This window comes from Planobispora longispora (genome assembly GCF_016863135.1).
Classification (GTDB): Bacteria; Actinomycetota; Actinomycetes; order Streptosporangiales; family Streptosporangiaceae; genus Planobispora; species Planobispora longispora.
Genome location: NZ_BOOH01000062.1, coordinates 1 through 57671, shown reverse-complemented (window position 1 = coordinate 57671; position 57671 = coordinate 1). Strand labels below are relative to the sequence as shown.

At 71.0% G+C, this 57671-nt stretch carries 48 protein-coding genes (1 of these 48 running past the window's edge); 28 read left to right on the top strand and 20 right to left on the bottom strand.

Annotated features, from left to right (window positions below):
- From Plo01_RS35090 to Plo01_RS35080, 3 genes are all read left to right on the top strand, one after another.
- Window positions 1-119: the 3' end of a FadR/GntR family transcriptional regulator gene (locus Plo01_RS35090; protein WP_203895073.1), read on the top strand. The gene continues 556 nt to the left of window position 1, outside the view; only the last 119 of its 675 coding nucleotides appear in the window; its start codon lies off the left edge, out of view; the stop codon is at window positions 117-119.
- 77 nt (window positions 120-196) lie between these two features.
- Complete coding sequence (locus Plo01_RS35085) at window positions 197-1030, top strand: maleylpyruvate isomerase N-terminal domain-containing protein (RefSeq protein WP_239317686.1); 834 nt, start codon at window positions 197-199, stop codon at window positions 1028-1030.
- A gap of 226 nt (window positions 1031-1256) precedes the next feature.
- Window positions 1257-2462: a cytochrome P450 gene (locus tag Plo01_RS35080; protein WP_203895071.1), complete on the top strand. Its 1206-nt coding sequence runs from the start codon at window positions 1257-1259 to the stop codon at window positions 2460-2462.
- A gap of 28 nt (window positions 2463-2490) precedes the next feature.
- Here the strand turns inward: Plo01_RS35080 and Plo01_RS35075 are convergent, their stop codons facing one another.
- The gene (locus Plo01_RS35075; protein ID WP_203895070.1) at window positions 2491-3489 is read right to left on the bottom strand and encodes a polyprenyl synthetase family protein; all 999 of its coding nucleotides are present in this window, start codon (window positions 3487-3489) and stop codon (window positions 2491-2493) included.
- Window positions 3490-3741: 252 nt separating this feature from the next.
- On the opposite strand from Plo01_RS35075, the gene Plo01_RS35070 reads away from it, so the two are divergent.
- Window positions 3742-4398 carry a hypothetical protein gene (locus Plo01_RS35070; protein ID WP_203895069.1) on the top strand — a complete coding sequence of 219 codons (657 nt, stop codon included), beginning with the start codon at window positions 3742-3744 and terminating at the stop codon, window positions 4396-4398.
- 87 nt (window positions 4399-4485) lie between these two features.
- Here the strand turns inward: Plo01_RS35070 and Plo01_RS35065 are convergent, their stop codons facing one another.
- Window positions 4486-5511 (bottom strand): GDP-mannose 4,6-dehydratase, encoded by a 1026-nt coding sequence (locus Plo01_RS35065; protein ID WP_203895068.1) that lies wholly within the window; start codon window positions 5509-5511, stop codon window positions 4486-4488.
- 307 nt (window positions 5512-5818) lie between these two features.
- Here Plo01_RS35065 and Plo01_RS35060 point away from each other — a divergent pair, with 307 nt between their 5' ends.
- The 4 genes from Plo01_RS35060 to Plo01_RS35045 all read left to right on the top strand — a co-directional run bounded on the left by Plo01_RS35060 (window position 5819) and on the right by Plo01_RS35045 (window position 10230).
- Window positions 5819-7063: a glycosyltransferase family 4 protein gene (locus tag Plo01_RS35060; RefSeq protein WP_203895067.1), complete on the top strand. Its 1245-nt coding sequence runs from the start codon at window positions 5819-5821 to the stop codon at window positions 7061-7063.
- Between the two features lie 29 nt (window positions 7064-7092).
- The gene (locus Plo01_RS35055; RefSeq protein ID WP_203895066.1) at window positions 7093-7806 is read left to right on the top strand and encodes a class I SAM-dependent methyltransferase; all 714 of its coding nucleotides are present in this window, start codon (window positions 7093-7095) and stop codon (window positions 7804-7806) included.
- 68 nt (window positions 7807-7874) lie between these two features.
- Window positions 7875-8912 carry a prenyltransferase gene (locus Plo01_RS35050; protein ID WP_203895100.1) on the top strand — a complete coding sequence of 346 codons (1038 nt, stop codon included), beginning with the start codon at window positions 7875-7877 and terminating at the stop codon, window positions 8910-8912.
- 91 nt (window positions 8913-9003) lie between these two features.
- On the top strand, window positions 9004-10230 hold the full coding sequence (locus tag Plo01_RS35045; protein ID WP_203895065.1) for a DUF1702 family protein: 1227 nt from the start codon (window positions 9004-9006) through the stop codon (window positions 10228-10230).
- A gap of 94 nt (window positions 10231-10324) precedes the next feature.
- Here Plo01_RS35045 and Plo01_RS35040 read toward each other — a convergent pair whose 3' ends face one another.
- Window positions 10325-10981 carry a class I SAM-dependent methyltransferase gene (locus tag Plo01_RS35040; RefSeq protein WP_239317683.1) on the bottom strand — a complete coding sequence of 219 codons (657 nt, stop codon included), beginning with the start codon at window positions 10979-10981 and terminating at the stop codon, window positions 10325-10327.
- Between the two features lie 103 nt (window positions 10982-11084).
- On the opposite strand from Plo01_RS35040, the gene Plo01_RS35035 reads away from it, so the two are divergent.
- The 3 genes from Plo01_RS35035 to Plo01_RS35025 are packed head-to-tail and all read left to right on the top strand — an operon-like array spanning window position 11085 to window position 12880.
- A complete protein-coding gene (locus Plo01_RS35035; protein WP_203895064.1) occupies window positions 11085-11549 on the top strand; it encodes a pyridoxamine 5'-phosphate oxidase family protein in 465 nt (154 codons plus the stop codon).
- Between the two features lie 37 nt (window positions 11550-11586).
- Window positions 11587-11778, top strand: coding sequence for a ferredoxin (locus Plo01_RS35030; protein WP_203895063.1), 192 nt, complete (start codon window positions 11587-11589; stop codon window positions 11776-11778).
- A 16-nt stretch (window positions 11779-11794) separates the two neighbouring features.
- Entirely contained in the window at window positions 11795-12880 is a 1086-nt protein-coding gene (locus tag Plo01_RS35025; protein WP_203895062.1) for an alcohol dehydrogenase catalytic domain-containing protein, read from the top strand.
- A gap of 63 nt (window positions 12881-12943) precedes the next feature.
- Here Plo01_RS35025 and Plo01_RS35020 read toward each other — a convergent pair whose 3' ends face one another.
- On the bottom strand, window positions 12944-13939 hold the full coding sequence (locus tag Plo01_RS35020) for an AraC-like ligand-binding domain-containing protein (protein WP_203895061.1): 996 nt from the start codon (window positions 13937-13939) through the stop codon (window positions 12944-12946).
- Between the two features lie 292 nt (window positions 13940-14231).
- On the opposite strand from Plo01_RS35020, the gene Plo01_RS35015 reads away from it, so the two are divergent.
- Window positions 14232-15086, top strand: coding sequence for a dioxygenase family protein (locus Plo01_RS35015; protein WP_239317680.1), 855 nt, complete (start codon window positions 14232-14234; stop codon window positions 15084-15086).
- A gap of 190 nt (window positions 15087-15276) precedes the next feature.
- Here Plo01_RS35015 and Plo01_RS35010 read toward each other — a convergent pair whose 3' ends face one another.
- From Plo01_RS35010 to Plo01_RS34985, 6 genes are all read right to left on the bottom strand, one after another.
- Window positions 15277-16284, bottom strand: coding sequence for a sugar phosphate isomerase/epimerase family protein (locus Plo01_RS35010; protein ID WP_203895060.1), 1008 nt, complete (start codon window positions 16282-16284; stop codon window positions 15277-15279).
- Window positions 16285-16321: 37 nt separating this feature from the next.
- Window positions 16322-17491 (bottom strand): Gfo/Idh/MocA family protein, encoded by a 1170-nt coding sequence (locus tag Plo01_RS35005; protein ID WP_239317678.1) that lies wholly within the window; start codon window positions 17489-17491, stop codon window positions 16322-16324.
- Complete coding sequence (locus Plo01_RS35000) at window positions 17488-18555, bottom strand: substrate-binding domain-containing protein (protein ID WP_203895059.1); 1068 nt, start codon at window positions 18553-18555, stop codon at window positions 17488-17490. Before Plo01_RS35000 ends, Plo01_RS35005 begins: the two co-directional genes overlap by 4 nt.
- Window positions 18556-18571: 16 nt before the next feature.
- On the bottom strand, window positions 18572-19690 hold the full coding sequence (locus Plo01_RS34995; protein WP_239317676.1) for an ABC transporter permease: 1119 nt from the start codon (window positions 19688-19690) through the stop codon (window positions 18572-18574).
- Window positions 19687-21195 carry a sugar ABC transporter ATP-binding protein gene (locus Plo01_RS34990; protein WP_239317674.1) on the bottom strand — a complete coding sequence of 503 codons (1509 nt, stop codon included), beginning with the start codon at window positions 21193-21195 and terminating at the stop codon, window positions 19687-19689. The genes Plo01_RS34995 and Plo01_RS34990 overlap by 4 nt, the downstream gene beginning before the upstream one ends.
- Before the next feature lie 248 nt (window positions 21196-21443).
- Window positions 21444-22340: an SDR family oxidoreductase gene (locus tag Plo01_RS34985; protein WP_203895058.1), complete on the bottom strand. Its 897-nt coding sequence runs from the start codon at window positions 22338-22340 to the stop codon at window positions 21444-21446.
- A 272-nt stretch (window positions 22341-22612) separates the two neighbouring features.
- Here Plo01_RS34985 and Plo01_RS34980 point away from each other — a divergent pair, with 272 nt between their 5' ends.
- Window positions 22613-23671, top strand: coding sequence for an NAD(P)H-dependent amine dehydrogenase family protein (locus Plo01_RS34980; protein WP_203895057.1), 1059 nt, complete (start codon window positions 22613-22615; stop codon window positions 23669-23671).
- 21 nt (window positions 23672-23692) lie between these two features.
- Here Plo01_RS34980 and Plo01_RS34975 read toward each other — a convergent pair whose 3' ends face one another.
- Both Plo01_RS34975 and Plo01_RS34970 read right to left on the bottom strand, forming a co-directional pair.
- Window positions 23693-24928, bottom strand: coding sequence for a GAF domain-containing sensor histidine kinase (locus tag Plo01_RS34975; RefSeq protein ID WP_203895056.1), 1236 nt, complete (start codon window positions 24926-24928; stop codon window positions 23693-23695).
- A 278-nt stretch (window positions 24929-25206) separates the two neighbouring features.
- Window positions 25207-26259 carry an MBL fold metallo-hydrolase gene (locus tag Plo01_RS34970; RefSeq protein ID WP_239317672.1) on the bottom strand — a complete coding sequence of 351 codons (1053 nt, stop codon included), beginning with the start codon at window positions 26257-26259 and terminating at the stop codon, window positions 25207-25209.
- Between the two features lie 122 nt (window positions 26260-26381).
- On the opposite strand from Plo01_RS34970, the gene Plo01_RS34965 reads away from it, so the two are divergent.
- Window positions 26382-27278, top strand: a complete 897-nt coding sequence (locus Plo01_RS34965) for a glutathione S-transferase family protein (protein ID WP_203895055.1) — start codon at window positions 26382-26384, stop codon at window positions 27276-27278.
- 6 nt (window positions 27279-27284) lie between these two features.
- Here Plo01_RS34965 and Plo01_RS34960 read toward each other — a convergent pair whose 3' ends face one another.
- Window positions 27285-28967 carry an ATP-binding protein gene (locus Plo01_RS34960; protein ID WP_203895054.1) on the bottom strand — a complete coding sequence of 561 codons (1683 nt, stop codon included), beginning with the start codon at window positions 28965-28967 and terminating at the stop codon, window positions 27285-27287.
- Between the two features lie 271 nt (window positions 28968-29238).
- Between Plo01_RS34960 and Plo01_RS34955 the strand changes: the two genes are divergently transcribed.
- The 7 genes from Plo01_RS34955 (at window position 29239) to Plo01_RS34925 (ending at window position 38983) form a co-directional block, all read left to right on the top strand.
- Entirely contained in the window at window positions 29239-31779 is a 2541-nt protein-coding gene (locus tag Plo01_RS34955) for a glycoside hydrolase family 9 protein (protein ID WP_373871754.1), read from the top strand.
- 176 nt (window positions 31780-31955) lie between these two features.
- Window positions 31956-32399: a hypothetical protein gene (locus tag Plo01_RS34950; RefSeq protein ID WP_203895053.1), complete on the top strand. Its 444-nt coding sequence runs from the start codon at window positions 31956-31958 to the stop codon at window positions 32397-32399.
- Between the two features lie 10 nt (window positions 32400-32409).
- Window positions 32410-33075: a B3/B4 domain-containing protein gene (locus Plo01_RS34945; RefSeq protein WP_203895052.1), complete on the top strand. Its 666-nt coding sequence runs from the start codon at window positions 32410-32412 to the stop codon at window positions 33073-33075.
- Between the two features lie 251 nt (window positions 33076-33326).
- Window positions 33327-36989: a multifunctional oxoglutarate decarboxylase/oxoglutarate dehydrogenase thiamine pyrophosphate-binding subunit/dihydrolipoyllysine-residue succinyltransferase subunit gene (locus tag Plo01_RS34940; protein WP_203895051.1), complete on the top strand. Its 3663-nt coding sequence runs from the start codon at window positions 33327-33329 to the stop codon at window positions 36987-36989.
- Window positions 36990-37092: 103 nt separating this feature from the next.
- Window positions 37093-37269 carry a DUF6104 family protein gene (locus Plo01_RS34935; RefSeq protein WP_176728604.1) on the top strand — a complete coding sequence of 59 codons (177 nt, stop codon included), beginning with the start codon at window positions 37093-37095 and terminating at the stop codon, window positions 37267-37269.
- A gap of 117 nt (window positions 37270-37386) precedes the next feature.
- On the top strand, window positions 37387-38184 hold the full coding sequence (locus Plo01_RS34930; RefSeq protein ID WP_203895050.1) for a DUF4097 family beta strand repeat-containing protein: 798 nt from the start codon (window positions 37387-37389) through the stop codon (window positions 38182-38184).
- 67 nt (window positions 38185-38251) lie between these two features.
- Window positions 38252-38983 (top strand): PadR family transcriptional regulator, encoded by a 732-nt coding sequence (locus tag Plo01_RS34925; protein ID WP_203895049.1) that lies wholly within the window; start codon window positions 38252-38254, stop codon window positions 38981-38983.
- Between the two features lie 164 nt (window positions 38984-39147).
- On the opposite strand, the gene Plo01_RS34920 is transcribed toward Plo01_RS34925, so the two are convergent.
- The 3 genes from Plo01_RS34920 to Plo01_RS34910 all read right to left on the bottom strand — a co-directional run bounded on the left by Plo01_RS34920 (window position 39148) and on the right by Plo01_RS34910 (window position 42676).
- Complete coding sequence (locus Plo01_RS34920) at window positions 39148-40104, bottom strand: zinc-binding dehydrogenase (RefSeq protein ID WP_203895048.1); 957 nt, start codon at window positions 40102-40104, stop codon at window positions 39148-39150.
- Window positions 40105-40189: 85 nt separating this feature from the next.
- Window positions 40190-41125, bottom strand: coding sequence for a hypothetical protein (locus tag Plo01_RS34915; RefSeq protein ID WP_203895047.1), 936 nt, complete (start codon window positions 41123-41125; stop codon window positions 40190-40192).
- A gap of 60 nt (window positions 41126-41185) precedes the next feature.
- A complete protein-coding gene (locus Plo01_RS34910) occupies window positions 41186-42676 on the bottom strand; it encodes an acetyl-CoA acetyltransferase (protein WP_203895046.1) in 1491 nt (496 codons plus the stop codon).
- 318 nt (window positions 42677-42994) lie between these two features.
- Here Plo01_RS34910 and Plo01_RS34905 point away from each other — a divergent pair, with 318 nt between their 5' ends.
- Together Plo01_RS34905 and Plo01_RS34900 are read left to right on the top strand one after the other, a co-directional pair.
- Window positions 42995-44107, top strand: a complete 1113-nt coding sequence (locus Plo01_RS34905; RefSeq protein WP_203895045.1) for a trypsin-like serine peptidase — start codon at window positions 42995-42997, stop codon at window positions 44105-44107.
- Window positions 44108-44518: 411 nt separating this feature from the next.
- Window positions 44519-47290 (top strand): endonuclease/exonuclease/phosphatase family protein, encoded by a 2772-nt coding sequence (locus Plo01_RS34900; RefSeq protein WP_203895044.1) that lies wholly within the window; start codon window positions 44519-44521, stop codon window positions 47288-47290.
- A gap of 87 nt (window positions 47291-47377) precedes the next feature.
- On the opposite strand, the gene Plo01_RS34895 is transcribed toward Plo01_RS34900, so the two are convergent.
- A complete protein-coding gene (locus Plo01_RS34895) occupies window positions 47378-47785 on the bottom strand; it encodes an SSI family serine proteinase inhibitor (protein WP_203895043.1) in 408 nt (135 codons plus the stop codon).
- Between the two features lie 317 nt (window positions 47786-48102).
- Here Plo01_RS34895 and Plo01_RS34890 point away from each other — a divergent pair, with 317 nt between their 5' ends.
- The 3 genes from Plo01_RS34890 (at window position 48103) to Plo01_RS34880 (ending at window position 53055) form a co-directional block, all read left to right on the top strand.
- Complete coding sequence (locus Plo01_RS34890; RefSeq protein WP_239317670.1) at window positions 48103-49659, top strand: trypsin-like serine peptidase; 1557 nt, start codon at window positions 48103-48105, stop codon at window positions 49657-49659.
- 267 nt (window positions 49660-49926) lie between these two features.
- A complete protein-coding gene (locus tag Plo01_RS34885) occupies window positions 49927-51096 on the top strand; it encodes a trypsin-like serine peptidase (RefSeq protein ID WP_203895042.1) in 1170 nt (389 codons plus the stop codon).
- 450 nt (window positions 51097-51546) lie between these two features.
- On the top strand, window positions 51547-53055 hold the full coding sequence (locus Plo01_RS34880) for a trypsin-like serine peptidase (RefSeq protein ID WP_203895041.1): 1509 nt from the start codon (window positions 51547-51549) through the stop codon (window positions 53053-53055).
- 128 nt (window positions 53056-53183) lie between these two features.
- Here Plo01_RS34880 and Plo01_RS34875 read toward each other — a convergent pair whose 3' ends face one another.
- Both Plo01_RS34875 and Plo01_RS34870 read right to left on the bottom strand, forming a co-directional pair.
- Window positions 53184-54542, bottom strand: coding sequence for an NsdA family TPR-like regulatory protein (locus tag Plo01_RS34875; RefSeq protein WP_203895040.1), 1359 nt, complete (start codon window positions 54540-54542; stop codon window positions 53184-53186).
- Window positions 54543-54861: 319 nt separating this feature from the next.
- Entirely contained in the window at window positions 54862-56052 is a 1191-nt protein-coding gene (locus tag Plo01_RS34870; protein ID WP_203895039.1) for an NAD(P)-dependent malic enzyme, read from the bottom strand.
- A gap of 280 nt (window positions 56053-56332) precedes the next feature.
- Here Plo01_RS34870 and Plo01_RS34865 point away from each other — a divergent pair, with 280 nt between their 5' ends.
- Window positions 56333-56878, top strand: a complete 546-nt coding sequence (locus tag Plo01_RS34865) for a CGNR zinc finger domain-containing protein (protein ID WP_203895038.1) — start codon at window positions 56333-56335, stop codon at window positions 56876-56878.
- Here the strand turns inward: Plo01_RS34865 and Plo01_RS34860 are convergent.
- On the bottom strand, window positions 56833-57195 hold the full coding sequence (locus Plo01_RS34860) for a S24 family peptidase (RefSeq protein WP_275415450.1): 363 nt from the start codon (window positions 57193-57195) through the stop codon (window positions 56833-56835). The genes Plo01_RS34865 and Plo01_RS34860 overlap by 46 nt on opposite strands.
- A gap of 39 nt (window positions 57196-57234) precedes the next feature.
- On the opposite strand from Plo01_RS34860, the gene sodN reads away from it, so the two are divergent.
- A complete protein-coding gene (gene sodN, locus Plo01_RS34855) occupies window positions 57235-57636 on the top strand; it encodes a superoxide dismutase, Ni (protein WP_203895036.1) in 402 nt (133 codons plus the stop codon).
- The last annotated feature ends 35 nt before the right edge of the window (window positions 57637-57671 follow it).

Here is a 57671-nt window from a genome sequence, read left to right as displayed (position 1 = left end):
GCGAGCAGCACGCCGCGATCTGCGAGGCCATCGCCTCCCGCCGCCCCGAGGTCGCCCGCGCCTGGGCCACGGTGCACGTCGCCGACGTCGAGGAGTGGCTCCGCCGGGTCCCGGACTGACTCCCGGGACCCGGAAATCATGCGGTCCGGCCCGGAAAGGAAGATCGCGATGTGATCTTAACGGGACGGCTCGTCGAATGAGGGACGTGACCCGTGACGACGTTCTGAGAGCCGCACTGGCACGGCGCAGACCCGCCCATCCCGTTCCCGCGTACGCGGCTCCGTACGCCGCCAGAGTGGCGGCGCTGGAGGCGTTACTCCCTGAACTGACCGATGAGGCGTGGTCTGCGCCGGTAATCCACGGATGGATGGCCCATGAGGTCATCGCCCATCTCATGGCCTCCGACCGGCTGCTGGCCGCGGCGCTGGGCGCGTCGCTGCCGGGAGGGCCGCCGTCGAGCGACGATCCGGAGGCGTACACCGACGAGGTGCTCGCGGCGGGCCTGGGCCGCGACGAGGTGCTCGCGCGGTGGCGGGCCCAGGCCGCCGCGCTCTGCGAGCTCCTGAGCGCGGCGGAGCCGGGCCTGGCCGACGAGAAGATCGTCGCGAGCGGGCTGCGGCTGCGGGCCAGGGATCACCTCACCAACCGCGCCTTCGAGACCTGGGTGCATTGCACGGACATATGCAATGTCACGGGAATCCTCCTGCCGGAGCCGGTGTTCGACCACGTGTACGCGATGGCGGACATGGGATGCCGCTCCCTGCCCCTGTCGCACCGCGCCGGCGGCGGATCGGTGACGGGCGTGGCCGAGCTGGTCCTCACCGGCCCCGGGGGCGGCACCTGGCTGATCCGTCTGGGCGAGGACGCCGGGGGGCCGGAGTCGACGATCGTCATGGACGTCATCGAGTTCTGCTTCCTGTTCGCCGACCGCCGCGACCCGGAGGCGGTCGGGGCGGTCGTCAGGGGGGATCGGGAGCTGGCGCGCGAGCTGCTCTCGACGACTCCCTGCCTGGTCCGGCTGCGCCGATAGGGACCGCGCGGCCGCCGGGGCCCGGGGCGGCCGTCCCGTGCCCGGCAGACGACTGTCACACGTCCGGCAGGCGGCCGTCACACCGCCGGCCCTTGACTCTTCCCGCGCGGCGTAATAGAACACGTTTCAGAAAATAGTCCGACCAAGCGCTTGATCAAGTGCTTGGCGCCGGGCCGCGCCCGCATGCTCCGTGCTTCCCTGCACGTACGCCTTTCCAGGAGGGCACATGGACATCGACCTCGTCGATCAGGATCTCTACGCGCAGCACGGGCCACCGCATGAGCAGCTCGCCTGGTTGCGGGCCAACGCCCCCGTCTACCGCCACCACGGCGACGACGCGCGGGACTGGCCCCCCTTCTGGGCGGTGACCAAGCACGCCGACGTCGTCCATGTCTCCCGCCATTCGGAGCTGTTCTCCTCCAGCCGCAAGCTCGCCCTGTTCAACGAGATCCCCGAGGCCGAGCGCGAGATGCAGCGGCTGATGATGCTCAACCAGGACCCGCCGGAGCACACCCGGCGCCGTTCCCTGGTCAACCGGGGCTTCACTCCGCGGATCATCGGGCAGCTGGAGCAGCACATCCGCGACATCTGCCACGACCTGGTGGACGAGGCCAAGGGCCGCCCCTCGGTCGACTTCGTCCGGGACATCGCCGCCCCGCTCCCGCTGTACGTGATCTGCGAGCTGCTCGGCGCGCCCGTCGAGGACCGGCAGAAGATCTTCTCCTGGTCCAACCGGATGATCGGCGCCGAGGACCCCGACTACGCCGCCGACCCCGCCGAGGGGCACGCCGCCGCCATGGAGGTCTACGCCTACGCCAACGAGCTGGCGGCCCAGCGGCGCGCGGAGCCCCGCGACGACATCATCACCAAGCTCCTGCAGCCCGCCGAGAACGGCGAGGCGCTCAGCGAGGACGAGTTCGACCTGTTCGTGCTGCTGCTGCTCGTCGCGGGCAACGAGACCACCCGCAACGGGGCCTCCGGCGGCATGCTCGCCCTCTTCGAGCACCCCGACCAGTGGGCCCGGCTGGTGGCCGACCCCTCCCTGGCCGGCACCGCGGCCGACGAGATCGTCCGCTGGGCCTCCCCGGTCAACCTCTTCCGCCGTACGGCGACCGCCGACACGGTGATCGGCGGCCAGCCGGTCCGCGAGGGCGACAAGATCGTGGTGTTCTACAGCTCGGCCAACCGCGACGAGGACGTGTTCGACTCGCCCGGCGTCTTCGACATCGGCCGCGACCCCAACCCGCACATCGGCTTCGGCGGCGGCGGGGCCCACTTCTGCCTCGGCAACCACCTGGCCAAGCTCGAACTCCGGGTGATGCTGGAGGTCCTGGCCGACCGGCTGCCCAAGCTCGCCCAGGCCGGTCCGGTCCGCCGCCTGCGCTCCTACTTCATCAACGGCATCAAGGAGCTGCCGGTCACGCTCACCTGAACGCGCCGCCCGCGACCCGGCCGCCCGCTCACCCGGCGAGCGACGCCTCCGCCCGGTCGACGTAGGCGGACGGCAGGCCGCGCAGGAAGGCGGCGGCCTCCGGGTCGGCGATGCCGGGGAGCGCGGCGAGCGCGTCGGCGGCCAGAGCGCGGCAGTGCGCGATCGTCTCCCCGGCCATGGAGCTGTTCCGCAGCCGGGCGAGGACGACCGTGATCTCGTCCTCGGTCAGCCTCCGCCCCAGGAACGGGCGCAGGTCCCCGCAGTCCCGCTCCAGCGCGGTCAGCAGCGGGAAGCTGTAGACGCCCTGCCTCAGGTCGTTGCCCACCGACTTGCCGAGCAGTTCCGCGGTGGAGGCCAGGTCGAGCAGGTCGTCGAGGATCTGGAACAGCGTCCCGAACCGCTCGCCGTACTCCGCCATGGCCTGTCCGTCCCGGTGCGCGACCACGCAGCTCGTCCGGAACAGCGAGGCGGTCTTGCGGCGGACCGACTCCAGGGCGTCGGCGGGGGTACGGCCGGCGTCGAAGAGGTCGGCGGTCTCCTGGAACTGGCCCTCGGCCAGCTCGACCAGCGTGGTGGCCAGCGTCTCGGCCACCGCCCTGGAGGTCGACGACAACGCGGCGAGCCAGGCCCTGGCCACCATGAAGTCGCCCACGACCAGCGCTCCGCCGTTACCCAGCTCGGCGTTGACGGTCCGCACGCCGCGCCGTTCCGCGGCGTTGTCCATCAGATCGTCGTGGACCAGCGACCCCGCGTGGATCAGCTCCACGCACGCCGCCGCGGTCACCGTCCGCCGGTCGATCCGCCCGCCCAGCGCGAGCGCGGTGGCCAGGGTCAGCGCGGGCCGCAGCCGCTTGCCGCCCGCACCGGTGATCCGCCCGGCCGCGCGGTTGATGAGGGGCAGCCGGGAGGAGTTGCTCAGACTGTTCAGGCGCTTCTCCACCCGGTGCAGCCCGGCGGAGAGGACCGGGCCGTTGAGGAGGTCTTCCGGGTGCGTCCGGTGCCCCGGACCTGTGGCGTGGACCAGCATGACGGACTCCTCTGTGACAGGCCCCGTGAGGTGGCGGGCGATGGGGATCAAACCGTGTGAAAGATCGCCTCCACGGTGCCCCGGCGATCCTGTGCCCACGCTGAGCCATGCTGAGCGGACGCTGAGAGCCCGCGGCGAGCGGCCCTGACCTGCCCTTCCGTACCGCTCCGAACGCCGGCGCGGTCCCGGGCACCACCCGCCCGTCAATAGACTGCAGCCGATCCTCAAGTGCCATCCGCCACGCTCGGGAACATGACGCGCATGCCAGACGCCAGACGGAAGCCCCGGTCCGGGAAGAAGCCCGCCCGGCGGCCCTCCGAGCGCGCGGCCGGCGGGGCCGGAGCCGCCGGCGGCCGGGCCCGCCCCGGAACGCCGTCCGGCAAGGCGCGCGTTCCCGCCCGGGAACGAGGGCTCACCGGACCGGTCGCCGGGCCGGTGACGATGCTCTTCCTGATCGGCCTGATGCTGCTGCTGGCCTACGTCGTCGTCGACACGACCCGTCCCGGCCTGGAGATCGCGCTCGGCGACAGGGGCACGCCGGGCACCGCCGAGGTCCTGTCGTGCGAGGACCTCGGCGAGGGGCGCTACGACTGCGACGCCCGGTTCACCTTCGACGACCCGGCGCGCGAGCCGATCGTCATCGACACCGTGCCGGACGCGGAGGCGGGCGAGGTCTTCCCCGCCGCCCTCACCCCCGAGGGCGACCGGGTCGTGCCCACGGGCGAGCGGGGCGTCTGGGCCTCGGTGGGCCTGCTCGCCCTCGTCCCGCTCTGCGTGGCCTTCATCCCCGTCATGGTGCTGTACGGCTTCGGCATCCGGCGCGGCCGCAGAGCCGCGATGATCGGCGCGTTCGCGGTCTCGGCCCTGGCCCTCCTGACCTCCTGCACCGGCCTGATCCTCGGCTCCTGACCATCCCCTTCAGAGCCGGGGACACGGGGAGCCACCGCCAGGTTCCACCGGCCGTGGCGAGATCCGCCTGATCTGCGGCCTGCGGGGTCAGGGCCAGGAGGAGTCCTGGTCGGGGTCGCCGCCCTCGGACAGGAGCTTGATGTCGGCCTCGACCATCGTCGCCACCAGTTCCTCGAAGGAGACCGACGGCTCCCAGCCGAGCTGGACGCGGGCCTTCTTCGGGTCGGCGCAGAGCAGGTCGACCTCGGCCGGGCGGTGCAGGGCCTGGTCGCAGACCACGTACTGCTCCCAGTCGAGGCCCGCGGCGCTGAAGGCCGCCTCGACCAGCTCGCGCACCGACTGGGTGCGGCCGGTGCCGATCACGTAGTCCTCGGGGGCCTCGGCCTGGAGCATCATGTGCATCGCGCGGACGTAGTCGCCCGCGTAGCCCCAGTCGCGGCGGGCCTCCAGGTTGCCCAGGCGCAGCTCGGAGGCCAGGCCGAGCTTGATGCGGGCCACGCCCAGGGAGACCTTCCGGGTGACGAACTCGGCGCCGCGGCGCGGGGACTCGTGGTTGAACAGGATCCCGGAGACGGCGAACATGCCGTAGGACTCGCGGTAGTTCTGGGTCAGGAAGTGGCCGTAGGCCTTGGCCACGCCGTACGGCGAGCGCGGGTGGAAGGGGGTCGTCTCGGCCTGCGGGGTCTCGCGGACCTGGCCGAACATCTCCGAGGACGACGCCTGGTAGAAGCGGATCTGGTCGGAGCCCGCGGCGGTCCGCGAGGAGATGCCCGAGCAGACCCGGATGGCCTCCAGCATGCGCAGCACGCCCATGCCGGTGACCTCGGCGGTCAGCTCCGCCTGCTCCCACGACATCGGCACGAACGAGATCGCGCCCAAGTTGTAGACCTCGTCCGGCCGGACCTTCTCCACCGCCGAGATCAGCGAGCCCTGGTCGAGCAGGTCGCCCCGGACGAGCTGGACGTCCTGCAGGAGCTTGCGCACCCGGGAGACCCGGGGGTTGGCCTGCCCCCGGACGAGGCCCCAGACCTCGTAGCCCTCACTGAGCAGATGCTCGGCCAGGTAGGAACCGTCCTGTCCGGTGATGCCGGTGATCAGCGCGCGCCTGGCCAACGCGTCCTCCTTGCTCGTCGGGCAGGGCTCTCGCCCGGACCGTCTTCTCGCCCGAACAGTGTGGTGTTGACTGGCGAATGTACCGCTCTGCTCCGATGTGAGCACCTCATCGATCACATCGCATCTAGAACACGTTCCACTGAGCCGGATTCGGTCAGGCTAACATCGCAGCTCGTGCCTGGTGAGGGTGTTGTTGGACACAATTCCACATTAAGCAGGCCAGGACTATCGAATGGTATGGTCCGAGGTCTAAGGTCATCTTTCACGGTACCTGTCCTCGCTCGGACAGGGTGAGGAAGGGGTTGCCGTGCCGGATGGTGATTCGCTGCGGGTCGCGCTGTTGTCCTACCGCAGCAAGCCGACCTGCGGTGGCCAGGGTGTCTACCTGCGTCATCTCAGCCGTGAACTCGTCGCGCTCGGGCATCACGTCGAGGTCTTCTCCGGCCAGCCGTACCCCGAGCTGGACGAGGGCGTCATCCTCAACAAGGTCCCCAGCCTGGACCTGTACCGCGACGACGATCCCTTCCGCACGCCCGGCCTGGGCGAGTTCCGCGACTGGATCGACTGGCTCGAGGTCGCGACCATGTGGACGGCCGGGTTCCCCGAGCCGCTGACCTTCACCCTGCGCGCCCGCCGCGAGCTGGCCAAGCGCGTCGGCGACTTCGACGTGGTCCAGGACAACCAGACGCTCGGGTACGGCCTGCTCGGCATCCAGAAGCTGTTCCCGGTGGTCGGCACCATCCACCACCCGATCAGCGTGGACCGGCGGATCGAGCTGAAGGCCGCCCCGCTGCGCAAGCAGTTCTCGCTGCGGCGGTGGTACGGCTTCGTGCGGATGCAGGCCAAGGTCGCCCCCCGGCTGAACCCGATCCTCACCGTCAGCGAGTCCTCCCTCGCCGACATCCACCGCGACTTCAACGTGCCCCAGGCCAACATGCGGCTCATCCCGCTGGGCGTGGACACCCGCTACTTCCACCCGCGCCCGGAGCTGCCCAAGCGGCCCGGCTCGATCGTCGCGGTGGCCAGCGCCGACTCCCCGATGAAGGGCGTGGCGACGCTGCTGCGCGCGGTCGCCAAGCTCGCCACCGAGCGCGACGTGAACCTGACCGTGGTCAGCAAGCCGACCGCGGGCGGCCCCACCGAGAAACTCGTCGCCGAGCTCTCCCTGCGGGACCGCGTCCGGTTCGTGCACGGCATCTCCGACGACGAGCTGGGCGAGCTGATCGCCACCTCGGAGATCTCGGTCGTCCCCTCGCTCTACGAGGGCTTCTCGCTCCCCGCCGTCGAGCACATGGCCTGCGGGACCCCGCTGGTCGCCTCGCGGACCGGCGCGCTGCCCGAGGTGGTCGGCGACGCGGCCATCCAGGTCGCCCCGGGCGACCCGGAGGAGCTGGCCGCCGTGCTGCGCCGCCTGCACGACTCCCCCGAGGAGCGGGCCGCGGTCGGCAGGAAGGGCTACGACCGGGTCATGGAGCGCTTCACCTGGAACGTCGTCGCGCAGCGGACCGTGGAGGCCTACCGCGAGGCCATCGCGGCCCGGCGCGCGAAGTAATCATCACCATCCCCTGCAAGGAGCGGCAAGTGCTGACTGTCGACTTCGACCGGTTGCCCGTCGGGCCCGGCACCCGAGTTCTCGACCTGGGCTGCGGCGGCGGGCGGCACGCGTTCGAGGTGCTGCGCCGCGGCGCCGACGTGGTCGCCTTCGACATGGACGCGGCGGAGCTGGAAGGCGTGGCGAGCATGTTCGCCGCGATGGACAAGGGCGGCGAGGTGCCCCCGGGCGCGACGGCCGAGACCGTGACCGGCGACGCGCTGGACATGCCGTTCGAGGACGCCAGCTTCGACCGGGTGATCGCCGCGGAGGTGCTGGAGCACATCCCCGACGACATGGCGGCGATGCGGGAGATCTTCCGGGTGCTCAAGCCCGGCGGCCACGCCGCGATCACGGTGCCGAGCTTCCTGCCCGAGCGGATCTGCTGGGCGCTGGACGAGGACTACCACACCGCCCCCGGCGGGCACGTGCGGATCTACACGCTCGCCGAGCTCAGCGCCAAGCTGAAGGCCACCGGCTTCCGCATCGGCCCGCACCACCACGCCCACGGCCTGCACGCGCCGTACTGGTGGATCAAGTGCGCGGTCGGCGTCAACAACGACGATCACCCGCTCGCCAAGGCGTACCACGAGATCCTGGTCTGGGACATCATGAAGCGCCCGGCCGCCACCCGCATCGCCGAGGCCCTGCTCAACCCGCTCATCGGCAAGAGCGTGGTGCTCTACGTCCGGAAGCCCTCGTGACCGAGCAGGCCCCCGGGTACGGCGACGCCGCGAGATCCTCCGGTGAGGAGGATCCCGCGGGCTTTCCCCTGACGTGGGAGCAGGTCGTCGAGACCGCCCGGAGCATCGCGGCCGTGCAGGAGCCCGACGGCGGCGTGCCCTGGCCGGAGGGTCACGTGGACGCCTGGAACCACGTCGAGTGCCTGATGGCGATGACCGTGGCCGGGCTGACCGGGCCGGCCCGCAGGGGCTACGACTGGCTGGCGCGCACCCAGCGGGCCGACGGGTCCTGGCCGATGAAGCTCGTCAAGGGCGAGGCGGTCGAGAAGGGCGGGGAGTCCAACCACGCGGCCTACGTCGCGGTCGGCGTCTGGCACGAGCTGCGGGTCACCGGGGACGAGCGCTTCGCCCGGGAGATGTGGCCCGTCGTGCGCGCCGCCCTGGACTTCGTGGTCGGGCTGCAGACCACCCGGGGCGAGATCGTCTGGGAGCGCGCGGCCGACGGCCGGCCGGCGCCGTACGCCCTGCTGACCGGCTGCTCCTCGATCTACCAGGGCCTGCGCTGCGGCGTGCTGCTCGGCGAGCACCTGGGCGACCCCCAGCCCGACTGGGAGCTCGCCGCCGACCAGCTCGGCCACGTGCTGGCCGCCCACCCGGAGGCGTTCGCCGACAAGAGCCGCTTCTCGATGGACTGGTACTACCCGATCCTCGGCGGCGCGCTGCGCGGCCCGGCGGCCCACGCCCGGCTGGCCGAGGAGTGGGAGACGTTCGTCGAGCCGGGCCTGGGCATCCGCTGCGTCTCCGACCAGCCCTGGGTGACCGGCGCGGAGTCGTGCGAGCTGGTGCTGGCGCTGGACGCCCTGGGCGAGCGGGAGCGGGCGCTGAAGCTCTTCGCCGACATGCAGCACCTGCGGCACGACGACGGCTCCTACTGGACCGGCTGGCAGTTCGTGAACGAGAAGTGGTTCCCGTACGAGCGCTCGGCCTACACCGCGGCCGCCGTCGTGCTCGCCGCCGACGCCCTGCTCGGCCGTACGGCGGGCGCGGGCGTCTTCCGCGACGCGGGCGCGCACGCGACGGACCGCCCCACGGCCGCCTGCGGCTGCAGCCACGCCCACTCCCGCTGACCGTCCCGCGCGGATTCCGCTGACCCTTTCTTTGCCCGGACCATCGGATCCGGTGCTTGAGGGGCGGACCCCGGCTGGCTACGGTCGGCCCGTGAGCAACGCGGAGGGCATCCAGACAGTCGCTCAGCGCGACGACGGCACGTGGGCGCCGGACGTCTCCGGTCCGGGGCACACCGCGTCCGCGCCGGAGCACGCGCCGCCCCGGCCGTCCGAGGCGGAGCACCCGTCACCCGAGGCGGAGCACCCGCCGTCCGGGCCGCATCACCGGCCGTCCGGAACCGCGCCGTCCGGAGCAGTACCGCCCGCAGCCGCACCGTCCGAAGCCGCACCGTCCGGGAGCGCGACGGAGGCCCCCGGGGCGGGCCGGGCGGGGGCCCTGAGGGCGCTGAGGGGGCTGCTCCGCCAGGATCCGGGGCAGGGGGACTTCGGCAGGCTCCGCTTCCGCCTGGGCCCGGCACGCGGGCATCTGGAGGCCGCCGCCCTGTCGTTCGCGGCCGGCTTCAACGCGGTGGTCGCGGGCGAGACGGAGCGGATCGACGACCTCGGCGAGGACGTGCGCGGGTTCGCCTACGAGGGCGCGGGCATGGCCTGCGCGACGCTGGACGTGCTCACCCTGACCGGCGGACACCGGATCCGGGCGCTGCTCAGCGGGCGGGGCGTCCGGTACCCGCACATGATCCACTCTGGCGTGGGCTGCGCCTACGCCCGGATGCGGCTGCGCCCGATGTGGGGCGTCCGGGCGGTCCACCCGCTGCTGCGCTGGCTGGCCTTCGACGGCTTCGGCTTCCACCGGGGCGTGTTCGCCGCCGACCGGACCGTCGGGCGCCGGCGCACGCCCCGGCTGATGGACCGGACCCGGTGGGCGATCTTCGATCAGGGCCTCGGCCGGGCGCTCTGGTTCCACGAGTGCGCCGGGGCGGAGGACCTCGTGCTGCGCCTGGCCGAGTTCCCCGCGGGCCGCCGCGCCGACCTGTGGAGCGGCGTCGGCATGGCCGCCGCGTACACCGGGGGCGCGACCCCGGACGACCTGGAGCGCCTGGCCGGGGCGGCGGCCGAGAGCGGGTTCCACGCCCACCTCGCCCAGGGCGCCGCGTTCGGCTGCGCCGCCCGCCTGATCTCCGGGATCGTCCCGGGACACACCGCCGCGGCGGCTCCCGTGCTGTGCGGGGCCGAGGCGGACGAGGCCGCCGGATGGACCGACACCGCGCTCATCGCCCTGGGCCACAACGCCTACAGCGGCGAGCACTACCAGGCCTGGCGCGCGGGAGTCCGCAAGGCGTGGACACGCCGCTGCCGGGAGGTCCAGGCGCCCGCCTGAAGGGCCGGGACCCGCGCCGCGAGGCCGGACCGCGACCGAGGGACCGGGCCGCGACCGGGAGATCAGGCCGCGACAGGGAAGATCGATCCGGAGCTCAGCCGATGCCGGGGCCGACGCGCTCCAGCACCCGGAGCGAGCCCTCCTGCCGGACCTCCTTGAACGCCCCTGAGGCGAGGACCCGCTGGTAGACCCGGTACGGCGCCTGCCCGCCCGCGGCCGGATCGGGGTAGATGTCGTGGAAGACCAGCGCGCCACCGATCATGACGTGCGGGGCCCAGCCCTCGTAGTCGGCGGTCACCGGCTCCTCCGAGTGGCCGCCGTCGATGAACAGCATCGCCAGCGGGGTGTTCCAGAGCCCCGCGACCCGCTCGGACCTGCCGACGATCGCGATGACCTCCTCCTCCAGCCCTGCGGAGGCGATCGTGGCGCGGAAGGTGGGCAGCGAGTCCATCTTGCCGAAGCGCGGGTCCACCAGGGTGGGGTCGTGGTGCGCCCAGCCCGGCTGGATCTCCTCCGAGCCCCGGTGGTGGTCCACGGTGAGGACGACGGAGCCCGCCTGGCGGGCGCCCGCGCCGAGATAGACCGCGGACTTGCCGCAGTAGGTGCCGATCTCGCAGATCGGTCCGAGCGGGCCGTACGCGACCGCGGTCTCGAACAGGGCGAGGCCCTCGGCGTGCGGCATGAACCCCTTGGCGCGCTGCGCGGCGCCCAGCAAGTCGGGGGGCATCGGGGGCGGGGCGGTGTCGCTCATCGAAGCAGGGTACACAGACCAGGCGAAAGGGCGAAGCGCACAACCAGAACGACATTCCGTTGGGCTCTTGCCCACCTCCATGGAACGTGTTCTACTTTGCACCGTGAACCAGCGCGCCCGCATCGTGATGTCCGACGACGAGGTCACCGCCTTCATCGCCGAGGCACGCAAGCTCCAGCTCGGCACGATCAACCCGGACGGCACACCGCACCTGGTGACCATGTTCTACGGGCTGACCGCCGGCCAGATCTCCTTCTGGACCTACGGCAAGGCCCAGAAGACGCGGAACATCGAGCGGGACGCCCGGGTGAGCTGCCTGATCGAGGCCGGAGACGAGTACTCCGACCTGCGCGGAGTCCTGGTGTACGGCGTGGCCCGCAGGATCGACGACCCCGAGGGCATCCTCGACGTCGGCATGAACGTGGCCAGACGGATGGCCGGGATGCCGGAGGCCGAGGAGCTCCTGACGGAGTACGTCGCCTACACCGGCCGCAAGCGTGTCGCCTTCGTGGTGGAGCCCACCCGGGTGATCTCCTGGGATCACCGTAAGCTCGCCGGCGCGGTATAGCACGGTCGAGCGGCACAGCCCGGTTGAGGAGGCTCCCATGAAGGTCAAAGTCGACTATCTGGTCTGCGAGGCCAACGCGGTCTGCACAGGACTCGCTCCGGAGGTCTTCGAGCTCGACGACGACGACCAGCTGCACCTGCTGCTGCCTGAGCCGCCGCCGGAGATGACGGACCGCGTCCGGCACGCCGTGCGGTCCTGCCCCAAAGCCGCCCTCTCCCTAGAGGAGTAACAGGAGGGATCCCCCCATGCGTGGTGCGCTTCTGCATGCCGTCGGTGACGACAAGCTCGACATCCGCGATGATTTCACCCTTGCCCCCATGGGCCCCACGGACGTCCGGATCAAGGTCAGGGCGACCGGCGTCTGTCACTCCGACCTGTCGGTGATCAGCGGCGTGCTGCCCATGCCGCTCCCGGTCATCCCCGGCCACGAGGGCGCGGGCGAGGTCGTCGAGGTCGGGGACCACGTGACCGGTCTCCAGCCCGGTGACCACGTCATCGTCAACTGGACCCCGGCCTGCGGCACCTGCCCGAACTGCCTGGTCGGCCAGCCGTTCCTGTGCATGACCTACGTCATGGACAGCTTCGTCAACGCCCGCTTCCGCTACGGCGGCGACACCCCCGCCTTCGGCATGGCCGGGTGCGGCACCTGGTCCGAGGAGATCATCGTGCCCTGGCAGGGCGCGATCAAGGTCGATCCGGAGGTGCCGTTCGAGGCGGCGGCGCTGATCGGCTGCGGCATCACCACCGGCGTCGGCGCGGCGCTCAACACCGCCAAGGTGCGCGCGGGCTCGACCGTGGCCGTGGTCGGCGCCGGCGGCATCGGCCTGTCGATCATCCAGGGTGCCCGGATCTCCGGAGCGACCACGATCCTGGCGATCGACCCGCTGGAGTCCAAGCACGAACTGGCCAAGAAGGTCGGCGCCACCCACGCGATCACGCCCGACCAGCTCCCGGACGCGCTCGGCACGCTGACCGGCGGCCAGGGCTTCGACTACGGCTTCGAGGCCGTCGGCAAGTCCGCCGCCATCATGACCGCCTGGCAGGCGACCCGGCGCGGCGGCGACGTGGTCGTCGTGGGCGCGGGCGCGATGGACGACACCGTACCGCTGACCGCGTTCAACCTGCTCTTCGAGGGCAAGAACATCCTCAGCTCGCTGTACGGCGGGTCCGACGTCCGCCGGGACTTCCCGTTCTTCGCCGGGCTCTACAAGGCGGGCAAGCTCGACCTGGAGAGCATGATCAGCGCACGGATCAAGCTCACCGACCTCAACGACGCCGTGGCGGCGCTGCGGGGCGGCGAGGTCCTGCGCCAGGTCGTCGTCCTGGACTGACCGGGCACCGGCCTGACGGGGGCGCGGCCGCGAGGCCGGCCGCGCCCCCGTCAGGCCCGGCGATCACCCGGCGCGCCCCCCGTACGCCCGGCACTCACCCGGCGCGACCTCGCACTCCCGGCGGTCGGCCCGGTAGTCGCGCGGCGCGACCCCGTACGCCCGGCGGAACGCCCGGCTGAAGGAGGTCGGGTCGGAGAACCCCCAGCGCGCGGCGATCACGCTCACCCGGTCCGCCCGAGGGTCCCCCGACACCAGCTCGCGGCGGCAGTGATCCAGGCGGCGTGCCCGTACGTGCGCGGCCACCGTGGTGCCCGCCGCCTGGAAGATCCGGTGGAGCTGGCGCACCGAGACGTGGTGGGCCCGGGCGACGGCCTCCGGGGACAGGCCGGGCCGGTGCAGGTTCCGCTCGATCCACTCCGTGATCCGCTCGAACAGCTCCGCGTGCGCGCCTCCCGCCGGGGGCGCGCCGTCCAGGCGCTCCCGTATCGCGCCGGTCACCACGTTCACCAGGGCCTCCCCCACGTGCACGCCGTACGGCCCCTCCGCCGCCTCACCGTCGGCGGCCAGCGCGGTCAGGAACGACACGGTCAGCCGTCCCGGCCCGTTCCGGCTGGCCAGCAGCGTGCCGGACAGGCTCGCCACGTGGGCCGGGGACAGCGGGATCGCCGACCGGGGAATGGTCAGCGCCAGCAGGTGGTGGGCCTCGAGCGCGAACCGGACCGGCCGGGCCAGGTCGTAGAGAACCAGGTCGCCGGGGCCGACCACGACGTGCCTGCCCGCCTGCTCGACCACTCCCGAGCCGCGCAGCAGCAGGGAGAGCTTGTAGTGGTCAGGGCCGCCCGGCAGGACGTGCCGTCCGGCGCGGCTGACCACGTGGGCGACGGCGCGCACGTCGCTCATCTGGACCGGGCCGAACGTGTGGCCGACGATCCGGCCGTCGAACCCCTCCCGGGCCTCGGCCTGCAGTTCCAGCGGGCCGAACGCCTGGGACACGGTGTGCCGCCAGAACGCGGCCCGGTCCTCGACCGGCCGGTCGGCGGTGCTGACGAACATGGGCATGGCCGTCTCCTCGGCATGTGACGGCCCCAGCCTCCTCCCCGCTCCGGCCGGGCGGAAATCCCATCACCGTTCCAGCACCGTGTTATGCCCGCCGCGCCCACCCCGCCGCGCCCACCCCGCCGCACTCGCTCCCCGGCGCCGCCCACGGCGGACAGCCTGGCGCTCTCCGCCGGCAGCCTGGCGCGCACAGTCAGATCTCCGGCCGGGGGCGTGGATATACACGTCAGGACGGAACGGGCCGTGCCCACCCCCCAGCACGGCCGGCCGCCGCTGTCCGAAGGAGAGCACACTCATGTCCGAGAACCCTCACGTGACCGGAGATATGACGGCCGGAGACAAGGCGACCGGCGAGGAGTCCGGTCTCAGCCGCAAGCAGTTCATCACCGCGGTCGGCGTGGGCGCCCTGACCGTCCCGGCCGTGGTGGGGGCCGCCGCGGCCACCGCGGGCGCCGCCTCGGCCCCGCCGGAGAACGAGCTGCTGGCCTGCACCCCCGGCAGGACGACCATCGCGCAGACGGAGGGGCCGTACTTCAAGCCCAACTCTCCCCAGCGCGACGACCTCACCCCGGGGACGTCCGGCACCCGCCTGGTCGTCACCGGCCACGTCTTCAACCGCGCCTGCCAGCCCCTCGCGCGGGTGCTGCTGGACTTCTGGCAGGCCGACACGATGGGCGCCTACGACAACGCCGGCTACCGGCTCCGCGGCCACCTGTACACCGACGCCAACGGCGTCTACCGGCTGACCACCGTCGTCCCGGGCCTCTACCCGGGCCGGACCCGGCACATCCACGTCAAGCTCCAGGCCCCGGGCCAGCCGCAGATCCTGACCACGCAGCTCTACTTCCCGGGCGAGCCGCGCAACAACACCGACACGATCTACGATCCGTCGCTGCTGATGAACGTGCGGACGGTCGGCTCCGGGCGGGAGGCGACGTTCGACTTCGTGCTCAACGTCGCCGGCACGGGCTCGCCGTCCCCGAGCCCGACCGTGACGCCCACGGGCGGCGGCACCTGGCGGGTCGGGACCTACTACGCGGCCGGGGTCCAGGTCACCTACGGCGGCGCGACCTACCGGTGCCTGCAGGCGCACACGGCCATGGCGGGCTGGGAACCGCCGAACGTCCCGGCCCTGTGGCAGCGCGTCTGACCCGCCGGTCCGCCGCCCGTGCAGCACCGGCCCGCCGCCGCCCGCACACGCATCGGACGGCGGCGGGCCGGCGCCCCTCGCCGCCCGCATGCGCGCCGGTCGGCGGCGAGGCCGGGACCCGCCGTCCGGCCCGTGCGCCGGACGGCGGGTCCCGGTGTCCCCCGCCGGGGGTCTCGAGGCCGGTGGGCGGTCACTCCCCGCCGAACGCGGCGTCGAAAGCTGCGGCCGGCGGCGTGATGGCGTTCAACCGCCTGACGAACCCCAGCGCCTCCGGGGCTCCGTCGAGGCGGTCCATGCCCGCGTCCTCCCACTCGATGGAGATCGGGCCGTCGTAGCCGATGGAGTTCAGCGCTCGGAAGCAGTCCTCCCACGGCACGTCGCCGTGCCCCGTCGAGACGAAGTCCCAGCCGCGCCGCATGTCCGCCCAGGGCAGGTGGGAGGCGAGCCGCCCCCGTCGCCCGTCTCCGCACCTGACCTTGGCGTCCTTGCAGTCCACGTGGTAGATCCGGTCGGCGAAGTCGAGGATGAACCCGACCGGGTCGAGGTCCTGCCAGACCATGTGGGAGGGGTCCCAGTTCAGGCCGAACGCCTCCCTGCGCCCGATCGCCTCCAGCGTCCGCGCCGTCGTGTGGTAGTCGTAGGCGATCTCGCTCGGGTGCACCTCGTGCGCGAACTTGACGCCCACCTCGTCGAACACGTCGAGGATCGGGTTCCACCGGTCGGCGAAGTCCCGGTAGCCCGCCTCGATCATCGACGCGGGAACCGGCGGGAACATCGCGACCGTGTGCCAGATCGACGACCCGGTGAAGCCCACGACCGTGCGCACGCCGAGCTTCGCCGCGGCCCGCGCGGTGTCCTTCATCTCCTCGGCCGCGGCCCGCCGCACCTCCTCCGGATCGCCCGATCCCCAGATCCGCGCGGGCAGGATCGCCTTGTGCCGCTCGTCGATCGGGTGGTCGCAGACCGCCTGCCCGACGAGGTGGTTGGAGATCGTCCACACCTTCAGGTTGTGCTTGGCCAGCACCTCCAGCTTCCGCTCCACGTAGGAGTCGTCGGCCAGGGCCTTGTCCACCTCGAAGTGGTCGCCCCAGCAGGCGATCTCCAGGCCGTCGTAGCCCCACTCGGCGGCCAGCCGGCAGACCTCCTCGAACGGGAGGTCTGCCCACTGGCCGGTGAACAACGTGACCGGCCTGCTCATCTCGCCACCGCCTTCATCACCTCAGCGCACCGTCCCATCACTCCACCGCCGTCCAGCGGCTCTCGCCGGCCGCGCTCGCCTCGACCGCCGCCAGGACCCGCTGCACCCGCAGGCCGTCGGCGAAGGACGGCTCCGGGTCGGTCCCGGCGGCCACCGCCTGCAGGAAGTCCTTCACCTCGTGGGCGAAGGTGTGCTCGTAGCCCAGCCCGTGTCCCGGCGGCCACCAGGCCCCCGCGTACGGGTGGTCCGGCTCGGTGACCACGATCCGCCGGAAACCCGCCTCGGCCCCGGCGAGCGTCTGGTCGTGGAACCACAGCTCGTTCATCGCCTCGAAGTCGAAGGCCAGGCTCCCCCTGGAGCCGTTGACCTCGATCCGCAGCGCGTTCTTGCGCCCGGAGGCGAACCGGGTGGCCTCGAAGGAGGCCAGCGCCCCGCCTTCCAGCCGCCCGATGAACAGCGCGGCGTCGTCGACGTCCACCGTCCCCCTCGCCCCGGTACGGCTCCCGCCCGCGAGCCCCTCCGACCCCTCCGCCAGGGGGCGCTCCTTGACGAACGTCTCGGTGAGGCCCGAGACGCCCGTCAGGTTCTGCCCGGTGACGAACTGGGCGGTGTCGATGATGTGCGCCCCGATGTCGCCCAGCGCGCCCGAGCCCGCGTGCTCCTTCTGGAGCCGCCAGACCAGCGGGAACTCCGGGTCCACGATCCAGTCCTGGAGGTACTGCGCCCGCACGTGGCGCAGTTCGCCCAGCCGCCCCTCGGCCACCAGCCGCCGGGCGAGCGCCACCGCCGGGACCCGGCGGTAGTTGAAGGCGACCATGGACCGCACGCCCCGCGCCGCCGCCTCGCGCGCCGCCGCGGCCATCGCCTCGGCCTCGGCGACGGTGTTGGCCAGCGGCTTCTCGCACAGCACGTGCTTGCCGGCGGCCAGCGCGGCGATCGCGATCTCGGCGTGCGAGTCGCCGGGCGTGCAGATGTCCACGATCTGCACGTCGTCCCGCTTGATGAGCTGCTTCCAGTCGGTCTCGGTCGCGGCCCAGCCGAGCGCTTCGGCGGCGGCCGCCGTACGTTCCGGCGAGCGCCCGCACAGCACCGCCATGGACGGCACGACGGGCAGGTCGAAGAACGCGGCGACGCTCCGCCAGGCCTGGGAGTGCGCGCGTCCCATGAACGCGTGCCCGACCATGCCCACCCCGATGACCGGCTTCACGACTCGAACCCCAGCGGCATGTACTGGGCGACGTTCTCCTTGGTGATGGTCTCCGAGGCCAGTGTGATCGACTGCGGCACCTGGTTCTCCACCAGGTCGCTCATGCCCTTGCCCTGCGCGATCAGCCGGGCGAGTTTGATCGCCGAGGAGGCCATCGTCGGGCTGTAGGTCACGGTGGCCTCCAGCACGCTGTTGCCGGACTGGATCTCGCGCATCGCGTTGGCCGAGCCCGCCCCGCCGACCATGAAGAACTCGTTCCGGCTCGCCTCCTTGATCGCGGCCAGCACGCCGACGCCCTGGTCGTCGTCGTGGTTCCAGAGCGCGTCGATCTTCTTGTGCGCCTGGAGCAGGTTGGTGGCCACCTCGTTGCCGCTCTGCACGGTGAACTGGGCGCCCTGCTGGGCCGTCACGCTGAAGCCGTAGGTCTTCAGCGCGTCGGCGAAGCCCTTGCTCCGGTCCTGGGTGAGCGGGAGCGTCGCGATGCCCTGGATCTCCACGATCACCGGGTTCGCCACGCCCTTGTCCTTGAGTTTCTTGCCGACGTAGTGCCCTGCTGCCACTCCCATGCCGTAGTTGTCCCCGCCGATCCAGGTCCGGTAGGAGAGCTTGTCGGGGAAGATCCGGTCGAGGTTGACCACGGGGATGCCCGCGTCGGTGGCCTGACGGGCGATCTGGTTGAGCTGCTGGCCGTCGTTGGGCAGGAGCACCAGCACCGAGACCTTGGCGGCGATCAGCGACTCGACCGCCGAGATCTGCGCGTTGATGTCGTTGGTCGGCTCGACCGGCTTGAACTCCACGTCGCTGTACTGCCCGGCGGCGGCCTGGGCGTTCTTGGCGATCGCGGCGATCCAGCCGTGGTCGGCCGCCGGCGCGGAGAAGCCGATGACGACCTGCTTGCCCGGCTGGTCGTTGTCGGTGCCGCCGGCCGGGGTGCCCGCGGGCTGGGACCCGGCGGGGCTGGGCTGGGCGGCGGGCTCGTTGCTCGTGCAGGCGGTGGCCAGGGCTCCCGCCCCGATGACCGCCCCGCCGACGAGGAACCCCCGCCGGGCGAGTGGGTTGGACATGACCGTGCTCCTTGTCTCACGTCCGGGATTCGAGGCCGCGCCGCTGGAGCAGCACCGCCACGACGATGATCAGCCCCTTGGCGATCAGCTGGTCGCTGGTGTTGAGGCCGTTGAGGATGAAGAGGTTGGTGATCAGAGTGAAGATCAGCAGGCCGAGGATCGAGCCCATGATCGTGCCGCGCCCGCCGGCGAGGAGCGTGCCGCCGATGATGACGGCGGCGATCGCGTCCAGCTCGTAGAGCTGCCCGTGGGTGGAGGAGCCGGTGGTGGTCCTGGCCATGATGAGCACGGCCGCGATGCCGCAGCACAGCCCGGACAGCGCGTACAGCAGCACGGTGTGCCGCCGCACGTCGATGCCGGCCAGGCGGGCCGCCTCCGGGTTGCCGCCGACCGCGTAGGTGCGGCGGCCGAAGGTGGTCCGGTTGAGCAGGACCCAGCCCGCGGCCACCACCAGGGCGAAGACGAACACCAGCAGGGGCAGCCCGAGCACCCGGGTGGTGGACAGCTCCACGATCATCTGGTTGTCCTGCTGCACCAGCTGGGTCTTCCGGTCGGACATCCGCTCGGCCAGGCCGCGCGCGGCGACGAACATGGCCAGCGTGGCGATGAACGGCACCATCCGCCCGTAGGAGATCAGCAGGCCGTTGACCAGGCCCGCCCCGGCGCCGACCAGGACCGCGCAGACGATCATCACGAACGGCCCGTACGACTGCGTGGCCAGCGTGGTGGCCCAGACCGAGGCCAGCGCCATGATCGAGCCGACGGACAGGTCGATGCCGCCACCGATGATCACGAATGTCATGCCGACGGTGATCACGCCGATGGTGGCGGCCAGCGACAGGATGCTGACCAGATTGGAGGCGGTGGCGAAGTTCTCCGGCCGGGTCACCAGGCCGACGACCACCAGCAGCGCCAGCGCCGCCAGCAGGCCGAGGTGCCGGGCCTCCCCGAGCCGGGCCAGCGGCCCCGGCCGCGCGACGGGCTTGCGGGCCTGCGCCTCGACCCGCGCGTGCTCGTCGGCGGGCGGCGCCTTCTCAGCCTCCGGCGCGTTCCCGGGCGACGGCGCGTTCTCGGCCTGCGGCGCCTTCTCGGCCTGCGGCGCCTTCTCGGCCTGCGGACCGCGGGACTCGGTCACAGCGCGCTCCCTTCCATGATCATGTCGAGGACCCGGCCTTCGTCCAGGTCGCGGGCGTCGGCCCGGTGGATGATCCGGCCCTCGCGGACCACCAGCACCCGGTCGGCGAGGCCGAGGACCTCGGGCACCTCGCTGGAGACCAGCAGCACGCCGATCCCCTCGTCGGCGAGCTTCCGGATGACGGCGTACAGCTCCGCCCGGGCGCCGACGTCCACGCCGCGGGTGGGCTCGTCCAGCAGGAGCAGCCTCCGCGTGCCGACCAGCCACCGGGCCAGCACCGCCTTCTGCTGGTTGCCGCCCGACAGGGTCCTGATCGGCCGGTCCGGATCGCCGGGCCGGATGTCGAGGGTCTCGATCAGATCCCGCGCCCGCGCCCCCTCGCCGCGGCGGTCGATCCAGCCGAGCCGGGAGTAGCCGCCGAGCCCGGCCAGCGTGATGTTGTGGGCCACGCTCTGGTCCAGCAGCAGCGCCTGGGCCTTGCGCTCCTCCGGGGCCAGGCCCATGCCGAGCCGGACGGTGGTCGCGGTGCCGCCGCGCCGTACCGGGCGGCCTTCCAGGATGACGGCGCCCGAGGCCCTGCGCGCGCCGTACACCGCCTCGATGATCTCCGAGCGTCCCGAGCCGACCAGCCCGGCCAGGCCGACGATCTCGCCCGCCCCGACCGTGAAGGAGACGTCGGCGAAGACCCCCGGCACGGTCAGCCCCTCCACCCGCAGCACCTCGGGCCCGGACTCTCGGCGGGGGCGGCGCGGCGGGAAGACGTACTCGACGTTGCGGCCGGTCATCAGGGAGACGATCTCCGAGGTGGGCGTGCTCTTCGCCGGGAGGCCCACGGCGGCGGCCCGGCCGTCCTTCAGCACGGTGACCCGGTCGCCGATCTCGCGGATCTCCTCCAGCCGGTGGGAGATGTAGACGACCGCGACCCCCTCGGCGGTCAGCTCCCGCACGATCCGGAAGAGGTTGGCGACCTCGTCGTGGGCCAGGGCCGCCGACGGCTCGTCCATGATGATCAGGCGGGTGTCGTGGGAGAGGGCCCTGGCCATGCTGACGACCTGCTTGGCGGCCGGCGAGAGGCGGCCGACCTCGACGGACGGGCGGATCTCGGGGTGCCCGAGCCGGGCGAGCAGCTCGCGGGTGGCCCGGTTGGCCTCGGCGGAGCGGACGAAGCCGAACCTGGCCCGCTCGTGGCCCAGGAAGATGTTCTCGGCCACGCTCAGCCCGTCGACCAGGTCGAGCTCCTGGTAGATCGTGGAGATGCCCTGCCGGATCGCGGCGGTCGGGCTGGCCAGGCGCACCTCGTCGCCGTCGAAGACGATGGCGCCCTCGTCGGGCTGGTGCGCCCCCGACAGGATCTTGATGAGCGTGGACTTCCCCGCGCCGTTCTGGCCGAGCAGGCAGTGCACCTCCCCGCGCCGGACCTCCAGGTCGACCCCGTCGAGGGCGCGGACGCCGGGGAACTGCTTCACGATCCCCCGCATGAGCAGAAGGGGGGCGTCTGCGGACACGGGACCTCCGTCTCGCACCGTCCAGGTTTGGAGCTGGTGATGCAGAAGCTAATCCCGTTCCGGCGGCTTGTGAAGACCCTTTGGCCGTAATCCGACAGACTTTCGCTGATTTCTGCAAAAGTCCTGGCCGCAGGGGAGCCATGAAAGAAGCCCCCCGCCGCGGTGCGGCGAGGGGCTCCGGGGGTTGCGGGCCGGGCGGGCCCGGTACGGCGAGAGCTGCGGTCTACGACCGGGACTGCGATTTCCGGCTAGAGCATGGCCTTCATGGAGGCGCCCGCCTGCTGCCCGATGGTGGTCGGGGTCAGGTAGGGCTGCTCGGCCATGATGGCCTCCCAGTTGTCCCTGATGTCCTCGACCGTGTGGTCGTCCTGCCTCCAGCCGGGGCCCTCCGCCACGAACACCCGGGCGATCCGGCCGCCGCCGACGCTGAAGACCTCGCCGCTGGTCTCGCACGACTCGTGCGCCAGGAACGTCACCAGGGTGCTGACCCGCTCGGCGGTGAACTTGGCCTCGAACTCGGCCGGGAGCAGCGCCTCGGTCATCCGGGTCCAGGCGATCGGGGCGATGGCGTTGGCCTTGATGCCCGCCCGGGCGCCCTCGATGGCGAGGGTCTTGGTCAGGCCGACCAGGCCCATCTTGGCGGTGGAGTAGTTGGCCTGGCCGAAGTTGCCGAACAGGCCGGCCGGCGAGGAGGTGTTGACGATCCGGCCGTACCCCTGCTCCTTGAGGTAGGGGAAGGCCGCGTGGCTGACCAGGAACGAACCCCGGACGTGGACGGCGAGGACCGCGTCGAACTCCTCGACCGTCATCTTGCCGAACGACTTGTCGCGCAGGATGCCCGCGTTGTTGACGACGATGTCCACCCGGCCGAAGCCGTCGACCGCGGCCTGCACGACCGCCTTGGCGCCCTCGGGGGTGGCGACGTTGTCGGCGTTGGCGACCGCCTCGCCGCCGTTCTTGGTGATCAGCTCTACCACCTCGGCGGCGGGGCCGGCGGAGGCCCCGGTGCCGTCCAGGGCGCCGCCGAGGTCGTTGACGACCACCTTGGCGCCACGCTCGGCCAGCGACAGCGCGTGCGCCCGGCCGAGACCGTGCCCGGCGCCGGTGACGACCGCGACCTTGCCGTCGAACCGCAGCTCTGACATCAGCGACCCCTCCCAGGAGAATTCACGAGAATAAAGTTCTAGTCCTGCTGAAGGATAACGCGCCCGCCCCCGCGAGGCCATGACCGGGCCCCCGCGGCGGGAGACGGGAGAAGCGCGACGGAAACAGGATGCGCAGGGAGAGCGGGAGGTCGCGGATAGTGTCCTCCATATAGCTTTCTGCTAAAATTTCTGCTCCGCACCTGGCGTGGGTCGAAGACGACACACATCCCGGCCCGGCCCCCGCCCACAGCTTCCGGGCTGGAGGCCCCCGCATGCCCTCTTCGCCGCCCCTCCGCGTGGTTCAGTGGGCCACGGGCGCCGTCGGCAGATCCTCGCTCCGCGCTCTGATCACCCGCCCCGAGTTCGAGCTCGCCGGCGTGCTCGTCTACGACCCGGCCAAGGTGGGCAAGGACGCCGGCGAGATCGTCGGACTGCCCGACACCGGAGTCGCCTGCACCGACGACGTCGAGCGGATCCTCGCCCTGGACGCCGACTGCGTGCTGCACATGTCCCTGCCCGCCTCCTACTTCGGGAACGACCACGCCAGCGACGTCGAGACGATCTGCGCCCTGCTCGCCTCGGGCAAGAACGTGATCACCACCACCGGGTTCGTCTACCCCCGGTGCTACGGCCCCGGCGTGATGGAACGCCTGGAGGCCGCCTGCCGCGCGGGCGGCACGTCCCTGCACGGCACCGGCATCAACCCCGGGTTCATCAGCGACCTGCTCCCCCTGGCGCTCACCGGCCTGTCCAGCCGGATCGACCACATCTACGTCCGCGAGACCTCCGACTTCCGCGGCCACCCGTCCCGGCAGATCGTCGTCGACCTGTACGGCTTCACCCGCTCGGCCAAGGACTACGCGACCGCGGTGCGCCCGTTCCGGGCCTTCCAGCGCGCGCTCTTCGCCGAGAGCGTGCAGTTCGTGGCCGACGTCCTCGGCGTCACGCTCGACGAGGTGGAGGAGAGCGACGAGTTCGAGACCTCCTCGGAGGAGTTCGAGATCGCCGCCGGCACGGTCCGCCCCGGGACCGTGTGCGCGTCCCGCTGGACGTTCTCCGGCCTGGTCCGGGGCCGTCCCTTCATGACCGTGGAGTGCGTCTACAAGGCCGACGCCACCCGGGTCCGGCGCTGGACGGCCCCCGGCTCCGCCATCCACATCGAGGGGGTTCCCGAGATCATGGTCAGCGTCGAGGAGATCTCCCACGGTCTGTCCGGCGCCGCCTCCCACGCCGTCAACGCCATCGCCGCCGTCTGCGCCGCTCCGCCCGGCGTCCGCACCCTCCTCGACCTCCCCCTCGCCACCGGCCGCGGCACCGTCCGCCTGGCCTGAGCCGGAACCGGGGGGGCGCGTTCAGCGGACGGTTCCCCTCCGGGCGGGGCCCGGATCCCGGTCCGGGTTCGGGAAGGAGAGCCGCACGCAGGTCCCCTCGCCCGGCTCGCTCTCCAGCCGCACGGCGCCCCCGTGCAACTTGACGATCTTTTCGGCGATGGCCAGCCCCACCCCGGTGCCCGCGACGGCCTGCTCCTCCATCTCCGAGGCACGGTAGAAGTCCTCCAGGACGTGGGGCAGGTCCCGGGCCTCGATGCCCGTCCCCGTGTCGCGGATCTCCACCACGGGCTCCGGCTCGGCGGCGACCCTGACATCGATCACACCACCGGACGGGGTGAACTTGATCGCGTTGTCCAGCACGTGCCGCAGCGCGATCCCGAGGTACCCGGCGTCGCCCCGGACCTCCACCCCCGGCGACGCGTTCAGGCGCACGGCGTGCTCCTTCTGCTCCGCCCGTTCGGCGACCTCGCCCACCACCCGGCGGACGACCTCGGAGAGGTCGATCCGCTCCGGAGCGAAGGCGGCGGTCCCGGCGTTGAGGCTGGCCAGCAGGAGCAGCTCGTCCAGCAGCACCATCAGACGCTCGTTGTTGCGCTCCATCACCGCCAGGAACCGGCGCTCGGTCTCCTCGTCGAGCCCGCCCTCCTGCAGGAGCTGCAGGGCGCTGCGGATCGAGGTCATCGGGGTGCGCAGCTCGTGGTTGATGCTGGTCAGGAACTGCTCCTTGAGCCTTTCCAGCTCGCGCAGGCGCGGGATGGCCCGGCCGGTGCGGCGGGCGTGGTGGTGGAGCTCCAGCAGCGTGGTGACGCTGCGGGCGAGGGCGAACAGGGTCGCGCGCTGGTCGGAGGTCAACCGGCGCGGGCGGTGGTCCAGCACGCACACGGTGCCCAGGGCGTGCCCGCGGCTGCTGAGCAGCGGCACGCCCGCGTAGTAGCGGACGTACGGCTCGCCCGCGGCCACGGCCTCGTCGCGGTAGCGCTCGTCGGCGAGGATGTCGTGGATCTCCAGCAGGTCGCTTCCGCAGACGGTGTACTTGCAGTATCCGCTCTCACGGTCGGCGCTGGTCCAGGTGACGCCCGCCCGGCCGCGGAAGTGCTGGTGGGTGGCGTCGATCAGGTTGACCAGCGCGATCGGGACGTCGCAGAGGTGCGCGGCCAGCAGCGCGATGGCCTCGAAGTCGGGTTCCACCGGGAGCTCAAGCGCTTCCAGCTCCTCCAGATCGTGCAGCCGCTCCGCCTCGTCGGAGGGTATCGGCATCCCCGCCATCGCGCCTCCCCTCGTTCTCCCGGCGCTCGTCCGGCGCCGGGACCCCCGACCGGCGTCAGCGGGCGTGCTCCCCACGACATGCCAGCTCAGGGACAGGGTATGCCAGAGGGCTCCCGTTCTCCGGCGCGTCCCCCGGTGTGTCCGCGAGGCGGCGGGAGAGCCCTCGAGGATCACACCGGGAACCGTGTCACGCCCGGCAGCGCCTCACGCCGGGAACCGTGTCACGCCGGGCGCCGCCCCGCACCGGCTGCGCCGTCCCGGTCACCGGGTCAGGCCGGGTACCAGAGGTCGGGCTCGCCGGGGACGCGGCGCAGGCGGTCACGGGCCTCCAGCCAGACCAGGTGGGCCAGGGTCTCGTTGTTGGCCGCCCGGCGCATGAACGACGGGATCGTCTCCCAGGGACGCGACCACGTCAGCCCGGTCGCGGTGTCCCAGCAGGTGATCCCGCCGGCCGCGGCGACCGCCGCCTCGATCTCGGCCAGCCGCTCCTCGTGGTGGGCCATCACGTGGTCCACCCGCTCGGCCAGCTCCAGGAACCGGTACTCGTGCGCGGGCAGCACCTCCTCCACGTCGAACTTCCGCACCGCCGCCAGCGCGTCGAGGTAGTCGGCCAGCGGGTTGGGCGCGGACTGCGGGTGCACCGCCACGATCGGAGTGATCTTCGCGAGCACGTGGTCGCCGGAGAACAGCAGCCGCCGCTCCCGCTCGACGAAGCAGAGGTGACCCGGGGAGTGTCCGGGCGTCCAGATCGCCTGGAGGTCCCAGCCGGGCAGGCCGAGGCGGTCGCCGTCCTCGATCAGCCGGTCGGGCTTGGCCATGGTCACGTAGTGCCGGATCATCATCGAGGCCCCGGCCAGCTCGTCCAGCGTCGCCTGCGGCACGCCCGACCGCAACAGCAGCGTGCGCTCCTGCGCCACCAGGGTGTCCACCGCGTCGTCGTCGTAGCGGTCGCGCAGCAGGCGGGAGTCCGCCGGGTGCAGTCCGATCCAGGCTCCGGACACCTCGCGGATCCGCCCGGCGAGCCCGTAGTGGTCGGGGTGGATGTGGGTGACCAGGACCGCCTTGACGTCGGTCATCTCGAATCCGGCGACCTTCAGGCCGGCGGCCAGCGCGTCGTACGCCTCGTCGGTGTTCCAGCCGGCGTCGACGATCGCCACCCCGTCGGGCAGTTCGAGGGCGTAGACCAGCACGTAGCGCAGCGGGATGGCGGGCAGCGGCACCGGGATCGACCACAGTCCCGGCCGGACCCGTTCCACCTCCGGGAACCCTCCGCTCCGCCACGCCTCTCGCTGCGCCTCGCTGGCCGGCGTCACCACACTCATCCCCGATCTCCCTTCGACGCCCCCGATTCTGCCCCCTGCACCGAATTATGTTCTACTCGGGGGCGCCGTACGGCCCCCGCACGGGACGGCGGGATCGCAGCCGGGCGTCGTACGGTGAGGCCATGAAGCTGGGAAACGAGATCGCGGGCGACGGGCGCTTCGTCCGCCAGCCCAACCGGTTCACCGCCCGGATCGAGGAGGGCGGCGAGCACCCGCCCGAGCCGGGCCGCTATCAGCTCTACGCCTCCTACGCCTGCCCGTGGGCCCAGCGCTCGCTCATCGTCCGCGAGCTGCTCGGGCTCCAGGACGTGATCGGCGTGACGATCGTGGACCCGATCAGGGACGAGAAGGGCTGGCGGATCCCCGGCGGCGACCCGGTCACCGGCGTCGAGTACCTCTCGGAGCTCTACCACGCGACCGAGGCGGGCTTCCAGGGCCGCTACACCGTGCCCTGCGTCTGGGACCGCACCGCCGGGCGCCTGGCCACCAACGACTACTTCCAGATCACGCTCACCATGGAGACCGCCTTCGCCCCCTGGCACGCCGAGGGCGCCCCCGACCTCTATCCCGCCGCGCTCCGCGAGGAGATCGACGCGCTGAACGACGTGATCTACCACGGGCTCAACAACGGCGTCTACAAGGCCGGCTTCGCCACCTCGCAGGAGGCCTACGACGAGGCGGTCGTCAAGGTCTTCGAGACGCTCGGCACGCTGGAGGAGCGGCTCGCCACCCGGACCTACCTGCACGGTGACGCGCTCACCGAGAGCGACGTCAGGATCTACACCACCCTCGCCCGGTTCGACGCGGTCTACCACTCGCACTTCAAGTGCGCGATCCGCCGCCTGGTCGACTATCCGGCGCTGTGGGCCTACGCCCGCCGCCTCCACGCGATCCCCGCCTTCCGCGACACCACCGACTTCGACCAGATCAAGCGGCACTACTTCATCACCCAGACGAACATCAACCCGACGCGGATCGTCCCGAAGGGCCCGGAGATCGACTGGACCGCCGCTTCCTGAACCGGCTCACCCCTCGCGAGGGGCGGTCGTGTCCGGGACGGGCAGGGTGAGGGTGAAGGTCGAACCCTCGCCCGGGACGCTGACGGCGGTGACGGCGCCGCCGTGGGCCTCGGCGATGGCCTTGGCGATGGTCAGCCCCAGCCCGATGCCCTGGACCGCTCCGTCCCGGCTGGAGCGGGTACGGGCGAACCGGTCGAACACGTACGGCAGTTCCTCGGGGGCGATGCCGGCGCCCCGGTCGACGACCTCGATCGACGTGCTCGTCCCGGAACCGAAGGCGCGCGCGACGATCGGCGCTCCGGTCGCGGAGAACTTGGCCGCGTTCGACACCATCGCGCTCACCGCCTGCACCAGCAGGCGGCGGTCGGCGTGGACGCGGGGGACGCCGGGGTCGACGTGAACCTGGACCGGATGCGACCCGCACGAGGTCTCGGCGGCGGTCGCCCGGACCGCGTCCTGAAGGATCTCGCCCATCGTCACCGGGGCGGGGTCGAGGGCGAGCCGGTCGGCGGTGATGGTGCTGACCGCCAGCAGGTCCTCGATCAGCTTCTGCAGCCGCATCGCGTTGTGGCTCATGGTGCCCACCATCCGGTCGCGCTCGTCGGCGGACAGCTCGTCGTTCTCGGCGAGGATCTCCAGGTATCCGACGATGGTGGTCAGCGGGGTGCGCAGTTCGTGGCTGACGGTGGAGACGAAGTCGTCCTGCGCCCGGCTCAGCTCCTCCAGCCGGGCGACGGTGACCTGTTTCTGGACGTGGGCCTCCCTCAGCGCCCGTTCGGCCTGGTGGCGGTCGGTGACGTCGTGGACGAAGGCGTTGAACGTCCAGGCGCCGCCGTTGCGGTTGGCCCAGACGACCAGCTCGACGGGGAACTCGCTGCCGTCCGCGCGCAGCGCGGTCAGCTCCAGGCGCCGCCCCAGCACCCGCGACCGCCCGGTGGCCAGGAACCGGTCCCGGCCCGCCTGGTCGGCCTCCCGGTAGCGGGGCGGCACGATCATCTGGTTCATCAGCCGCCCGACGGCCTGCTCGCGCGGGAGCCCGAACATGCGCTCGGCTCCGGCGTTCCACCCGATGACGCGCCCTTCGGCGTCGATGGCCACGAACGCCTCCACCGAGGTCTCGATGAGCCGTTCCATCCGGCGCCGGGTGCGCTCCATCTCCCGCTGGGCGCGCCACCGGTCGACCAGCTGGCCCAGTTGCCGGCCGAGGGCGGCCATCGCCCGCACCAGGGAGGCGTCCGGCTCTCCCTCCTCACGCGAGAAGAACTCCAGCACGCCGGCCACACCGTCGGCGGTCACGACCGGGAGCGCCAGCACCGCCCCGACGCCCAGGTCCGCGCCCCGCCGGGCACGCGCGAAGGCCGGATCGCGGCCGGCGTCCCGCGACCACAGCGGGCGGCCGGCCTCCGCCGCCCGGCCGACGAGGTCCGCTCCGAAGGGGATCGCGGTCAGGGCGGTCGCCTCGCGCAGGGCCGGGAACTCCTCGGCCTCTCCCGCCCAGATCCCCGACGAGACGAACCGGCCGCCGGCGTCCTCCGGCACGTAGAGGTGGCCGACCGGCCAGCCGATCGTCTCGCACACCGCCTCCAGCGCCGCCCGGGCCGCGAATTCCGGATCGTCGCTCGCGGCGACCGTCGCCGAGACGCGGTCGAGGAGCTCCACCAGCGCCGCTTCCCATTCCGCGCCCAGCATCGGCCGCCTCCCCTTTCCGTCTTGACTCTCTCTGCCCGCTGGCCGGGAACGGCAGCCAAGGGCCGGGTCCGCTGTCGGCAATGAACAGGAGAAAAGAGGAGACCGGCAGGCGGGTGCGTGAAAGTTTCATCCGACAAATCGGACACCGGGCCGGTCGGCCCCCGCGCTCGGCGACCGGCCCGTTGACGGGGGACGGCGCGCTGGGAACAATCGACGAATCCTCTCAGTGGGAGCGCTCCCACGCGGTCGTGTCACCCCGAAGGAATCCCCCGTGATCAGACCCCCCACCTGGCTCACCCTGACCGTGGCCACCGCCGTCTCCGCCGGCGTGGTCATGCTGACCCCCTCCTCGGCCGCCGCCGACGGCCCCGAGCAGATCGTCAACGGCACCTTCGACACCGGTACGGCTCCCTGGTGGAGCACCGCCAACACCACCCTGGAAGTCGCCGAAGGACGGCTCTGCGCCGACATCCCCGGCGGCACCGCCAACCCCTGGGACGTCATCGTCGGCCAGAACGACATCGCCCTGGTCAAGGACGAGACCTACGAGTTCTCCTTCTTCGGCGTCGCGAACCCCGGCCGGGTCGTCAAGGCGCTGATCCAGCTCCCGGTGGATCCCTGGACCCAGTTCCTCGCCGTCAACCCCGAGCTGAGCGTGTCCGGCAACGATTACTCGTACACCTTCACCTCTCCCGTGGACCTGCCGAACGCCCAGGTGGCCTTCCAGGTCGGCGGGAGCGCGACTCCCTGGAGGTTCTGCGTGGACAACGTCTCCCTCAAGGGGGGCGCCGATCCCGACGTCTACGTCCCCGACACCGGCCCCCGCGTCCGGGTGAACATGGTCGGCTACCTGCCGACCGGCCCGAAGAACGCCACCGTGGTCACCGAGAAGACCGAGCCCGTGGCCTGGAAGCTGGAGCGCGACGGGCGGACCGTCGCCGAGGGCGAGACCGTCCCGCGCGGCGTGGACGCCAGCTCCGGCCAGAACGTGCACACGATCGACTTCGGCTCGGTCAAGACCCCCGGGACCGGGTACACGCTCACCGCCGACGGCGAGACCAGCCGTCCCTTCGACATCGGCGCCGACCTCTACGACGAGCTCAGGACCGACGCGCTGAAGTTCTACTACACCCAGCGCAGCGGCATCGAGATCCTCGACAGCCTGCGCCCCGGGTACGGCAGGCCCGCCGGGCACGCCGGGATCGCGCCCAACCAGGGTGACGTCGAGGTGCCCTGCCAGCCCGGCGTCTGCGACTACACGCTCAACGTCAAGGGCGGCTGGTACGACGCGGGCGACCACGGCAAGTACGTCGTCAACGGCGGCATCTCCGTCCATCAGATCATGTCCACCTTCGAGCGCGTCAAGGCCGACGGCACGCACAAAGACGGGGAGCTGAACATCCCCGAGAGCGGCAACGGCGTGCCCGACATCCTCGACGAGGCCCGCTGGGAGCAGGAGTTCCTGCTGAGCATGCAGGTCCCCGACGGCAAGCCGCACGCCGGGATGGCCCACCACAAGATCCATGACGCCGCGTGGACCGGCCTGCCGCTCATGCCGCACCTCGACCCGCAGAAGCGCGAGCTGCACCCGCCGTCCACCGCCGCCACCCTCAACCTGGCCGCCACCGCCGCCCAGGCGGCCCGGCTGTTCGCGCCGTACGACCCCGAGTTCGCCAAGCGGAACCTGGCCGCGGCCAGGAAGGCGTGGGCGGCGGCCGAGGCCGACCCGGCGCGCTACGCCGACCCGGCCGACGGCGTCGGCGGCGGCGCCTACCCCGACGGCGACGTGACCGACGAGTTCTACTGGGCCGCCGCCGAGCTCTACATCACCACCGGCGAGAAGGAGTTCAGGGACTACGTCCTGGCCTCCCCGCACCACACCGCCGACATCTGGCGCGAGCGGGGCTTCGACTGGGGCAACACCGCCCAGCTCGGCCGGATCCAGCTCGCCACCGTACCCAACGCCCTGCCCGACCGGGCCCGGGTGCGGCAGTCCGTGCTGGAGGGCGCGGACAAGTACCTGGCGATCCAGAAGGCCCACGCGTACGGCCTGCCGTACAACCCGCCGGACTTCGACTGGGGCTCCAACAACCTGATCCTGAACAACATGGTCGTGATGGCGGTGGCCCACGACATCAGCGGCCGGGCCGAGTACCGCGACGGCGTGCTGGAGGGCATGGACTACATCCTCGGCCGCAACGCGCTCAACCAGTCCTACGTGACCGGCTACGGCGAGGTGGCGTCCAAGAACCAGCACAGCCGCTGGTACGCCCGCCAGCTCGACCCGTCCCTGCCGAACCCGCCGAGGGGCACCCTGTCCGGCGGCCCCAACTCCGCCATCCAGGACCCGGTGGCCCAGGCCAAGCTCCGCGGCTGCAAGCCCCAGTTCTGCTACATCGACGACATCGAGTCGTGGTCCACCAACGAGCTGACCATCAACTGGAACTCCCCGCTGTCCTGGATCGCGTCCTTCCTCGCCGACCCCGCGCCGGCGGACGACTGCAAGATCACCTACACCAACCACGGCCAGTGGCCTGACGGGTTCAACACCCAGGTCACCATCACCAACACCGGGAAGAAGGCCGTCGAGGGCTGGACGCTGAAGTGGGCCTTCCTCGGCGGGCAGAAGGTGCGCCGGCACTGGAACACCGAGCTGTCCCAGGACGGCGCGACCGTCACCGCGAAGAACCTGCGCTGGAACCGCGTCATCGAGCCCGGTGAATCGGTCACCTTCGGCTTCCTCGGGGCCGACTCCTCCGGCCCCAACCCCAAGCCGGAGCGCTTCCTCCTCAACGGCGCCCTCTGCCGCTGAGCCCGTGACGGCGCACCCCGCCGTCACCCCCCCGACCAGGGCGGCCGCATTCCTCCGGCGGCCGCCCTGCTCTTTCCCGGCTCGGGGTAACGAGTGGGTCCCGGGGTGCTTCCGCTGTTGCTCTGGATGGACATAGACCTCTATAACCCCCTTTTAGTGACAATCAGGGGGATTTCATGCAGGAAAGCAAGCAGCTCCGCAGAACCGTACGGCTGATCGCGGCCGTGCTGGGCGGGGCGCTGGTCGCGGGAGTGGTCGTCGGCGTCGTGGCCCGGCTGCTGATGAGCGGAATCCTGTTCGCCGCCGGCATGCCGACCTCCTTCTCGGCGGGGGGAACGGCGGGGGTTCTCATCGTCTTCACCGTGCTCGCCGTACCGGCCGCCGCGACCGCGGCCGCCCGTCCCGCGATCAGGCACGCGGGACGGTGGGCGACGACGGCCGTGACCGGATGGGGCTCCGCGCGAACCGGCCTCAGCGACGCCAAGGTGCTGCTGCTGGCGGACGAGAGCCGGCTGGCGGTCATCGCAGGGGTGATCGTGGCGTTCGCGGTGACGGTGGCGGCCCACGGGTGGCTCGCGCAGTACGCGGCACGCCGCCTCGCCGGCCCGCGGGAGCCATAAACTGGCACCCGTGATCGAGGACATCTGGATCGACCCCGCCGTCGCCGAACTGCGGCCGGACTTCGCCGTGCTCGCCGTGGGCGCGTACGGCCTGCGCAACGGCCCCACCGACGACCGGTCCCGCGCCTGGCTGGCGGCGGCGGCGCAGGACGCGGTGACGGCCGAGGATCCGAAGGTCGAGGCGTGGCGGGAGGCCTACCGGTCCTTCGGCGCCAAGCCGCAGCGGACCAGGCCCTCGGTGGACGCGCTGGTGCGGCGGATGCCGCTGCCGGAGATCAACCTGGTGGTCGACGCCTACAACACGATCAGCGTCCGGCACGGGCTGCCGATCGGCGGCGAGGACCTGGCCCACTACGAGGGGACGGCCAGGCTGGTCCGGGCGGCCGGGGACGAACCCTTCGACGTGATCGAGAAGGGCGAGCCCGCGATCGATCACCCCGAGATCGGCGAGGTCGTCTGGCGGGACGACCGCGGCGTCACCTGCCGCAGGTGGAACTGGCGGCAGTGCGTGCGGACCCGGATCACCGAGGAGACCGTGGACGCGCTGTTCCTGCTGGAGCGGCTGGCGCCGATGTCCCCGGAGGAGCTGCGGGCGGCCGGGAGCGAGCTGGCCGCGCTGCTGGAGGAGATCACGCCCGGCGTCCGGATCGAGTCCCGCCTCGTCGGCCCCGCCTGACCGCCTCGTCGGCCCCGCCTGGCCCCGCGCCCGCCCGGCATGACCCCGCGTCGGCCCGGCCTGACCGCCCCGAGCGCCGTGGCCGCGCCGATTACCGTGAGATAGGCCACCAAAGGCGACCCTTTTGAGTGCTTCTGGGAAGATCGGGCGGGGAGCTGGGACCAGGCGGACGCATGGCCGGGTCCATGAGAGTAGCCTTGGACAGGTTCTCCATCATCAACGCCGATCTGCGGAAGAGGGCGATTTCCGCCGTGTCGTCTGAGTCGTCGCGGACAAACCCGCTGGCAGCCTTTGGTCAAAACGAATGGCTTGTCGACGAGCTGTACCAGAAGTACCTCCAGGATCCCGAGTCCGTCGACCGGGCCTGGTGGAACTTCTTCGCTGACTACACCCCTGATTCCGGGTCCGGCAAGGCCGCGGCCCAGGGGGCGGCCACCGCCGCTCCCCCGACACCCGCCACGGCCCCGGCAACCCCGGCCGCCGCGACGACTACCCCCACAGCGCCGAAGGCCGAGGCTGCCCAGGCGGACAAGCCCAAGCAGGAGCCGCAGTTGCCCGCCGGTGCCGAGGAAGTCCGACTCCGTGGCGCGGCCGCCCGAACGGCCGCCAACATGGAGGCCAGCCTCGTGGTGCCCACGGCGACCAGCGTGCGCGCCGTCCCGGCGAAGCTGCTCATCGACAACCGCATCGTGATCAACAACCACCTGTCGCGCGGGCGCGGCGGCAAGGTGTCGTTCACGCACCTCATCGGCTTCGCGATCGTCAAGGCCGCCCGGGTCATGCCGGAGATGAACTTCTCCTACGCCGAGATCGACGGCAAGCCGGCGCTGGTCAAGCCCGAGCACGTCAACCTCGGCCTGGCCATCGACATCCAGAAGGGCGACACCCGTCAGCTCCTGGTGCCCTCGATCAAGGGCGCCGAGGAGATGGACTTCCGCCAGTTCTGGATGGCGTACGAGGAGATCGTGCGCAAGGCCAGGGGAGGCAAGCTCGGCGTCGACGACTTCGCCGGCACCACGATCTCGCTGACCAACCCCGGCACCATCGGCACCGTGCACTCGGTGCCGCGCCTGATGCCGGGCCAGGGCGCGATCATCGGCGTCGGCGCGATGGAGTACCCCGCGGAGTACCAGGGCGCCTCCCCCGACACGCTCTCCCGCCTGGCGGTGAGCAAGGTCATGACGCTCACCAGCACCTACGACCACCGGATCATCCAGGGCGCCCAGTCGGGCGACTTCCTGCGCCGGATCCACCAGCTGCTGCTGGGCGAGGACGGCTTCTACGACGAGATCTTCGAGGCGCTCCGGATCCCGTACGAGCCGGTCCGCTGGGTCCAGGACATCTCGACCACCCACGACGACGACGTGGCCAAGTCCGCCCGCGTCATCGAGCTGATCCACGCCTACCGGGTCCGCGGCCACCTGATGGCCGACACCGACCCGCTGGAGTACAAGCAGCGCAAGCACCCCGACCTCGACATCAAGTCGCACGGGCTGACCCTGTGGGACCTGGAGCGCGAGTTCGCCACCGGCGGCTTCGGCGGGCGCCCGCTGATGAAGCTGCGCGAGATCCTGGGCGTGCTGCGCGACTCCTACTGCCGCACCATCGGCGTGGAGTACATGCACATCCAGAACCCCGAGGAGCGGGCCTGGATCCAGGCGCGGGTGGAGCGCCCGCACGTCAAGCCCGACCGCGAGGAGCAGCTGCGGATCCTGGAGCGGCTCAACACCGCCGAGGCGTTCGAGACGTTCCTGCAGACCAAGTTCGTCGGCCAGAAGCGCTTCTCCCTGGAGGGCGGCGAGTCGCTGATCCCGCTGGTCGACTCGGTGCTCTGCGCCGCCGCCGAGGACCAGCTCGACGAGGCCGTCATCGGCATGGCCCACCGCGGCCGCCTCAACGTGCTGGCCAACATCGTGGGCAAGTCCTACGGCCAGATCTTCGGCGAGTTCGAGGGCAACATCGACCCGCGCACGGCGCACGGCTCCGGCGACGTGAAGTACCACCTGGGCGCCACCGGCGACTTCGTCTCGCCCAGCGGGTCCAAGATCAAGGCATCGGTCGTGGCCAACCCCTCCCACCTGGAGACGGTCGACCCGGTCCTGGAGGGCGTGGTCCGCGCCAAGCAGGACCTCCTGGAGCGCGGCGAGGAGGGCTTCTCGGTCCTGCCGGTGCTCATCCACGGCGACGCGGCCTTCGCCGGCCAGGGCGTGGTGGCCGAGACGCTGAACCTGTCGCAGCTGCGCGGCTACCGCACCGGCGGCACCGTGCACATCGTGGTCAACAACCAGGTCGGCTTCACCACCTCTCCGGCCTCGTCGCGGAGCTCCGTCTACGCCACCGACGTGGCCCGGATGATCCAGGCCCCGATCTTCCACGTCAACGGGGACGACCCCGAGGCCGTGGTCCGGGTCGGCCGCCTGGCCTTCGAGTACCGCCAGGCGTTCCGCAAGGACGTCGTGATCGACCTGATCTGCTACCGCCGCCGCGGGCACAACGAGGCCGACAACCCCAGCTTCACCCAGCCGCTGATGTACGACCTGATCGACGCCAAGCGGTCCACCCGCAAGCTCTACACCGAGGCGCTGATCGGCCGGGGCGACATCACGGTCGAGGAGGCCGAGAGCGCGCTCCGCGACTACCAGGCCAAGCTGGAGAACGCCTTCGCCGAGACCCGCGAGGCGCTCAGGGAGCCGACCGGCGAGTTCCACCGCCCGGCCGACCCCGAGGTCGTCCCCTGGTCGCACGAGGACACGCCGACGGGCATCTCCGAGGAGACCGTCAAGCGGATCGTGGAGACCCAGCTCAACCTGCCGGAGGGCTTCACCGTCCACCCGCGTCTGCTCCCGGTCATCCAGCGCCGCGGCCAGATGGTCACCGAGGACCGCGTCGACTGGGGCATGGGCGAGACCCTCGCCTTCGGCTCGCTGCTGATCGACGGCCACCCGGTCCGCCTGGTCGGCCAGGACTCCCGGCGCGGCACCTTCGTCCAGCGGCACGCGGTGCTGGTCGACCGGGTCACCGGCGCCGAGCACACCCCGCTGAAGACGTTCAACCAGGGCACCACGAAGTTCTACGTCTACGACTCGCTGCTCAGCGAGTACGCCGCGCTCGGCTTCGAGTACGGCTACAGCGTGGAGCGCCCCGACGCCCTGGTCTGCTGGGAGGCGCAGTTCGGCGACTTCGTCAACGGCGCCCAGTCCGTCATCGACGAGTACATCACCGCGGGCGAGCAGAAGTGGGGCCAGCGCTCCGGCGTGACCCTGCTGCTGCCGCACGGCTACGAGGGTCAGGGCCCCGACCACTCCTCGGCCCGCATCGAGCGCTTCCTGCAGATGTGCGCCCAGGACAACATGACCGTGGCCCAGCCGACCCTGCCGGCGAACTACTTCCACCTGCTGCGCTGGCAGACGAAGTCCAACCGGCACCGCCCGCTGGTCGTCTTCACGCCCAAGTCGCTGCTGCGGCACAAGGCGGCCGTCTCGCCGGTCGCGGACTTCACCTCGGGCGCGTTCAAGCCGGTGATCGGCGACACCACGGTGGACCCGGCCGGGGTCCGCAAGGTCGTGCTCTGCTCGGGCAAGATCTACTACGACCTGGCCGCGGCCCGCGACGCGCAGGGCCGTACCGACGTGGCGGTCATCCGGCTGGAGCGGCTCTACCCGTTCCCGACGAACCCGCTCGCGACCGAGCTGGCCCGCTACGGCGACATCCAGCTGATCTGGGCGCAGGACGAGCCGGCCAACATGGGTCCGTGGCCGTTCCTGACGCTCAAGATGGCCGAGACGCCCGACGTGTTCGGCGGACGGCCGGTCAAGCGGGTCTCCCGCAAGGCCAACTCGTCCCCGGCCACCGGCTCGCACGCGACCCACGAGGTCGAGCTGCGCCAGATGCTGGACGAGGTCTACGGCAGCTGACCCGCACCGGGCGCCCGGCTCCGGGCGCCGGGCGCGCTGAGCACCACCTCGGAAGTCCCCCACGGCAGTGCCCGTGGGGGACTTCCTCGTCGTAAGGAGAACGATGTACTTCACCGATCGGGGCATCGAGGAACTGGTCACCCGCCGCGGCGAGGAGGAGGTCACCATGACCTGGCTCGCCGAGCGGCTGCGCGAGTTCGTCGACCTGAACCCCGAGTTCGAGACCCCCGTGGAGCGGCTGGCCACCTGGCTGGCCCGGCTGGACGACGAGGACGAGTAGCCCCCCGGGCGGCCCGAGGGGCCGGACGGACGGCCCCGGCCGGAATGTCGCGACACGATATATCTTGACCTCCCGCATGACGCGACATATCGTGTTTTCCAGAGGGAGGTCACACCTATGCGTCAATGGACCATCGAGAAACCCGAGCAGCTCACGTTCGACGCGGTGAGCAGGCTGAACGTGCGGATCGTGGCGGGAAGGCTCGCGGTGCTCGCCAGCGAGGGCCCGCCCGCCCTCGACGTCGCCGACGTCGGAGACTCACCCCTCATCGTGACCTACGAGGAGGACGGCACGCTCACCGTGGCCTACGAGGATCTGACCTGGAACAACATCCTGAACTGGCTGCGCCCCACCCGCCGGCACGCCACGCTCACGCTGACCGTGCCCAAGGACTGCCCGGTCAGGGCCGGGGTCGTCTCCGCCTCCGCCGTCGTCGCCGGGTTCGAGGCCCGCACCTCCGTCAAGAGCGTCTCCGGTGAGATCGTCCTCGACGGGGTCAGCGGCGAGACCCACGCCGACACCGTCTCCGGCGCCGTGGAGACCCGCGGCCTGGTCGGCGACCTGTCCTTCAAGAGCGTCTCGGGCGAGCTGACCGTGGCCCGGGGCACTCCCCGCCGGCTGAAGGCCACCACCGTCTCCGGCCGGATCACCGCCGACCTGGAGCTCCCGCCGACCGGTCACGTGACGATGAACAGCGTCTCGGGCGAGATCGTGGTACGGCTCCCGCACACGGCGCAGAGCGACGTCACCCTCCGCTCCACCTCCGGCCGGATCAGCACGGGCTTCCCCGAGCTCGCCCACGCCGGCCAGCCCGGCATGCGGACGCTGAGCGGGCGGCTCGGAGGCGGCATGGCCTCCCTGTCGGCCACCAGCGTCTCCGGCGACATCACGATTCTGAAGGGAGGGCCGGCGTGAACCAGTGCACCGGCAGCAGCAGACTCCCCGGCGCGCGCCGGGCCGGACGAACGGGCGGGGAGGCGTCATGAGTCCCGTCTTCGCCCACGGACGGCTCCGCCTCTACCTCCTGAAGCTGCTCGAGGAGAGCCCGCGCCACGGTTACGAGGTCATCCGGCTGCTCCAGGACCGCTTCCTGGGCGTCTACTCCCCCTCGCCTGGCACGATCTACCCCCGCCTGGCCCGGCTGGAGGAGGAGGGCCTGGTCACCCACGAGGTCAAGGAGGGCAAGAAGGTCTTCACCCTCACCGACCAGGGCCGCGCCGAGCTGAACGCCCGGATGGACGAGCTGGCCGAGCTGGAGCAGGAGATCTCCGACTCCGTCCGCGACATCGCGCGCGAGGTCAAGGAGGACGTGCGCGACACGGTCAGGTCGCTGCGCGAGGAGCTCACCCAGATGGCCCGGGAGGTGCGCCAGGGGGCCCGGCAGGGCGACCACGACACGCGCGAGGAGTTCCGGCGGGTCAAGGACGAGCAGCGCGAGGCCTGGCGGGAGCACAAGGCCGAGTGGAAGCGGCACCAGGCCGAGTGGAAGCACGAGACCGACCGCTGGAAGCAGGAGTGGAAGCGCATCTGGGCCTCCGGCTTCACCGGTGACTGGTCCGCCGAGGGCGACACCCGGCTCGGGCAGATGCTGGCCGAGTTCGTCGAGGAGGTCCGCCGGGACGCGGCGGAGGGGCGGGTGACCGAGGAGACCCTGGCCACCGCGCAGGACGCGCTCTACGACGCCGCCCGCCGCATCCGGGACGCGCTGCGGTGATCCTCCTGTACGGGCCCCGCCCGCCCCTGCTCCGGTCCGGGCCCGGGTCCCGGCCGTCCGCCCGGTGCTCCACCGGGCCGGGGGCGGAACCCCCCGCGCCCGGACAGGCCGTGCCCGCCGGGCGGAGGACCCCGCCACCCCCGTACGGCGCGGCCGCGCACGGCTCACACGGTGAAGACGATCTTCCCGAAGACGTCGCCCCCGTGCATGGCGGCGAACCCCTCCCGGGCGTCGGTCAGCGGGAGCGTCCGGTCGACGACCGGCCGGACGCCGGTCTGCTCCAGGAAGCGGGCCAGCCTGGCCAGCTGGTCCCGGGTGCCCATGGTCGAGCCGACCACCGAGAGCTGGAGGAAGAAGACCCGGTTCAGATCGGCCGGGGGCACCGCGCCGCTGGTCGCCCCGGAGACCACGATCCGGCCGCCGGGCCGCAGTGACTTGAGCGAGTGGTCCCAGGTGGCCTGGCCGACGGTCTCCAGCACCGCGTCCACCCGCTCGGGCAGCCGGGCGCCGCTGGGGAAGACCTGGTCGGCGCCGAGCTCCAGGGCCCGCGCCCGCTTCTCCTCCGACCGGCTGGTGGCCCAGACGCGGTAGCCGGCGGCCCGGCCCAGCGCGATCAGCGCGGTGGCCACCCCGCCGCCCGCCCCCTGGACCAGCACGGTGGAGCCGGGCTCCGCCCCCGCCTTCTCGAACAGCATCCGGTAGGCGGTCAGCCACGCCGTCGGCAGGCACGCGGCCTCCTCGAAGCTGAGCGCGGCGGGCTTGGGCACGAGGTTGCGCCGGGGCACCGCCACCCGCTCGGCGAAGGTGCCGTCATGCGTCTCCGAGAGCAGGGACCGCTTCGGGTCGAGCGTCTCGTCGGCCCCCGTGCCGATCACCGAGTGCACGATGACCTCGTTGCCGTCCTCGTCGAGCCCGGCGGCGTCGCAGCCGAGCACGATGGGGAGCCGGTCCTGGCGGATCCCCACGCCCTTGAGGGTCCACAGGTCGTGGTGGTTGAGCGCGGCGGCCTTCACCGTGACGGTGGTCCAGCCGTCGGGCGTCTTGGGTTCGGGGTGCTCACCGAGCGTCAGCCCGGCGAGGGGGTTGTCGGGATCGGTCTGCGTTGCGGTTACGGCGAACATGGCCGCACCCTACGCCCCCGCCTCCGCCCTCCCCCCGACCGGACCCGCCGACGCCCGCGACGGCGCGGTCAGGGCTCCGGTGTGATCAGGGCTCCGGTGTGATCCGGACGCCGTTGATGATCCGTCGCACGTACGCCTCGGTCCCCGAGGCGGCGAGGTAGAACCCGTTCCGGCAGACGCCGTAGTAGTAGCGGCGGCGCTCCTCGATCACGGGGAGCCGGATCTGCCCCGCGTCGCAGCCCGGCACCGGCATGAGCACCACCAGCGCCTCCCGGCCGCCGCCGAACCAGAGCTGCGGTCCGGCCTGTTCGCCCCGGAGCGCCTGGCCCGGCCGCCCGAGCACGAGCGGGGGCTTGGCGCTGAGCACGAGGTAGCCGTCCTCGGTCACCCTGCCCCGCAGGCTCTCCGCCCAGAGCATGCGCTGCTCGAAGGTCATCGGGGTCGGGACGTCGGACAGCGTCAGGGACCAGGGGCCGAAGTCGAACAGCAGGAGCTGGCCGTCGTCGCGGCCGGAGGCCTTCCAGAGCGTGACCCGCCTGCCCATGGTCCGGAGCATCGGACGCTCCCGGGCGATCTCGGCCGCCCCGCCGGACGGCGCGGTCAGCCGGCGGACGAGGTTGTGGTAACCGTCCAGCCAGCCGGTGTGAGCCGGGCGCACCCCGAGGGCGGCGAGCCTGAGATCGGGTGGGTAGTCGACCTCGGCCCCGCTCCCGTCGGGGAACACGACGTCGATGATCTCCCTGCCGTCGCGGCGCCGTACCTCCGGGTGGAGGATGTTGGGGCTCCGCTCGTCGAACGTGACGCTCGGCGCCGGGGCGGACGTCGGGGCCGGGGGCGGCGGGAGCCCGGCCGGCTCCCGGCTGGCCACCATGCCGACCACCGGGACGGCCAGGAGCGCGGCCAGGATCGCGGCCCCGATCCATCGCCGGGGACCCCGCGGCTCCTGTGCCTCGATGATGTCGTACCGACCGCCGCCGACCACGCCTCCACCCGCCTCGCCGGGGAGTGGACTTTCGCCCATCTTCGGCTCTCCGGGCGCGCGGAGGCCATGCCCGGCCGGTCACGAATTCGGATCGGTCCGTCACCAGGTCGCGACATTCACCTGCGCGTCGGGGGTCAGGTGAACCTCGCGGCCGACGAGCTCGGCGTTCTCGGCCTCGGCGATCAGGCCGGGGTGCCGGACGTGGGCGTGGGCACGGCTCCCGTCCGGCAGGTCCACGACGAGGATCCCGTGCTCGGCCGCGCCGTCCCGCCCGTGGGCGACGGTGTATCCGGCGACGGTCGCCGTCCCCTCGTGGGTGACGGTGATCGGGACGGGCTCGGCGGTGTGCACCGGGGCGGCCGCGTCCCTCAGCCCGGCGAGCCCCGCGCCGCCGCCCGGCTCGGTGGACCAGATCGCGTAGGTGTGCTTGGTCAGGTGCATCCCGACCCCGGTGACCAGGCCGTGGCTCGGTCCGGGACCCGGCTCGGCACGCAGGCGCTCGGCCATCGCCGCGGTCGAGTGCAGGACGTAGACGCTGACCGGCGCCCCGGCGTACGGCAGGCCACCGGTGACCGTCAGCCCCCGCGGGTCCAGCGGGTCGATGCCGGTCGCGGCGCAGGCCGCGCGGAGCGCGACCGCGAAGCAGCTGTAGAGGTCCAGCGCCCCGATGTCGTCCAGCCCTGTCCCCGCCCGCGCGAGGGCGTGCCGTGCCGCGGCCTCCATCGCCGGGGACGCGCCCAGCACCGGCCGGGCGGCGACCTCCCAGGTGTCCTCGGCGTAGGCCCAGCCGCGCAGGTGGATACGCCGTTCCGGGGCGATGCCCAGCCGGTCGGCGAGCCCGGCGCTGACCATGATCACGGCTGCGGCCTGGTCGACCTCGGCGAGCGCGACGGTCCTGCGGGTGTACGGCCAGCCCACGAACCGGTTGTCCGGCGCGGGCGTGACGAGCTCCTCCGGGGTGCGCACGGTCCGCTGCCAGGCATGGGGGTTGGCGGCGGCGACGCCGGTCATCGGGGCCATCATCCGCCCCCGGTCGCGCATCTCCTCCTCGATGCCCTCCCCCGCGGCGGCGCGGCGCGCGGTCTCCATGATCGGGTAGGTGTGCACGGGCAGGACCAGCCCGTGGGCCAGCTCGGCGGGGTGCGGAGGGCGTTCCCAGCCGTAGGGGCGCCGGGGGTCGGCGCGGTGGCTCCAGGCCGGATACTCCCCGGCCCGGCGCAGCGCCCTGCGGGTGGCGAGCGCCTCGGCCCCGGCGATCAGCGCCGCGTCCATCTCCCCGGCCGCGATCGCGGCGGCGGCCGCGCCCAGGAGTGTCTGCGGGGCCGTACCGCTCACCATGGAGTAGACGCGGTGACGGGGCTCGGCCTTGAGGCGCTCGGCGAGCCGCCCCACCGGGTCGTCGTACTGCCAGGACTCGGTGTAGACGACCTGGATCGAGTCGAGGCGTTCCAGCAGGCCGGGGGCTCCGGCGTCGGCCTCGGCGCGGCGGGCGGCCAGCTCCCACAGGTCCAGGGGCTCGGGGCCGGGCTGGTCGCGGACGGTGTGCTGGGCGACGCCGACGAGGCAGGGAGTTCGAGGGTCCACGCTCATGTGGACATGCAACCAGAACGTCATTCGGTTTGCTAGTCCGAAGTTCTCAAAGTTATTCGGGAAAACCTTTATGGCGTTTGTTGCGAGTGGTGCCAGCGATACTCCGATGCACGCGGTTCGACCCAGGTGAGCTGCGAGGATGCTTTTTCGTTAAATCATAACCACGCGGCATATCAATAACGACATGGCATCGAAGGGAACCGTCCCAGACTTTTTCGCGTCAATTTCTGGCCGAGCGCTTGATCCATTCAGTAGCGTTCCGATCGTTTTCCTGGCGACGGGAAGTCCCGCCCGCCGCCGAGGACGAAAGGAGCTCCATTGATTTCCCGAGCACGGCGCCTCGCGATCCCCCTCACCGGCCTCCTCATGGTCGCCGGAGCGATGGGCGCCACCAGCACCGGCGCGGGCGCCACGGCCGCCCCCGGCGACGTGGTCACCTCGGCCGCCTCGGAGTCGGCCTCCCAGGCCACCTCCTTCTGGTCGCCCGACCGCATGCGCAAGGCCTCCGACGCCACCGGCGACATCGACCTGGCCGGCAAGGGCAGGGCCTCCACGGCCGCCGGCCCCGACGGCAAGCCCGGGTCGGTCCCGCCGATCGGCCAGGAGGGCGGCAAGTCGCCCAAGAGCAAGCACGTCAACCTGCCCAACACCGTCGGCCGGGTCTTCTTCACCCTGCCCAAGGCCAACCCGATGGACCCGAAGAGCTGGAAGTACTGCTCCGGCAGCTCGATCCAGGGCAAGTACCGCAACGTGGTCGCCACCTCGGCGCACTGCGTGTACGACGTGAAGACCAACCAGTTCTACGACAACTGGGTCTTCATCCCGTCCTACTGGGACGGCGACCAGGCGTGGGAGGGCAAGAACCCCTACGGCATCTACGCCGCCCACACCTTCCACGCCCACGACGACTTCGTCGTCAAGGAGGACTACGACTTCGACTACGCCTTCGTCAACGTCCACTCCGGCTTCAAGGTGAAGTGGGAGAAGAAGAACGGCAAGTGGGTCCCGGTCATCACCAACGTCGGCCGGCTCGGCGACAACGTCGGCGGCCAGGGCTTCGCCTGGAACCAGAAGGTCAAGAGCAAGGTCTTCTCCTTCGGCTACCCGGCCGGCCCGCACCCCGACGGTGACAAGCCCTACACCGGCCGCACCATGAAGTGGTGCTACGGCACCACCGGCGCCATGCCGGCCGCCCCGCGGTACAACATCCAGGAGCACATCGGCTTCCGGTGCGCCTTCACCGCCGGCGCCAGCGGCGGCCCCTGGCTGCTGAAGTACAAGAACTCCAGCCGTACCGGCTACCTCGTCGGCGTCAACAGCGTCGCCTGGGACACCGACAAGAACGACCGGTACGACCACATCTCCTCGCCGTACTTCAACAGCGACACCTACAAGGTCTACAAGGTCGCGGCCAACCGCTGGACCAAGTAGCGACGCAACCGAGCCGGCCGTCAGGCCATTCGGCCGGCTCCAGACCTGAAAGGGCCCGATCCATCCCGGATCGGGCCCTTGTCGTGGGCGGGAAACCGCCAGGACGGTTTTCCCTCCGGAACCCACGATCCGTATCCGCGCGGTGTCCCCCTGAATTTCCAGCAGACCTAAAACATCACTTATGTCGGTGCGCCTCACCGCGAAGGAAAACATTTTGACCTGGAGACATTGACTATTAAATACGATCTCGTAAAGTCGGCGGCAGTCATCGAAGCCGCGCTCACCGGGGAACGCCGTCAGCGGCGTCACGGATCAGCCCGCTCCGGGCCGAGGCGGCAGCCGCACCAGGTCCGGAGGTCATCCTTGCGCGCCCTCGGCGAACCCACCCGATTAGTCCTGACCGTCCTCGCCATGATCGCGGCGATACTGACGGTGCCGCCCCCCGCGGAGTCCCGGGCGTCGGCCCCGGCGGCGGCCCCGGCGGTCCGCCCATTGAAGATCATGAACTACAACCTGTGCGGAGCCTCCTGCAACGGAGGGGACTTCGCGGTGGTGGACATGGTCTTCCGCAAGATCCAGGCGGAGCGGCCCGACATCGTCACACTGCAGGAGACCTGCCGGGACCAGGCCGGAAGACTCCAGGACCTGCTCGACGACGCCGGGTACGGCATGCGCTCGTACTTCTCGTCGAGCCGGTTGCTCCCCGCGCCGGACTGCGGCACCCTCCTGCCGTACAGCGCCGGCAACGCGATCTACGTGCGTGCCGCCATCCGCGACGCCGCCGACTTCGAGTTCAGGTCGACAGACCGCGGCGGCGGATGCGTGACGGCGGAGTTCGAGGTCTGGACGCGCGTGTGCTCCCTGCACGGCACGCCGAAGGACGAGGACGCGGCCAAAGAGATCAAGGAGATGGCGACGGACCTGTTCCCGCCCTCCGTCCGGCGGATGCCGTTCATCCTCGCCGGTGACTTCAACGTGACCCCGACGTGGCCCTCGCCCGAGGACCCGGCCGTGGCCATGATGTACGCACCGCAGGCCGGCGGCACCGGAGACTACTGGGAGGTGGACCAGTTCCCCGATGACTGCCCGGGGTGCCCTCCGCGGCCGGGCGGCGCCCCCACCCATCCCGGTGAAGGGAAGATCGACTACATCTTCGTGAGCGCCGCCCATTTCGACCGCGAGGTGTCCGGCCGCGTGGAGAACGAAGGCGACTGCCAGGTCGGATCGGGAGATCCCAAGCCGGACGACGCCCGCTGCTCCGACCACGACATCCTGTGGGGAGAGGCGCGGCTGCGCGTCAACGAACCCGTCCGGATCTTCCAGTTCAACATGTGCGGAGCCAGGCAGGTGCCCGTACCGGCCTGTGCCGGCGGGGCGGTGGGCTCCGCGGCCCCCGCGGTGGCCTCGTCGATCCTCGACTTCCGCCCGGACGTCGTCACCCTCAACGAGGTGTGCCGCGAGCAGTACGACGAGGTGCTGCGGATCACGGGCGCCAACGGTCACGCCCTGCACGGCCAGTTCACCGTGACGCGCGCTCCGGAGTCCGCGTGCCGCGGTTCCGGGGAACGGGGCAACGCCCTCATCAGCCGCACACCGCTGAGCGACGCGGAGACCACCGCGCTGCCCGGCGGCGCGGGACCGGATTCGTACAGCCTCACCTGCGCGGGCGTCACCCTGCGCGAACGAGCGGTGAAGGCGTGTGTGACACAGCTGAGCAGCGTGGCCGAGGCCCGGCCGGCCCAGGCCGAGGCCGTCGCCCAGCGGATCGACGGCCACATCGGCGGCGGCTTCCCGGTGATCCTCGGCGGCGACTTCCAGGCCCGCCCCTGGGACGCGGCCCTCACACCGCTGTACTCCCATCACGGCGGGACCGGCAAGCTGCACGAGGTCGACGAGACCGACACGCAGTACTTCGCCAGTCCCGAGTACAGCTGCCCGGTCGACGACCGCAGGTGCCGTACCGGCGAGGGCACCTATCCCGTCCCCGTGGCCCTGCAGTACAAGCTCGACTACGTCTTCGTCAGCGACGATTTCGCCGCACTGGACGGCGACGCCACACGAACGTCGGTCTCGAGTCACGTCCCGCTGCGGGGGTGGGCGACGCTGACCGGCGGTGACGGCGCGCCGCCGCCGCCGACGCCCGGACCGCCCCCGGGACAGAATCTGCCGCCCAGCGTGTCCGCCGGGCCCGACCTGTCCGGCGCCGAGGGGCAGCGGCTGCGGCTGGCCGGCTCTGCCAACGACCCCGAGAGCACTCCCACCGTCGCCTGGAGCTTCACCGCCGGTGACGACGTGGATCCGGGAACCACCTGCTCGTTCGAGAACGCGCACGCCGAGTCCACCACGTTCAGCTGCACCGACGACGGCACCTTCCTCGTGACCCTGACGGCGGACGACGGGGTGAACGCCCCGGTCGGCGACACCGCGCGGATCCGCTTGCGCAATCTGCCGCCCCGCCCCGCCATCACGGGCCCCCAGCCGTGGTCGGTCCATCGCGCGGGCACGCCGGTCCGCCTCGCCGCCGGCTTCACCGATCCCGGTGCCAACGACACCCACACCTGCGAAGTCGAATGGGACGACGGCGCCTCCGACTCCTACGCCGCCGCGCGGCAGGCCTGCGACCGGACCCACACCTTCGCCTCCGCGGGGATGTACACGATCAAGCTGACCGTCACCGATGACGACGGCGGATCAGGCGCCGCCGAGGTCATGGTGGTGGTCTACGACCCGGATGCCGGGTTCGTCACCAGCGGCGCGCGCATCGACTCGCCGACCGGGGCGCTGACCGGCGATCCCGGCCACACCGGCCGCGGCTCCTTCCAGTTCAATCCCAAGTACCGGCCGCACGACGAGGGCCCGGCCCCGGGCGGGGGCAAAGTGAGCTTCCGCCTCGCCGGAACCGATTTCGACCTGGACGCGACCGAGCTCGAATGGCTGGTCGTCACCCGGCACGGCAGGGCGGCTGTGAAGGGCGAGGCCACCGTGTCCGGCCGGACCGGGTACGGCTTCGTCCTGTACGGCTACGACGACCCCGACAAACTGCGGCTCGTGGTCTGGCCGCTCAGCGACGGCCCGGTCCCCGGCGGCACACCGACCTACGACAACCGGCGGACCGCGGGGTTCGACCTGGACGCCGCTCAACCTCAGGACGTCTCCGGAGGAAACGTGCAAGTGCATAAGTGAGCGCGTCCGCCGCGGCCCGATCCCCGATCGGGCCGCAGCACGCCCGCGGCCGGGGTGACGCCCCGGCCGCCGTACGGGACCGGGCGGCTAGAAGTCGAAGAGCGGGCCGGTGGCGGCGAGCATCGCGCAGAAGTTGCCGTAGGTGTGCTCGAAGATGATGTTCTCGCCGTCCCAGGTGCCGACCGCGAACGCCTTGACCGGCTTGTACTCCGTGGTGCACGACCGGTTCCGGTCCCGGGCGATGGCGGCCGGGTTGCCGCGGGCCTTCTCCAGCGCCTCGCACGACTTGGTCCCCTTGCGGTGCGTGCCGCCCGGCGGGTCGCACTGGAGCACCGCGTACCGACCGGTGAGCAGGTCCTGGTTGTCGTCGGCGACGGCCAGCATGAACGCCCTGTCCGGAGCGGGCGCGCGGTGCGGCGAGGACGGCGTGGCGGCGGAGGCCGTACCGGAGAGCAGGAGAGGCGTGGCCGCGGCCAGAACGAGAAGACGTCGCATGGAACCCCCCGATTGCGCATGACGTCGATCGTTCCAATCGTCTCCGGGGGCGTCCGGCCTGGCAACCACCCGGCCCGGCGTTTCAGCAGATCAGCACGGTGATACGGCGGGAGCACGCCGAGTAGATCAAGAAGAGGTAGATCAGACGTCGGCCTGACGGTTTCGGTTCCGTCGGTTGCGTAACAACAACGTAACGGTCTCCATTGATGTCTGATTTATGCCTCTTTAAGGCTTCTTTACCGGCTACGGTCTCGTCTTGTCTCTTTACGCATGCGTGAGCCGAGTCCCGAGAGGCTCATGACAAAGAAGGAGCTTCTGTGAACCCCCGAGCCAAGCGCCTTGCCCTGCCCCTCGGCGGAGCCCTGGCGGCCACGTCCATGATCGGCGTCACCCTCGCCGCCGGCACCGCCCAGGCCGCCGCGCCCGACCGCAAGACGGTCACTCTCGCCTCATCCGGTAACGCGAAGGCCATCGCGGGCTACTGGACCCCCTCGAAGCTGAAGTCCGCCACGACCTACGTCGCCGAGAGCACCGCCTCCGGCCGCCTGAAGGTGGGCGGCTCCCGCGCCTCCGCCGACGGCAGGGCCGGCACCGTCGCGCCGATCGGCGAGGAGGGCAAGTCCGCGGGCCGCTCCCGGAACGTCAACCTGCCCATCACCGTGGGCAAGGTCTTCTTCATCGACGACAAGGGCCGGGAGCGCTGGTGCTCCGGCTCCTCGGTGCAGTCGAAGTACCGCAACCTGGTCGCCACCGCGGGCCACTGCGTCTACGACACCGACACGAACAAGCCGTACAACAACTTCGTGTTCATCCCCGGCTACCACCAGGGCAAGGCGCCCTGGGGCATCTACGTCGGCGCCAAGGTCAACATGCACTACGACTTCGACGTCTATGAGGACTACGACCGGGACTACGCCTTCGTCAACGTCTACAACGGCATAAAGCAGCAGCCGGAGAAGGAAGTCGACTACAAGACCTTCAAGGCGCATGTCGACAAGGGCGGTGTGGGGCGCGAGGAGCCCAGGACCGTCGACTTCGAGACCTACGACCGGTGGACCCAGAAGGGCGGCATCGGCAAGGTCGAGAACGTCTCCTCCGAGGACCAGGTCGGCCCGCAGTACAACGGCGCCATCGCCGTCGCGGTCGAAGCTGAGAAGTGGGACTGGGACAAGGCCTCCGGTGACGTCTACGGGCTGAAGGACGACAAGGTCACCCGCGACGGCAAGGTGCTGGACCAGAAGGACTGGCCGAAGAGCGGTTCCAAGCTCGAGACCCGCACTGAGAACGTCACCAAAGCTGAGTACGAGGCCTACAAGGGCCCGGGCTACCGCAAGATCGATGACCGGGGCAACTACACCATCACCCACTACTACGTGGTGAAGTACATCAAGAAGACCTCCTCCGTGAAGTATGTGATCTTCCGTCACTACATCACCGCCATCGCCGACGCCGGCCGGCTGGGCGACAACGTCGGCGGCCAGGGCTTCGCCTGGAACCAGAGGACCGGCAAGAAGGTCTTCGCCTTCGGTTACCCGGCCTCCGCGCACCTGGACGGCAACAAGGTCTACACCGGCCACACCATGAAGTGGTGCTATGGGACGACCGGCAACGCCCCCGACGTCCCGGCGTACAAGGCCGAGGAGCACCAGGCCATCAAGTGCGCCTTCACCCCCGGCGCCAGCGGCGGCCCGTTCCTGCTGCAGTACAAGAACAGCAAGCGGACCGGTTACCTCAACGGCGTCGTGAGCCTCACGATCGACAGCGACGGCAACGACCGCTACGACCGGGTCACCACGCCGTACTTCGACGGCGAGACCTACGGCATCTACCGGTACGCCGCCAACCTCTGGACCGGGAAGCTCCCGCTCTCCTAGTTCCTGTCCCGGTGCTCCCCGGCACGGCCCTCACCGAGGCCCGCCCGGGGAGCATCAGGGATCCGCACGGCCGCGAACCACGAGGGGCCCGGGACATACCCGGGTCCCTTCCGGCACTTCACATGGTGCTTACGCATCCGTCGGCAGGATTGCCGAATGGCCGGGGAAGACCGGCTCGACCCAGCTGGCTGCGTAAAACCAAGTGGATCTGGAAAAATCAGTCTTTAACTACCTCTTGTAGCTCCCTGGACCGGAAGGACCGTCCCCATGTCCCCCCGCGCACGGCGGCTCGCGACCACTCTGGGCGCCCTGGTCGCTGCCTGCGTGACGGCGACATCCGCTCTCCCCGGGAGCGCCGCGGCCACCCCCTTCGAGTCGGTGCCGGGCAGCGTCACCTCCCTCATACTGACCAAGAGCAGCGCGGACATGAAGCGGATCGCGGAGTACTGGAATCCGGCCCGGCTCAAGCAGGCTCAGGACAACAACCCCGCGACCCCCGAGGTCAAGCCCAGCGAGGGCACGCCCTCGTCGGCCCCGACGTCCGCCTCGCCCACGCCCAGCGGCGAGGCGACCGCCACCACGGCCTCGGGCGGGGAGAACACCACGACGACCACCACCCCGGCCAAGACCGCCACGCCTCAAGCGGTCAGGCCGACACTCCCGAAGAAGCGGCAGCCCGCCACCGGCACCTCTCCGATCACCGTCGGGAAGGTGTTCTTCCGGATCGGGGACAAGGACTACTGGTGTTCGGCGTCCTCGATCGCCTCCGCCAACGACAACCTGGTCGCGACGGCGGCGCACTGCGCCTACGACGCCAAGACGGGCAGGCCCGCCGAGTACTGGATCTTCATTCCGGGCTACGACAGGGGCGCCACGCCGTACGGGATCTACGTCGGGCACTCCGTCAACCTGCACGAGCGCTTCGTCAGCTGGGGTGACTACGACTACGACTACGCCTTCATCTCCGTCCACGGCGGGTTCCGGTGGAAGCCGGGCAAGACCGCCGGCTCCTACCAGATGGAGGCCGTCGGCAGCCTGGAGGACAACGTCGGCGGTCAGGGACTGGCGATCAGGCGCGGCACCAACCTGCTCACCTACGCCTTCGGCTACCCGGCCGCCCCCCACAACGACGGGAGCAGGCCGTACGACGGGCAGAGCCTGAAGTACTGCGGCGGGCGCACCCGCAAGCAGATCGCCCCCGCCCGCCTCGTGGAGCACGGCATCGCGCTGAAGTGCCCGTTCACCGCGGGGGCCAGCGGCGGCCCCTGGCTGGTCGACTACGACCCCAAGACCGCCCTCGGCTACCTCAACGGCGTCAACAGCTTCGCCTGGGACACCGACGTCGACCGCAAGTACGACCTGATCTCCTCGCCGTACTTCATCGCCTCGACCTACGTGGTCTATCACTGGGCCGGCAGCCAGCGGGCGCCCTCCTAGGCGGAGCCGCTCCGAACGATCCCTCTCACCTCGCGGGACCCGGCACGTGCCGGGTCCCGTCCGCTTTTCCGGGGTTTCCGCACCCGCGTGCCTATGCCCCGGCAGCGGATCGTGCGCGTTAGACGTGGCGGAGCCCGGATCGGTGCCATCGGTTCCATGTGATCTGCGTCACACAGAGATGGCTACTGTCCGCATACGGCTACTCACGCCACATCGGCACCACTTACACCAATCTTACGGTGATCTGCGGAAACGCGGCAGAGCGACGGATGTGACGACTGTGACCCCAAACCTCCGATTGGGTCACGAGAAGGTCACGAGCCCCAGAGGTTTCATCTGAGCCCTCGGATCGACTTCCACTTCTCAAGATCAGCACTGTATGTTCCTGGTTATCCCTTTACTGACGCATGGGACGCAAGATGCGTTCCACGACAGACCAAGGAGTTTCCCTTGAAGCGCATTCTCATCCCCGCCGGCGGCGCCATCATCGCCACCGGTCTGCTCGCCGCCGGCCTGGCCGGCACCGCCAGCGCCGACCCGCGCTGGGAGTACGACACGATGGCCAAGGACGCTCCGGCCGCCGTCGACGTTGCCGAGTACTGGCTGGGCCACAACGGTGAGGCTCAGCGCCTCGCCGCCGCCACCGCCTACAACTGGGAGACCAAGCCCAGCTCGACGCTGAGCGTCGGTGGCGGCTACGTGGCCGACGGCAAGCCCGGCTTCGCCGCGCCGATCGGCGAGGAGAAGAAGACCACGGCCAAGGTCAAGAACATCAACCTGCCGAAGACCATCGGCAAGGTGTTCTTCGTCGACGACAACGGCAACCCGCGCTGGTGCTCGGCCACCTCCATCCAGGCCAAGTACCGCAACCTGGTCGCCACCGCCGGTCACTGTGTCTACGACGAGGCCCAGAACGGCAGCGTCATGGACAACTGGATCTTCGTCCCGGGCTACTACCAGGGCAAGGCTCCTTACGGTGTCTACGTCGGTAAGACCGCCTACACCCACTACGACTTCGCCGTGTACGAGGACCGCGACCGCGACTACGCGTTCGTGACCGTGTACAACGGCATCCGCGTGGGCGGCGGCGCTCCCAAGGTCGTCACCAAGGACGTCTTCGACAAGTACGACGGTCTCAAGGGTGTCAAGACCACTGAGATCTCCCAGGCCGAGTACGAGAAGTGCCGTGACTTCAACGGCAAGGAGACCTCGGACTGCTACGCCAAGACGTCCGAGACCCAGGAGCTCGTCGGTCCCGACCACGCCGACGCCGTTCAGGTGAAGGAGGAGGTCTCCAAGGAGGCCTACGCCGCGGCTCCGGCCGGCAACGTTCAGGGTGCCAAGGACTACGAGGTCACCGAGAACGTCACCGAGACCGAGTACAAGAACTACACCGGTCCCGGCTACCGCAAGATCGACGCCAACGGCAACTTCACGATCACTCACTACTACGTGAAGAAGTTCGTGAAGAAGAGCAGCACGACGAAGTACCTGAAGGACACCTTCATCATCGTCGAGGGCTGGATCCGTGACGCCGGTCGCCTCGGCGACGTGGTCGGCGGCCAGGGCTTCGCCTGGAACCAGAAGACCGGCCAGAACGTGTTCGTCTTCGGTTACCCGGCCCTGACCCACCCGGACGGCAACAAGCCGTACACCGGCATCACCCCCAAGTGGTGCTACGGCAAGACCTCCGGCAAGGTCTACACCAACGCCTCCTACAAGATCGAGGAGCACGTTGCGATCAAGTGCGCGATGACCCAGGGCGCCGACGGCGCTCCGTGGCTCATCAAGTACAGCAACGCCAAGCGCCTCGGCTACGTCAACGGTGTCACCAGCACCTTCGTTGACCAGGACGGCAACGGCCGCTGGGACTACAACACCTCGGCTTACTTCGACGGCGAGACCGCCGCGATCTACGCCAAGGCTGCCAACGTGTGGTCCGGCTCGATCGTCAAGTAGTTCTGACGATCACCTGAGCTCGGGGGTCCAAACCCCGGACTCACCTGCTTCACCCGAGGGGCTCGGCTTCGTGCCGGGCCCCTCGGCCTTTTCCTGCGGGTTCCCGCAAAGACGGTCCCGTCAGGCCGTCAGGCGGGGACGAGCTCTCCGATCCGCCGGTCCAGCTCGGCCACCTCCGGCTCCGTGGCGTACGGCTTCAGGCGGTGGCGCAGGTCGGTCATGTAGGAGCGGGTCCGGGCCGACTGGAGGCCGCCGGCCAGGTCCAGCGCCTCGCCCGCCACCGCGCAGGCCTCCTCCACCTCCCCGCTCCGCACCAGCCCCGCGGCCAGCAGCGACAGGTTGAACATGCGCCCGCGCACGAACCGCCCGTCCATCTCCAGCGACCGCCGCGCGTGCCGTACGGCCTGCGGGCCGTCCCCCAGGTCGCGGAAGCAGTGGGCGAACTTCGCCGAGAGGTAGGCCTCGTCGAAGTAGGTGATCCAGTCGGGTTCGTCCGCGGTCTTCCTGCGGTCGAAGGCCACCTCCGCCCGGTGCAGCGCGTCGGCGCAGGCCGGGCGGTCGTCCAGCAGCGCGTGGGCGTGCGCCTCCAGCACGAGCGCCTCGGCGAGCAGGGAGAAGACCCCCGCGCGCTGGGCGGAGAGCTGGGCGGCGCGGGCCAGGTCGAGGGCGTGGGCCGGCTGGCCGATGTAGATGGCCTGGTGGCTCATCCCGGCGAGGATCTCCCCGCTGAGCCCGTGGTCGCCCGCTCCCCTGGCCAGGCGGAGCGCCTGGACCAGGTAGCGCTGGGCCACGCCGTGGTGCTCCAGGTCGTAGGCCATCCAGCCGGCCAGCCTGGTCAGCTCCGCGGCGGCCGCGGCGAGCTCCTTGCCGGTGGCCTCGGCGTACGAACCGTCGTTGAGCAGCGGCGCGACCGCCGTGTCCAGATATTTCACGACCGCCGAGCGGATCCGGCCGCCGCCGAACCTGTTGTCCAGCTCACCGAAGGACCGGGTCACCTCCCGGATCGCGGCGATGTCGGCCTTGCCCACCCGTCGGGGACCGCCGGCGACCGGGCGGGCCTCCATGGGCAGGATCGGCCATCGCAGAGCGCCGACGGAACCGGCTCCGATCACGAAGGTGGAGTCGAGCAGGAATTTGCGCCTCTCCACATCCGCTCGCCAGAGTGCTGTCACGGTTGCAACCCCCTCATGCCAGGTATGGGTGATGCCCTGCCCGAGGTCGAGGGGGGCGGACACTGCGGGCAGTCCTAATTCCTCCGAGCCCACCGTCCGGCCGAGGCGGCGGGCGAAGACCCCGGCGAGCAGCTCGGGTGCGGGGTCCTTCGGCCGCCGGCCGCTGAGCCAGCGGCCGATCGAACTGTGGTCGTATCTCAACCCGGGCACGCCCCAGGCGGTGCCGAGATCGTTGAGCTTGCGGGCCAGTTCCTTACGGGTGAGGCCGGCCTCGGTCATGAGCCTGCTGAGCAGCCGGTTGGGCTCGCGTTGCATCGCTCTCCTCGCAGATAGGAAACGCGGGGAGCGCATGAGGACGCATCCGGCGTCCTCTGCGCGCACATCCGTCCCTCGTGCGCGCCCAGCCCGAGAAGATAACGGAGAGCTTCCTTTATAGCACGTTCAGTAACAGGACTTTACGTTTCCGTGAGATAGAACTCTCCGGAAAGTAAGACGCCCTCGCCGGTCGGCGAGGGCGTCCGCATGACGTCACCGTCGCGCGGGTGGCGGCGACGGATCGCGTCCGCGGATCCGTGCACGGGTCGGAGTCACGGATCCAGGCTGGGAGCCGGCCTCTGCGGGCCGGGGCCGCGGCTCAGAGACGGGCGACCCCGTCGAGGCGGGCCTGGGCGGCGACCGCGGCGGTCACCGCGGGGGCGACGCGCGCGTCGAACGGGCTCGGGATCACGTAGTCGGCCGAGAGGTCGTCGCCGACCACCGCGGCCAGGGCCTCGGCGGCGGCCACCTTCATGTTCTCGGTGATGGTGGTGGCGCGGACGTCGAGGGCGCCCCGGAAGACGCCGGGGAAGGCCAGCACGTTGTTGATCTGGTTGGGGAAGTCGGAGCGGCCGGTGGCGACCACCGCGGCGTGCCTCCTGGCGACCTCCGGGTGGACCTCGGGCGTCGGGTTGGACAGCGCGAAGACGATCGCACCGGGCGCCATCGACGCGATGGCCTCCTCCGAGACCGTCGAACCGGACAGGCCGATGAACACGTCCGCCCCGGCCAGGGCCTCCTCGGTGCCGCCCCGCAGGCCCGCCCTGTTGGTGTCGCGGGCCAGGGCCTCCTTCACCGGGTTGAGCCCCGCGCGGCCCTCGTAGATGATCCCCCGCGAGTCGGAGACCGCGATGTCGCCGATGCCGGCGCCCAGCAGGATGCGGCTGACCGCGACACCGGAGGCCCCGGCGCCCGCGACCACGGCCCGCAGCCCGCCCAGCGGGCGGCCGGTCAGCCGGGCCGCGTTCTTCAGCGCGGCCAGCGCGACGATCGCGGTGCCGTGCTGGTCGTCGTGGAAGACCGGGATGTCCAGCAGCTCGCGCAGCCGGTCCTCGACCTCGAAGCAGCGGGGGGCGCTGATGTCCTCGAGGTTGATGCCGCCGAAGGAGGGGGCCAGTCGCGCCACGGTCTCGACCAGGGCGTCGACGTCGGTGCAGTCGAGGCAGATCGGCACGGCGTCGACGTTGGCGAACTGCTTGAACAGCAGGGCCTTGCCCTCCATGACCGGCATGGCGGCGGCGGGCCCGATGTCGCCGAGACCGAGCACGGCGGTGCCGTCGGAGACGACGGCCACGACGTTGGAGACCCACGTGTAGTCGTTGACGAGCTCGGGCTCCTCGGCGATCGCGGTGCAGACCTTGGCCACGCCGGGGGTGTAGGCGAGGGACAGGTCGTCGGCGTCGCGGACGGGGACGGTCGAGCGGACTTCCAGCTTGCCCCCGCGGTGCAGGGCGAAGGCCGGATCGAGATCGAGGGATTCGAGGGAAATGGAGGATGGCGTGACGGCCACAGCGACCCCTGTAGTTCAGTCAGACAGACGGATGTTCCTTCGTGCAGACGCCGCGGGGAGCGTGGCCCGGCTTCGGTAGCCGCTCGGGTCTTACTACGCGGGAGCGGACGTCTGGAGGGGGTACGGGGGTCACCCGTTGCTCGATTGTGCCACATGCTGAGACTGAGATGGTTGACAGAGGTTGCGCACTTTCATTGACATCCTGTTAATCACGTCACTCGTGTAATACTCGGAGTCGCCTCCCGTCGCTTACATCGCCTCCCCGGAACCGGACCTCCCTGTGGATCTGACCACCTACGCCGAGCTGGCCGTCCTGCTCGTCAACAGCCCCGACCGCCTGGCCGGCCTGGCGGGGCTGCGGGCGCTGCTGGAGGAGAGCGGGCGGGCGGAGCAGGCCGGCCATCTGGACCGGGACGACCTCGGCGCCCTGCGCGACCTGCGCGAGGAACTGGTGGCCGTGTTCGAGGCCGCCGCGGAGGGGCACGAGCGCGAGGTGGTCGACCGGCTCAACGCGCTGCTCCGGCGCCACCCGGTCCACCCGCAGATCTCCGCCCACGACGGCGAGCCGTGGCACATGCACCTCACCGAGGGCGGCCGCTTCTCCGACCAGTACATCGTGGGCGCGGTGATGGGCCTGGCCGCCATCGTCACCGGCCTCGGCGTGGACCGCCTCGGCCTCTGCCAGGCGTCGCCGTGCCGCCGGGCCTATCTCGACACCTCCTCCAACCGGTCGCGCCGCTACTGCTCCGAGCGGTGCGCCAGCCGGGCGAACGTCGCCGCCTACCGGGCCCGCAAGAAGAGCGACCAGGCTCGCAGCGGGCGATAGCGCAGGACCACCCGGCCCGTCACGGGGACGGGGCCGAAGTCCCAGCTGTCCCGGCGGCCGGAGGCGCGCTGGTTGTCGCTCTCCAGCCACCAGGCGTCGCCGTCACGCCACCGGGCGCGCTTGACGATCAGCGTGCCCGGGTCGGAGGGGAGGCGGGCGACGACGAGGTCACCGGGGCGGATCCGGGCGCCGCGCCGTACCCAGAGCCAGTCGTCGGGACGGAGCGCGGGGAGCATGGATTCCCCTTCGACACGGACTCTCATAGAGCGCTGGCCCCCTTTGAATACGGCCGCCCGAAGACGAGTAAGGTCGGTCATGGACCATGCTGATCTCCGGCATCAAGGAAGGATTTTCCGATGCTCGCACGACTCCTGCGCCCCAGGCACGTCGCCTCGGCCCACTGCGACCTGCCCTGTGGGGTCTACGACCCCGCCCAGGCTCGCATCGAGGCCGAGTCGGTCAAGGCCATCATGGAGAAGTACGCCGCCAACGAGGACCCGGTCTTCCGCTCCCGCGCGCTTACCATCAAGGAGGAGCGGGCCGAGCTCGTCAAGCACCACCTGTGGGTGCTGTGGACCGACTACTTCAAGCCCCCGCACCTGGAGGCCTACCCGCAGCTGCACCAGCTCTTCTGGGACGCCACCAAGCTCGCGGGCGCCGCCGGCGCCAAGGGCACCGTGGACGTCGTCAAGGCCGAAGAGCTCCTCGGCAAGATCGAGGAGATCTCCAAGATCTTCTGGGAGACCAAGGCCGCCTGACCCCCGGCCGCCGTGCGCAGCACGGCCATCGACCC

Coding starts and splice junctions, on each gene's coding strand:
- Plo01_RS34985 (WP_203895058.1), bottom strand. CDS start 22,340: ATGTCAGAGCTGCGGTTCGACGGCAAGGTCGCGGTCGTCACCGGCGCC.
- Plo01_RS34875 (WP_203895040.1), bottom strand. CDS start 54,542: ATGCAACGCGAGCCCAACCGGCTGCTCAGCAGGCTCATGACCGAGGCC.
- Plo01_RS35030 (WP_203895063.1), top strand. CDS start 11,587: ATGAAGGTCAAAGTCGACTATCTGGTCTGCGAGGCCAACGCGGTCTGC.
- Plo01_RS35080 (WP_203895071.1), top strand. CDS start 1,257: ATGGACATCGACCTCGTCGATCAGGATCTCTACGCGCAGCACGGGCCA.
- Plo01_RS34885 (WP_203895042.1), top strand. CDS start 49,927: ATGTCCCCCCGCGCACGGCGGCTCGCGACCACTCTGGGCGCCCTGGTC.
- Plo01_RS34925 (WP_203895049.1), top strand. CDS start 38,252: ATGAGTCCCGTCTTCGCCCACGGACGGCTCCGCCTCTACCTCCTGAAG.
- Plo01_RS34900 (WP_203895044.1), top strand. CDS start 44,519: ATGATCGCGGCGATACTGACGGTGCCGCCCCCCGCGGAGTCCCGGGCG.
- Plo01_RS34965 (WP_203895055.1), top strand. CDS start 26,382: ATGAAGCTGGGAAACGAGATCGCGGGCGACGGGCGCTTCGTCCGCCAG.
- Plo01_RS34975 (WP_203895056.1), bottom strand. CDS start 24,928: ATGCCGATACCCTCCGACGAGGCGGAGCGGCTGCACGATCTGGAGGAG.
- Plo01_RS34920 (WP_203895048.1), bottom strand. CDS start 40,104: ATGTTCGCCGTAACCGCAACGCAGACCGATCCCGACAACCCCCTCGCC.
- Plo01_RS34915 (WP_203895047.1), bottom strand. CDS start 41,125: ATGGGCGAAAGTCCACTCCCCGGCGAGGCGGGTGGAGGCGTGGTCGGC.
- Plo01_RS35085 (WP_239317686.1), top strand. CDS start 197: ATGAGGGACGTGACCCGTGACGACGTTCTGAGAGCCGCACTGGCACGG.
- Plo01_RS34910 (WP_203895046.1), bottom strand. CDS start 42,676: ATGAGCGTGGACCCTCGAACTCCCTGCCTCGTCGGCGTCGCCCAGCAC.
- Plo01_RS35010 (WP_203895060.1), bottom strand. CDS start 16,284: ATGAGCAGGCCGGTCACGTTGTTCACCGGCCAGTGGGCAGACCTCCCG.
- Plo01_RS35075 (WP_203895070.1), bottom strand. CDS start 3,489: ATGCTGGTCCACGCCACAGGTCCGGGGCACCGGACGCACCCGGAAGAC.
- Plo01_RS34895 (WP_203895043.1), bottom strand. CDS start 47,785: ATGCGACGTCTTCTCGTTCTGGCCGCGGCCACGCCTCTCCTGCTCTCC.
- Plo01_RS34950 (WP_203895053.1), top strand. CDS start 31,956: ATGCAGGAAAGCAAGCAGCTCCGCAGAACCGTACGGCTGATCGCGGCC.
- Plo01_RS35020 (WP_203895061.1), bottom strand. CDS start 13,939: ATGCCCATGTTCGTCAGCACCGCCGACCGGCCGGTCGAGGACCGGGCC.
- Plo01_RS35025 (WP_203895062.1), top strand. CDS start 11,795: ATGCGTGGTGCGCTTCTGCATGCCGTCGGTGACGACAAGCTCGACATC.
- Plo01_RS34860 (WP_275415450.1), bottom strand. CDS start 57,195: ATGACCGACCTTACTCGTCTTCGGGCGGCCGTATTCAAAGGGGGCCAG.
- Plo01_RS34970 (WP_239317672.1), bottom strand. CDS start 26,259: ATGAGTGTGGTGACGCCGGCCAGCGAGGCGCAGCGAGAGGCGTGGCGG.
- Plo01_RS35015 (WP_239317680.1), top strand. CDS start 14,232: ATGTCCGAGAACCCTCACGTGACCGGAGATATGACGGCCGGAGACAAG.
- sodN (WP_203895036.1), top strand. CDS start 57,235: ATGCTCGCACGACTCCTGCGCCCCAGGCACGTCGCCTCGGCCCACTGC.
- Plo01_RS35070 (WP_203895069.1), top strand. CDS start 3,742: ATGACGCGCATGCCAGACGCCAGACGGAAGCCCCGGTCCGGGAAGAAG.
- Plo01_RS34980 (WP_203895057.1), top strand. CDS start 22,613: ATGCCCTCTTCGCCGCCCCTCCGCGTGGTTCAGTGGGCCACGGGCGCC.
- Plo01_RS35000 (WP_203895059.1), bottom strand. CDS start 18,555: ATGTCCAACCCACTCGCCCGGCGGGGGTTCCTCGTCGGCGGGGCGGTC.
- Plo01_RS34935 (WP_176728604.1), top strand. CDS start 37,093: ATGTACTTCACCGATCGGGGCATCGAGGAACTGGTCACCCGCCGCGGC.
- Plo01_RS34930 (WP_203895050.1), top strand. CDS start 37,387: ATGCGTCAATGGACCATCGAGAAACCCGAGCAGCTCACGTTCGACGCG.
- Plo01_RS34960 (WP_203895054.1), bottom strand. CDS start 28,967: ATGCTGGGCGCGGAATGGGAAGCGGCGCTGGTGGAGCTCCTCGACCGC.
- Plo01_RS35040 (WP_239317683.1), bottom strand. CDS start 10,981: ATGAGCGACACCGCCCCGCCCCCGATGCCCCCCGACTTGCTGGGCGCC.